This window comes from Streptomyces olivochromogenes (assembly GCF_021538895.1).
In the GTDB taxonomy this organism is placed as follows: Bacteria; Actinomycetota; Actinomycetes; order Streptomycetales; family Streptomycetaceae; genus Streptomyces; species Streptomyces olivochromogenes_A.
Genome location: NZ_JADDRL010000046.1, coordinates 1 through 56330 on the forward strand (window position 1 = coordinate 1; position 56330 = coordinate 56330).

The following is a 56330-nucleotide window of genomic DNA, read 5'->3' on the forward strand; positions in this document are numbered from 1 at the left end:
GTGTACACCTATCTGGGCTGCGACTCCGTGAGGGTGGTGAACTGACACCCGGCGCGGAGTGGACATGACGCAGGGCCCCACCTCCGGGTGGCGGCCCTGCGGCCGGTCGGGGACGGGCACGGCCCGTCGGCGGTCAGCCGACGGCCCGCCACCGGACACCATCACCCAAGGCCGGCCGGGCGTTGAATGCGTTCTGCCTGATCCGCGCCGACAGCAGCCGGTCGACCGCGCGGCAGGACGCGGTTGGCGGGCACCCGCCACAGCAGATCGGTGCCGGTGGCGGCGAATGCCCGCCACAACGGGACACCGAGGAACTCACGGTCGGCCAGGACGAGCCGGCCCGGGCCGACCGAACGGGGCAGACGCCCCACCAGGGTGACTTCCCCGGTGCGGCAGCCCGCGAGTTCGGCATTCAGTACCGCATGGCTGCCCACCTCGACCAATGCAGCCATCCGCACCTGCACAAAAGCGCTCCTGCCCGACCTCCGACCATTACCAGGGCGTCCGAAGGCGGCCTCGTTGGCTTCGGTGTCCGCGACGTCCCAGCAGGTCCCGTCCACCGCCAGCAGCCGCAGGCCCCGCCAGAACGCGCCGGGTGTCTCCTCGGCGGCCATCGGCTTGGCCGTCGTGGCGAACAGCACCCGCAAGGGCTCCGAGCCCAGCCGCTGCCGGGCCCGAAACAACGAGGACTTCGTCGGCACGTGCCAGTCGCCCAGCAGCCCCTGGCCTCGCAGACCCTCCACCAGGTGCCGCATCACCCCCAGATACGGAGCCGGAGAGAACAGCGCCAAGCCCAGCACGAAGTACACCACCAGCCGTGCGGGAAGCAGCGGCTTGCGCTGTTCTGCACACCCGCACGCGGCCATTCACCCGATCCACCAACCCCGGCGGATACACCCAGGTCAACAGCCCGAGACCCGATAACTCAGAGACACTCGCAGACACCCGAACCACCCCCGGCACCTACCACCGAGCAGCCTACGCCCGCGACCTAAAGCAACGGCATCGGGCCTAGTTGTTGTTGAGGTCGAACGTCGCCGAGGGAGTGATCTCGTTCTGGCTCGCCACCAGCGACGCGGTGTTGCCTTCCTGGGCCGCGACGTACTTCCCGGTGTGGCCCGACTGGAGGCTGACCCTGCCGTCGTCGTTGTCCACCAGGGTGAACTTCTCCCACGGCCCGATCGCCGTACGGTTCGCCCGCAGGGGCGGGTTCGTCTGATTGACCGCGGCGTCGGCGGTGACCAGCTTTCCGTTGCTGTGCGCCCGGAGGCTGATCACGGGTCCCGCGATCGCTTCGAGCCCCATCAGGTACGCCCGCTGTCCTGCCGGGGTCGGGTGGTACGACACGCTGGTGTCCGCAATGTTGAGAGCATTCAGCCACGGATCGTGGTTGCAGATCCTGTGACGGCTGAACGTGTAGTCGGCGTTGCCGACCGAGAAGCCATCTCCTGACCGCCACTCAGCACCGCTTCGAGATGACCCTCCGCTTCACCCTCTGGGACCACATCGCCAGCGCGGTCGGCCGACCCATCATGGCCTGACCCAGGAACCGAAACCCCGACCCACCACACCCCGACACACCATCAGACAACCACACACCCGACAACGTGACAGAGCCCCGCGACGGCCTTGGGTCAACGGGGAGCTTGGCGTTGGGTCATCGAGGTGTCTGACCGGCGCCAAGCAAGGCCAGGAACTGGTCCAGGTCCGTGCGCCAAACACGGCGGACGTTCATACGAGTGGCCTTTTCATCACCGGGCAGCCGGAAACGGAAGGAACTCCAGAAGGTTCGCCTGCGTACTTCCGTTACGTGTTCCTGTGCTTGGGACTTCGCGATCTCGTACCGCAGCTCTCCCGGCAGTGCGGTGCCGGGTGAGATCTCGTGGACGAGCACGGTTTCCTCGGTCAGGGTGATGTAGTGGCTGTCATGGGTTACGCCACCGCTCAGCAAGGCGTCCCACCCCCACCACGGATTTCCTCCGATCGCCACGCCAAGTGTGACCAGTGGGTGATCGCCTGGGCGTGACTTTTGGAGGTGGTCTCGTATCTGTTGCACCGCGGTGGATTTACGCCATGGCATGTGAGTTTTTCTCCTACGGGTGAGCCGGGCTGTTGAGAGGACGATTCAGCTGTGCCGTGTGGCTCGTCTGATGTGAGCTCGTTGATCCACTATCGCACGACAGGCGTCGGCGGATGGCGCATCTCCCGCCTTTCGGGACCGCTACACCGAAAGACTTCGGTATGCCGCGAAGGGGTTGCTGATTTTCTCCTCGGTGTGGGCTTGACCTGCGCCGAGTTGCTGCCGAGCACCGAAATGGCGTCCGTCCGCCAGTCATTTTGTCCCGCATTGGAGTTGAGCGCCTGGACCGGGCGGCACGTACATCGGATCGCTCAGCGGATTTCCGGATGGGAAAGCTAGGCAAGGTTGAGACCCGGAGCAGAATGCGGGAATCACCTCTTTCATTCGCGACGATCGAAATGAGGGTCAGAATGTCCAGGAAACGAACCGCGACACGGAAGAAGAAACTGGTCTGGCTGGTCGCCGGCGTCGGCGTGGTGGCCGGGGGCTTCACCGCGGCGACCGGTGCCGGCTTCGCGTCCCAGAACGGGACGGCGGCCGACGGCTCCGGGGCGACCGCCGAGCGCACATTCCGTGCCTCGGTCGTCGACGGCGTGCAGATCTATGCCTGTACGCAGCAGGCCGACGGCACCTTCGCCTTCACCCAGCGCGGTGTCCGTGCCACGCTCGAGGGCGGCATCCAGCATTCGTTCGTCAATCCGGACTCCGGACCGCCGCAGTGGGTCGCCGCGGACGGCAGCGCCGTGACAGGCTCGGTGACCAGCAAGACGCCACACGGCCCGGGGAACATCCCGGAGCTGGAACTGAACGCCACGCAGAGCGGCGAGAGCACCGGCGAACTGTCCGACGTGGTGAAGATCCGCCGTCTGAACACCAGCGGCGGGGTTGCCCCGACCGGCTCGTGCGATCCGGAGCAGACTCCCACCACTGAGGTGCCGTACAACGCCGACTACGAGTTCGTCTGCCCGTCCCGCGACACACCCGGAGAGGAGGCATCCGACTCACCCGGTGAGGAGGCGTCCGACACCCCCGCGGGGGAGGCGCCCGAGCCGCCTGAGGATTCGGAATCCTGACGGAAGGGGGACACTCGGTACCCAACTGCCGGACGGCACCGTCACGTTGGACCCCGGAATGGATTGATCTTTGGGTTGATCATCCTGGAACTGGCCTCAGTGGGGGACGCGTCGCCGTCGTAGAAGAGGTACCGGTACCCGGTGGAGGTGATCTCCCGCTGCGTGTGGCGGCCTTGTGAAGTTGCTGGTGTGGCAGACGGGTTGGCGCATGTTGGTGTGATCGGGACGTTGCCGGGCCCTGCAGTCAGGTGTGCGCGGGGCCCGGTGACGGTCTTCCAGGCGCGGAAACGGTGGATCATCTCGGTGCGGTACTCAACCGATGGCACGACCTCGCGGTGGGCGGCACCGTAGCTGCGGAGCTTGTCCGTGACGATTGCGCGGGGCACGCCCGCGGCAAGTTCGACATCTGGTCGACCCAGCCCGGCGGCTGTACCACCCGGCAGACGGTGCTGGCCCGAGACGGCAAGGACGTCCAGGACAAGCCCGACCACTGCCAGCCGGCGTCCGGTTCCTGGTATTCCGTCTACGACGACACCACGGTGCTCAGGCGACCATCGACCACATGGTCCCCCTTGCTGAGGCCTGGCGTTCCGGCGCTGACACCTGGACCGCGGACCAGCGCAAGGCGTTCGGCAACGACCTCAAGGACCCTCAGTTGCTGATCGCCTCGGAGTCCTCGAACTCCTCGAAGTCCGACAGCGGGCCGCCCGACTGGAAGCCCACCAACCACGCGTTTTGGTGCACGTATGCTGAGGACTACACGCACATCAAGTCGGTGTGGAAGCTGACCACCGCCGACGACGAGAAGGCGGCCCTGTCCTCCATGCTGGATACCTGTACCAGCTGAACCTGGCCCCGCGTCGGCTGACTGGATGTGGCGGGCCTGCCCCGGTGCAGAGGGAATTCGGCTGCCCGCGTGACTGGGGTGGCATAGGGTGGGGCTACCGACGCGGGGTGGAGCAGTTCGGTAGCTCGCTGGGCTCATAACCCAGAAGTCGCAGGTTCAAATCCTGCTCCCGCTACGAGAGCCGAAGGGCCTGGCAGCCGCCGGGCCCTTCGGCGTTCCGGCCAGTGAGGCCGCCGGTCGGTGCGCGGACCGTCCCGGCGGTCACTCGTCTGGCCTCTCCGAGGAGCGGCACCGTGACGGCCTCTCGTAGGTTCGTGGTGCCCGGTTCTCACAGGACGACTGGGTTTCGACGGCCCCACGCCCCGCTTCGCACGCCGCGCGGGGCCGTCGCCTTTCTGCGGCAGGTCACCCGACACGGGCCTGAGGGCGTCACCTTGGCCGGTGCCGCCACAGGCGCGGTCATGTCCCGGTGGCGATGCACCTCGTCAGGGGGATCTTCGGTCGTGGGGTAGATCGAGTCCAGCCTTGATGGATGGATCCAGCCGGGGCGCTGCGGCAAAATCGACATCCATGATCAAGGGGGAATCAACTTTGGTGGGCGGCCCGTTGACAAGCCGCCTTCCCGGCTTCGTGCGTGTTGTGCTCGCGTCGGCGCTCTGCTGCATCACAGCGGCCGGGTGCGGTGGGACTTCCACGGCTCCGACCGACAAGGGCGCTGCCAGCCCGTCCAGCAGCCGACTGCCGGTCGTGGTCGCCACAGACCTGCAGCCCGTTTTACCCACAGGTCTCAACATGCCCGCGGACTTGTCGATGGAACGAACGGTCCATACCTGGGACTTGACGATGGATCCTTCCCAGTGTCAGGACGAGGAGTGGCCCGATGGCTGGTGCGCCAGAGCCGGGGCGGTGGGCCTTTCTGCGTTCACCAACCTTGCCGATCAAGAACTCGGAATTCACCCCGTCACCTTCCCCGACGAACAGTCGGCGGCCCAGGCTTTCGAAACGAGGGATAAATCGGATGACATGGGGCACTATCCGGGTCCGGCCGGAGAGCCCGTGTATACGCTCGACCTCGTTGCGCCGAGCGACAATCTGCTCTGGACGGGTGGAGGCACAACCTTCCGGCAAGGCACGGTCGTCGGCAGGATCGAGTACTCGTGGAAGCCGGGAACGCACGTGCCGCCCGACCGTTTGTTGGCGGTGACGCGCATGGTGATCCAGCGGATCGATGAGAAGGAAAAGGGCTTGAACCCTACGGCCTCGGCGCGCTGAGGCTACGGACTCCGTACGGCGTCGGTCACCTGCCGTCCGCGCACAGGTGGCCGTCGCCGACCGACCACCAGGACCCCGACGAATTGCGCTGCCTTCTCACCCAGCCCGCAGGCGGCCATCTGGACGCAGACCCGGTCTCCACGGCCGTCAACAACGTCCGCAACAACGGCCCCCAGCTCCTCGAAGAGACTGTTCTGTAGCGGCCGCGCAGTGCCGGAACGGAAGCCGGCGGCACCGGTGACCCCGCTGATCGGTTTGCTTTCACTGCCTACGACCGACCGCGCGAGTCGCGCATGAGCGGCATCACCCCCTGGGAGCCCGAAGAGCCGGTGGCGCAGGCGTACGGACCTCCGGCGGGTGATCTTCAGGGCCAGGCGTGACGGCACCGGCAGCTGCTCCGGTTGTCCGGGCATGAGTCGACTGATCACCACGGCCGCGCTGGCCGCCGCCCTTGCCGGTTCCGCTGCCGGCGTGCCGTCTGCGGAGGCCGCCCTCGAGCGTCCTTCGACTGCGCTGACCGCCAGGCCCTGCAGGGTGAGAGGTCACCGGGAAGACGGTTGCGGTGAGGCGGCCGGCCTGGAACGAGGGGCCGGTCGCGAAGCCCGATTCGCCGGTCGACCACTACCTTCACCAGGGCGATCGCGTGAGGTCGTGCATCGTCGCGGTCGCACGGACCGAGAGGGGTCCCGCGTACCGCAAGTGCGGGAAGGACGGCAGCACGTGGCGTGTGGTGCCGGATGGTCAGGCTCCCCAGACCTGCCTGAAACGTGTGTGACCAGCAGTGCCGTGTCGGGCGAGGAACCGAAGCCAGAGCCGGGGCGCCCCGTACCGGGTACGCGACGGAGTCCAAGATCAAAGGGCTGGCGTGACCGCCTTCTGGGTGGACCTCAGCAACACCATTCGCCGGGCGATGAATCTGGACGGCTGGACTCTCTCGGACGAGGCGGGTCACACCTACACCTTCCGTCACTTCCGCCTGGAGGGCCGCTCGAACGTCTGGGTCCACACCGGTGAGGGCCGTGACAGTCGCACGGACGTGTACCAGGGCTGGCGCAACTACGTGGGGAACAACGATCACGACACCGCGACCCTGCGCAACGACCGGGGCCGGTTCGTCGACGACGAGTCCTGGGGCTACCACGACCGCGGCGGCGACCGCAACGGCTGCGGCGACCGTGACGGCGGCGAGCGCCACGTCGGCGTGCGTCGCTGACGAGACTGCGGGTGCCGTCGGCTGGTGACACTGGCCCGGCCCCCCGCGGCACCCGCACCGGTGGTGCGCCCCTGCTCTGTCCGTTGGGGCGTACCGCCGCTCACCGTGTCGGTGCTGTCTTCTCGTTCGCGGCCCGTCACCCTTTTCCTGGGGTGGCGGGCCGGTTGTTGTCCGGTAGGCGGGTGGGGGTTCCGGTGGTGGGCGAGTCGGGGCCGCAGTGTCGTGGGCGCTGCGTCGCCGGTGCCCGCAGGGCGTTCGTCGTCCCATAGAGCGGGCGCTCTCCGCTGCGCGCGCCGGTCTGCGTCGACGTTCTTTCCGGCGGCGTACGGCGGAAATTGCCCGCCGTGGTGGTAGTGACCGTAGGCCCGAAGCCACCACGGCGCTCGGTGCCGATGACGTGGTGTTGGCTTCAGCCGAGCAGGGTTTCGCCGATGCCGGAGCCGGGTGAGACGCCGTACTCCTTGGGGCCGAAGGCGCTGACGCTGCTGGTGCTCAGGCCGCTGTTGGTGCCGCGCAGCTGCCAGAGGGCGCCGCTGCCCCGGTTGTGGGCAGGGTCCTCGTACGGGGCGGAGACGGCGAGGTCTGCCTTGCCGTCGCGGTTGAAGTCGGCGAGGCGGACCTGGGAGCCGAAGACGTCGTTGGTCTCGGCGCTGCCCGGGATGCCGGGGGTGTTCTGTGAGTAGGTTGCCGCGCCGTTGGTGGTCAGCCCGCTGTTGGCACCGCGCAGCACCAGAACGTCACCGGCCCTGCTGGCCCGGCCGATGGACTGGTAGGGAACGCCGATGGCAAGTTCGTCACGGTGGTCGCCGGTGATGTCGGCGATGGACAGGGCCGCGCCGAAGTTGTCCCCGCGCTCGTTGGTGCCGGGGACGCCTGCGGTGTTCTGGTGGTAGACGTGGCGGGTGGGGTCAAGACCGCCGAAGTATGCGGAGTTGCCGTAGTGCACCGTGACGTAGCCGGCGCCGTGGCTGGGATCGGTCAGCCCGTTGGGGGAGAGGCGGGGATCGGACAGGCCGATGGCGAGGTCGGCGCGGCCGTCGCCGTTGAGGTCTCCGGCGGCTATGGCGTTCCCACCGGCGAGATGGGTCTGCTCGGTGAAGTCGCCTATGTCCGTGGTGCCGGGCGCCTGACCGAAGATGAGGGTGGCCTTCTGCTGGGCGATGGCCAGTTCGTCCTTGCCTTCGCCGTCGAAGTCGCCGGCTGCGATGTGCCAGCTGCCGGCGCTGGGGCCTTGCGCGGGCACGTCATGCCCGGCTGGTGCCTTGGTGCGGGTGAAGGTGCCGGAGTACAGCCACAAAGCTGTCGATCCGGTGACGGCGACGTCCGGGGCGGAGTCTCCGGTGAAGTCACCGACGGCGATATCGGCACCGAACATGCGGGAGTCGAATGCGGGCCCCGCGGGCAGGGACAGGGCGCTTCGCAACGGGGAGGCCCCGCCCCACAGCACGGTCACCGAGCCGCTCGCCGATGTGCTGCTGGTGCTGTCTCCTTCGCTGCCGACCAGCAGGTCGGCGTACCCGTCATGGTTCAGATCACCGCTGGCGAGGCTGCTGCCGAAAAAGTCCTGGTACCTGGCCGAGCCGGGTATGCCGGTGGAGTCCTGCGTGAGGTAGATGTGCTTTTTGGTCAGACCCCGGGCGGAGCCGAAGGTGACGAGAACGGCTCCGGCCCCCTGGTGACCGTTGACCGTCTTGCCGGGCATACCGATCGCCAGGTCGCGGTATCCGTCGCCGTTGAAGTCGTCCGCCCGTTTGTATGGAGCGGCCGCTGCACTCTCGGCCGAGACGGCCAGCAGGCTGCCGGTGAGCGAAGCGGCGATGACCGCCGCCACGGTGAGACGGACTGAGTGACGCACGAAACCCCCTACACGACCGTGGGCGTTGGTCTGCGCCCACGAACTGAACCGATGGCCCGCCCCCGTGTCCAGCGGACCATCCGCTTGATCGCGTAGCGTGCAACGAAGAGGAGACTCCCAAGTGGCAGTGATGGTTGTGCTGCGGCCTCCGGGAAGCGTCCTCAGGGCTTGGAAGCTGTGTCTGAGCCTCGCATGACACATCGAGTAGCACTTCAGCGCCGGTCAGGGGCTTGAAGAGCTGTCTCGTCCAGGCTGAAAGTAGTTGGCCGCAAGCTGGTGCAGGAACCGGAGGAAGAGCGGCGGACATCTCCTAAGCGATCAAGCTTGAGGAGACTGTGCAGTGCGGATCTACATCAGCGTGGACATGGAAGGCATCACAGGGCTCGTGGACGCCGATGATGTCCAGCCCGGCGGTCGGGACTACGAGCGTGGACGGCTGATGATGGCGGAGGACGTCAATGCTGCCGTCCGTGGCGCCGTCGCGGCCGGTGCTACAGAGATCACCGTCAATGATGCGCACGGCCCGATGCGCAACCTTGTGCCCGAGGCGCTGCACCCGGCGGCCCGCCTCATCCGCGGCAAGCCCAAGCAGATGCTCATGCTCGAAGGCCTCACCCCCGAGCACGACGCGGTGATCTGTGTCGGCTACCACGCGCGGGCCGGCGCGCTCGGCGTGCTGAGTCACAGCTTCATGGGGCACGAAATCGAAGACATGTGGCTGGACGGCCGGCCCGTCGGCGAGATCGGCCTGGCCCACGCCACCGCGGCCGCCATCGGCGTTCCTGTGGCTGTCCTCACCGGTGACGACTGTGCCTGCGCAGAGATGACGGAATGGGACGCCTCGGTGACGACCGTGGCCGTGAAGTACGCGCGGGACCGTTTCGCGGCAGATCTACGACCAGCGGAAGAAGCACGTGCGGCAATCGAGGAAGCGGTCGCTGCCAGTCTCTCCACAGTGCCGAAAGCGTCAGAGGTCCCTGCGGACCTGTCCGTCCTCACGGTCCGCTGGCAGTCGGCTTCCGTGGCCTCGACGCTACTGGGAATTCCAGGGGTCACTTTGGCAGACCCGCGGACCGTCCAGGCGCAGGGCGCGCTGCCCAGCCTCTATCGGCTGTTCGGCGTGTGGACGCGAGTGGCCACCTCCCTCACCAACCAGCCACCGTATTGTTGACCGTCGCGACAACGGCTGGGCGGTCTTCGGGTCTCGTAGCGAGTAGGGCTGTGCGCTGGCGGCAGCCGGCCCTGACCAGAACCCCGACCGTGAGGGCCCGACCAGCGTCACGATGCGATAACCCCGCCCCCGACCACGCCCGCAACCCCACCGGTGACTCCACCGACGACCCCGCCGACAACCGTCCGCGCCCATCCGGCGCCTGACGGCGTATCCGCAGATCACCACGCCCTTTTGGCATAGTCGGGGACCCAGACATCCCCCCTCTGCACCCCCACCAACGACCCATCCCAGGAAGAAAGAAGAAGGGAAGGGGAGGCTGGGGTGTGCCGGGGGATCGGGCGGCCCTCCAGGGTGTTGCGCGTTGGCGGGCCCGCCCCAGACCGCCGGGCAGACAAGCTGCCCGGCGGTCTGGGGCGGGTGATCTTCGGTGCTCGGCCGTGACCGGCCCTGCGATCACCGAGGTTGACGGCATGTGCCTATGACCCGAGGCCTGTTCGTCACGGCGGCCGCCGTCCTCGCCACCACGCTCACCACCGCCCCGCACATCACAGCCACCGCGGCAGCAACTGTGCCGTGCGCCACGAAATGGACAGTCGTCCAGCGGGTGTCGTTGCGCAGGCCCGCCTGGAATGACGGCCCGGTCGCAACGGCACCGCGGCACCTGTGCGCAGAGAGCCTTTTTCGTACTGTTCGTCCTACCAACAGGCACGTAGTGAGCTCGGCATGTTCGTAGAGACAGTTCGGGTGCACCTTTCGGACCAGCCGCCTTTTGAGCAGACAGGGCAGGGGGGCAAGCCAGCAGTTCGGAAAAGGACTCCTGTGTGGGCTGTGCAACCGGAGGGTTGAAGAGTGCCCGCACGCCGAAGGCTGCCCGAGAGCCGACTACATGAACGACCCGCCTGCGGCGCACTTCGCGCTCGTCTACCCGCCCTACCTGGCGTGGCGGCCGAAGGAATCGACGCGACGACACAAGATCGAACTGCTGGGCTTCGATCCGCTCGCCGACTGGCGCCCGAGCTGAGGCTCATCGAACCCTCAGCGGCAACCGGCTCCACACCCACGTGCCTTGGCACGCTGGTGATTCACAGATCGGTGTCCTGCCATTGCCCGGGGTCGTCGTGGATGCGCTGCAGCAGGCCGGCGAAGACCGTGCGGTCGTAGAGCATTCCGTTGTAATTGAGCGGGATCCGGACATTGTTGATCACGGCGGTGGGGGTCCCTGGCCCGTCCGGTTCCTTCGTCCCTCCGGCTTGCTCGTAGGCCTTTTGGGAGGCTGCAACGAAGCTCCGGTACTTCATGGACTTCACGGCGGCATCGAACGCGGGGCTGCGCAGGCCCTCGACCTGACGGGCCAGCTTCAGCAGGCTGGCGTCGGTGTAGCCGTCGACACTCTCGTCGGGCTGGTTCGCGTACAGCACGGCGTGGTACTCGGCGAACTTTCCCTCCGCCAGCGCGGCACGCAGCGCGTTGACGGCCTTCTTCGAGCCGGTGCCACCGAGCCGGTCGTAGAGGAAGGAGGCCAGCGTGTACTGGGTCCTGGCCTCCCGCTGCACGGTCGCGTCCTGCAGTTCGGGAGCACCGCCAGTGGTCTCGAACTCCTTGCAGTACGGGCAACGCGGATCCTCGTACAGGTGCACCGTGAGCGACGCCTCCGGATCGCCGACCGTGATGGTCGTACCGTCCGCGCTGAGCTTCTCCGGCAGGTCCGCCACGCCTCCGTAGGGAGTTTTCGGCTTCGCGGGAACATGCCGCTGACCGCACCCCACAAGAACCAGAACTGCCACCGTGCACACGGCGGCGAACTGTGCCCCACGCCTCACCTGAACCTACCCCTCCCTCGGAACAGCGCGACTATAGAACGTCTGCACGAAAGCGGCACGCGATTTGCCGACGAGAGCTGTACGGTGCAGCGCAGCTCACAGCTGCGTGTGACTGCTCGCAATAGATGACACCGCGGGATCGCGCCGAGCAGGCCCGATGCTCCGACCTGGTCGCGATGGTTGGCACCGTTTGGTCATCGTTGTTGGCGCATGCTCATGTTGGTCGGCCTATTTGACACCGGTGAACAGCCGCATCTCCCGGCTCACCGCGCCATCATGGCGCAACATGACGGGTGCATGCCCCCGCCGACATGCTGGTCGGGACCGCTAGGGACGGGCGTCGGCCCCACGGTTCCGGGCGAAGGCACGAGCGGCTCGTCGAGCATGTCGATCTCACGCTCACGCCGTTGGCCTACCCCATGGGTCCGTAGATCCACTAGCCGTTTGCCCCAGGCGGTTGGACCGCAGTCAGGCGTGGACGGCCTCGACGGACCCCAGCCTCCCAGGGGCTGTTAGGCCGAAGGAACCGGGGCCAAGTCGTGAGCTGCGGCGGTCAGGCCGTCGCCTCGACGTCCTCCTGGCACAGCGGGACGGCGCCGTCGGCGTGCTTGAGGGCCATGCGGACGACGACCAGCTCGGCGCCCTTGATGCCTTCCGGGTCGCGGCGCTTCCACCATCCCTACGCCTGTACGGCTTCCGTCGCCTTCCGCAGCTCCTCGAACAGCTCGTCGTACCTGCGGGCCTGCTCGAGCGTCCAGCCGGGCGTCCCTGGCCGGCCGCTGTGCTCCTTGCCCCATCCGGTCCCCTCAAGCCACCCGGGGTGCGGCTCACGAGACCGCGGGAGCGTCTTCTGATAGGCGTGGAGCGGCAAGTACAGCTCGGCGGCCTCGCGCAAGAACGCGCGCTCCCTGCTCACCAGCGCCCAGGCCGTCTTGGACGCGCACCAGTGGCCGGCATCCCCTTCCTTCGCCGCGCTGAGGCTGATGGGCATCGCGCGCGAGGGGGATGGCAACGCCGGCACCGTCCCTGACAGTGGTGCCGCAAGAGACACGCGCTAGAGGCCGGCCCCGGCTCGGGGGCGGACGGTCATCCGCAGGTTGCGCGGCCGTACGGTGAGCCGGGCGACTTGGCGGATGACTTGGCCCTCGGCGAGTTCCAGCCGTACCGAACGCAGCATCGTCGCGAGCGCCGTGACCATCTCGGTGAGGGAGAAACGGTCCCCCATGCACTTGTGCTTGCCGTCCCCGAAGGGCACGAACGCGCCCGGCGGAGGCTCCTGAGCGGCGTCGGTCCACCGGTCCGGGTCGAAGGTGAGCGGGTCGGGGAAGCGCTCGGGGTCGCGGTGCATGGAGTGCTGGCAGTAGGCCAGCTCGGTGCCGGCGGGCAGCGTCCACTCGCCGAGCCGGGTCTCCTCTGTGGTGCGGCGGGTGACCAGCCAGCCGGGGTGGTGCAGCCGCAGGGTCTCGGTGATCACCCGGTTCAGGTACGGCAGCCGGATCACGTCGTCGAAGGCGACCGGCCGTTCGCCGAGGACCTCGTCCAGCTCGGCCAGGACCCGGGCCTCGATGTCGGGGTTGCGGGCGAGCTCGTACAGGGTCCAGGACAGCAAGGACGCGGTCGTTTCGGTGCCCGCCACGGCCAGGAGGAAGATCTCGGAGCAGATCTGATGCCCGGTCAGCGGCTCGCCGGTCTCCTCGTCGATGGTGCGCAGCAGCATGGAGAGCATGTCCCCGGTGTCGTGCCCGGAGGCCTGCAGTTCGTCGACGGCGGTGTTGATGGTGGCGCGCACCTCGGCCCGGGCCCGGTCGAAGCGGCGGTTGAAGGGCAGCGGCAGGCGCTCGGCCCAGTCGGGCAGCATTATGCGCAAACCGACGCCGTTCATCACCACCGACACGTTGCTGCGCAGCCGGCGGAAGACGGCGTCATCGAGGCTGCCGGCGAGCACCGTCTTGGCCAGCATGTCGAGACTGAGCCCGACCATCGCCTCGTGTACGTCGAGGGGCCGCCCGCGCTCCCAGCCAGCGACCGTGGCCGTCACCTCGGCGCGCATGAGATCGACGTACCGGCTGATCTCGGTGTGGGCGAACGCGGGTTGAAGCTGGCGGCGTTTGCGTACGTGGTCGCGGCCGGTGGCGGTGACGACGCTGTCGCCCAGCAGCTGGCCCAGCTTGTCGTAGAGCCGGCCCTTGTCGAGGCTGGGTCCCAGGCCTTTGAGCATCTGGTGGATCAGGGCCGGGTCCTGGACCACGATGGTGCGCGTACCGGGTTGCAGGACGATCTCGACGAGTGGTTCCCCTGTCTCGCGCAGCGAGTCGATGAAACCGAGGTTGTCGCGCATCTTCAGCGCGTGACCTATGAATGGAAACGATCCTGCGGCTCGGGGTATGGGGGGAGGCGCAGTGGACGTCACGGGTCATCCCTTCACGGCGGTCGCGGGCGCCCCTATGACTTCCCTGAACCTCCCCCAGCACAATCCTGTCATGAACGTGTCCTGCGCCACGTGGGACAAGCTGGTTGGTCACCTGCGGCGCCGGGCATCAGTGCGGTCACCCCAGCGAACTGCTCCGGCTCCTGATTCCTCATCGGCCAGCCGTAGCCGTCGGCGTCGCGGCCGCGTCCTTCAAGAACGCGCGCTGGTGGAGGCTGGACAGGAGCCTCGGGGCCGGGTGCGCAGGCCCGGTGGCGGTCGGAAGAAGGCCGTGGACCTCGATCCGGGTTTGCGGCCTGCGTTGCTGGCACTGGTGGAACCTGACGAGCGGGGCGATCCGATGTCGCCGCTGCGTTGGACGGTGAAGTCGACCAGGATCCTTGCGGCCGAGCTCACCCGCCAGGGGCACAGGGTGAGCGCGGACACGGTCGCCGACCTGCTGCGTGAGGAGGGCTTCAGCCTGCAGGCCGGCGCCAAGACCATCGAGGGCAAGCAGCACCCGGACCGTGACGCTCAGTTCCGCAACATCAACGAGCGCGCCAGGGAGCACATGGACGCCGCGCAGCCCGTGATCAGCGTGGACACGAAGAAGAAGGAACTCGTCGGCGACTACAAGAACGCGGGCCACCAGTGGCGGCCGGCCATGGAGCCGGTACTGGTCAAGACACACGATTTCCCGGACCGGCAGGGACCGGGCACGGCGATCCCGTACGGAATCTATGACATCGCCGCGAATACCGGCTGGGTCAGTGTCGGCACCGATCACGACACCGCCGCGTTCGCTGTCGCCTCTATCCGCCGTTGGTGGCAGGCCCGAGGTCGGCACGACCATCCGGCCGCCACCCGTCTGCTGATCACTGCGGACGCAGGCGGGTCCAACGGCTACCGCACCCGCGCCTGGAAGACCGAACTCGCAGCCCTTGCCGCCGAGACGGGCATGGACATCACGGTCTGCCACATGCCGCCGGGCACCTCGAAGTGGAAGAAGATCGAGCACCGGCTGTTCTCCCACATCTCCATGAACTGGCGGGGCCGCCCGCTGACCAGCCACGACGTCATCGTGAACAGCATCGCGGCGACCACCACCTACGACACCGGCATCAAAGTCACCGACAGCGATATCGACGCTCTGCCCATGCACCGGCACCGTTTCCACGGCGACTGGAACTACACCCTCCACCCTCAACCCCGCGACACCACCAGCGCAGCCAAGAAGCCGCGGTCAGCCGACTGCCCGCCCCCGCGGCCCTGCAAGGGATGTCTGCGCAACCCGGAGCTGACCGGTATGCCCGAACCAGCGCTGGACGAACTCGTCGGCCAACTTGCCCAGAAACTGGACGACATACGTGAGCAGGGACGGCTCCAGCAGAGAGGAGGCGAACGCATCCGTACTCGCGGCGCAGGGGCCAAGGACAGGCTGACCACCGCCGACAGAGTGCTGGCCACCGTGCTCTACCTGCGCAAGCTCGGCACCCGAGATGTGCTCGCCCAGCTCTTCGGAGTCAATGGCAGCACCCTCACCAGGGCCGTTCGCCAAGTCCAGCCCCTCCTCGCCGAGCACGGCCACACCATTCCACCCTCGACAGCCAGGTTCCGGACACCCGCTGACGTCACCGCGTTCCTCGCAAACAGCAGCGCCACGGAGATCAAATCAGCATGTTGATTCTCTGCGAGCCCTTAGAGGTCCTAACAAAGGCGTTGAACGTGCCGGTGGGTGATGAGACATGTGGCGAGGCCGAGAAATGCTTCGTGGATGTCATCGCGTCGCTCCCACCGGATCCGAAGCCGACGGAAACCGTGCAGCCAGCTGATCGTCCTCTCGACCACCCAACGAAAGACGCCCAGGCCAGAGCCATGGGGCTGGCCTCGCCGTGCAATCACGGGGCGGATGCCGCGGGCCCAGAGCAGACGCCGGTACTTGTCGTGGTCGTAGCCGCGGTCGGCAAGCAGTGCGTCGGGCCGGTGGCGTGGCCGGCCGACGCGGCCGGCCACGGAAGGAATCTTGTCGAGCAGGGGCAGCAGTTGGGTGACGTCGTTGCGGTTTCCGCCGGTCGGCGACACCGCGAGCGGGATGCCTTGTGCGTCGGTGATGACGTGGTGTTTGCTGCCCGGGCGTGCGCGGTCGAACGGGCTGGGTCCGCTTTTGGGCCCCGCCGCGCGGCCCTGACGTGGGAGGAGTCGATCACCGCCCGCGACCAGTCCAGCTTGTTCTTCGGCCGCAGCCTCTTCAGCAGCACTTCATGCAGTTGGTCCCACACGCCCGCCTCGTTCCACGCCGCAAGGCGCCGCCAGCAGGTCATCCCCGAACCGAAGCCCAGCTCCTGCGGCAGGTACTCCCACTGGATTCCCGTGTGCAGCACGAACAGGATCCCGCACAACGCCTGCCGGTCCGGCACCCGCGGCCGGCCCTCGATCAGCTTCGGCCCCGGCTCCGGAAGCAACGGCTCAATGAGCACCCAGAGTTCATCCGACACGATCCACGGCCGTGACTGTCTCTTCCCCACGACAAGTCCAACGACCAGCCAAGCCCGAAGTCACATGATCAACCACTTCTGTTAGGGCCAGTTAGCAGGTCCATGGACCACTTCCGCCGCGGCTTGGGTGAGCTGGAGAACTGGACCAGAGCCGGTCGATGTTGCTGTGGTGGAGCCAGAAGATCGGATCACGGGCGGCGCCCGCCACGGACCCCATCCAGCCGATCGCGCTGGCGTCAAGGTTCCGGCTGCGGCTCCATTCGTAAGGTCGCAGGCGAAGCGGGGCTTCGTCTTCGGCCGGATCCGGGCACGCATCCGACGCCTCGGGCAGGCTGCGAACAGGCTCGTCGTTCGTGGATCTCAAGGACGTCCGCCGGTGGGCGCAGGTTCCGGCGTTGTCGTCTTCTTGGGGTGTTGCCGAGGCACCACGTCCTGGGGGAAGGTCAGTTGCTGGCTCATCCAGTGCAGAGTGCCGGGCATCTCCCGTACCCATGTCGGGAAGTTGTGACTGCCCTGGTCGGGCTGGATCGACGCGACGTGCATGGGTGCCTTGACGGCGTTGATGAAGGCCCGCGTCTGCGGGTAACCCCGCTCGCCGTGTTTGCTCTCGGCGACCAGGACGGAGACCTGTGGTGCGGGTAGGTGCCTCAGCCGCCACATCAGATCGTGCTCGTTGATCCGGGCGACGCGCCCCGGCCCGCTACCGAAGAGGTTGCCGGTTGTGGGGTCGTCCTTGACCTTGTAGTCCGGCGACAGGGCGCCGGCCGTTGTGTACACGCCGGGATTGCGCATCGTCAGCTGCAGGGCGCAACTACCACCGGACGAGTAGCCCATGACACCCCACGCACTGGCGTCGTGGCCCACCCGGTAGGCGGACTTCAGGGATTCCGGGAGGTCCTTGGCCAGGAAAGTCTCGGTCTGCGGTCCGCCCGGTACGTCCACGCACTCGGTGTCGCGGGGCGGTGCGATAGTCGGCCGGATCATCACGATGATCGTCGGCTGCATCTGGCCGCTCTTCTGCAGCTTTCCAGCGGTCTGGGACACCCGCAGGTGCTCGGCGAGATTGAAGATGCTGCCGGGATAACCGCTGAGCGCCACGATCACCGGGAAGCGCTGCCTGGCGTAAGCCTTCTGAAAGTACTGCGGCGGCAGGTAGACGAATGCGGGGTCGACCACGCCCGTTCGGCGGCCGATGATCTTCACGGACTCCACCCGACCGTTCACCGCTACAGGACCGGAGGGCAGTCCGCTCACCCGGTTCAACTGCTCGCTGGAGGCGGGCTGTAGTAGCGACTCCTTCGGGGAGAGCCCGCTCCTCGCGCCGTTTCCGATGGACGCCTGTGTCACGCCGACGGGAGTGGTTTCGGTGTCGCCGAAGAGCTCGCCCCATGATCCGAAGAACTGGTATGACGAGTTCAGCCAACACGCGAAGGCAGCGAGGATCGCCACCTGAGTCACTCCGATGGCCGCCAGCCGTCCAAGCACCTGCCGCAGCCCCTGCCTGGCAAGCTGTGGCCACAGCCAGATCAGCAGAGCCACACAGACGACGGCCATGGCCGCCATGACGTACACGGTCGCTTCGCTGGTCAAACTCATGCCACTCGATCCCCGGTTCCGTGCTTGTGCTGTTTCCTTCACAAGAGGAGGGCTACGAGCACATCCACGTTCCTCAACGAGGGCAAAGCCAGACGGTTCCATGTGGAACCCCTTATTGACCGTCAAATAACCAGCGGCAACGCTTTGATGACATGATGCACGTCACTCTGCTGCCCTACGGAGCGGGCGCCAAGCCGCTCCGCCTCCGAGCGAGCGGCAACTTCTTACACCACAGAGCCACGTCCGGTCCGTACAGCGGAGGGGCCATTCACGTGCTTGCAAACAGCCTCCACGTCGGGGCCTTCACTGGCCCCACTGGCACGTTGGGTCTGCTGCAGGTTTGGGTGAGGTTGACCTGCCCCACGGTTTGGGTTGCAGCTGCGGTGGCTAACTGGCGGCGGGGAAGAGCCATGGCGAGGCTGTGCGGGCGAGGACGGCATGGCTGCGACGAACGGCGACTTGCTGAAGGGCTGTCCGTCCCCCCTGTGGCGGATAGGCAGGGCCATTTCCTGACTCGTCCCGTTCCGCTGGCGCCGCAACTCCGCGGAACCAGAGGCAAGTCCGCCTACCTCGGCATCCCCGAATCCGGCATCGACCAGGGCCGCTGAGCCCCGCGCTGAAAGGAATCGACATGCCCCCGATCCCGCTCGACGGAATCCCGCAGAGGCACATCCCCATCGTCCGCACCGACACCAAGCACGACAACTGCTGCGCACCGGTAACCTCCGCGACGGCCTGACCGGCCGCGACTACCCCTACCCCCTCAACGTCGCGGAGGCGTACACCACCTTCGACGGACGCTGCTGGATCCTCGCCCGCCAGACCCTCCTGACCGATCACCCCTGCTGCGCGATCCGCAACGTCCGCCACATGTTCACCACCACCTCCGGACAACCCTGGTGGTCCCTGCCCATCCACCCGCGCGAGCGCGACTACGATGCCAACCCCGTCGACGGCAGCCCGATCGCTGGCAGCGGACGCCCCTACCCGCGCCCCGTCCTCCCGCCCGAGATCGCCGCCCGGGAGGAAGAACGCTGCGGCCCCTACCGCGACGCCTTCGGCCTGTGCACCGGCTGCGGCAGTGGCAGCGGCGGCTGGTTGCCCCTGCCTGCCCTGACGCTGTATGCGGCATCTCCCAGCGGCTCAGTCGTCGGCGTGCCGTTGCCGTCCTTTTCCTCCTTTCCCGTCGGCGTGCTTGCCTGACCACTCGCCGCCCTTGTCGTCACCGTGCTGCGGCCTGGGTGACGTCTTGGCGGACGGAGGGGCAGGCGATGGTGTCGTAGCCGGGGCCCGACTGGCGGGTGTTCGTGCGATGCGAGTGGGTGGGGGAGAGGCCGGAGGCGTAGGTGCCGTGGTGCCGGAATTCAGCGAGGCTCCGAGGGCCGTGGCCCCGGCGAACAGCGCGAGGCCGGCGCCGGCGAGAACGACTTTGGAGGCCAGTTTGCGACGACCACTGGCGCGGGAGTGCGTGCCGGCGCGGGATTCATCGGCGTGCAGGGCCGAAGACGATGGAATTCCCGGGGCGGGCATGAGGGTAGTGCCGTCGAGCTCGGCTGGCCGCGACGTTCCGCTCTGCGTGGCCAGCCAGTCGGCTGCCTGCTCGGCGGTGGGCCGGTGGGCCGGGTCCTTCGCGAGCATGTGCAGCACGTAGTCGGAGACCGACCGCGGTATGCCCGGGCGCAGGCGGTAGGGCGGCGCTGGTGTCGCACTGACGTGCTGCTGGGCCACGGCCAGTGACGTGGCCTCGCTGAACGGAGGCCGCCCGGTGAGCAGTTCGTACAGGACACAACCGAGGGAGTAGACGTCGGACGCGGGCTGCGCGGGACGGCCCAACGCGCGTTCCGGAGCCAGGTAGTCGGCGGTGCCGATGATCTTGCCCGTGGCGGTCAGGCCGCTGGCGGCCTCCTCGGCAAAGCGTGCGATGCCGAAGTCGGTGATCTTCACTGTGCGGTCGGTGGCCAGCATGACGTTGGCGGGTTTGACGTCGCGGTGGACCACTCCCTGTTGGTGTGCCGCGGAGAGGCCGGCGGCCGCCTGGGCTGTGATGGCTGTCGCCTCGGCCGGGGCCAGGGTGCCGCGCAGGGAGCGTTCCTGGGTCAGGTTCCAGCCGTCGACGAGTTCCATGACCAGGTGGAGCTGATCGTGGTGCGAGCCGAAGTCGTACATGGCCACGACGTTGGGGTGGTTGAGCCGGGCCGCGATCTGCGCTTCCAGGTGGAATCGCTCGGCGTCCGCCGCCTCCTCGGCACGCAGGAGTTTGACCGCCACGGGGCGACCGAGGAGGTGGTCGCAGGCCCGCCACACCTCGCCCATCGCGCCGCGTCCCAGCAGCTCCTGCAACTCATAGCGGTCCGCCAGCAGACCCTGCACACCCACCCCGATCATCGCGTTGCTCGTAGTTCCCCCATGGCCCGGTGGTTCGGTTTGCGGGCGTCCCGGTTGCCCGGGCCGACGCACACTCCCTCTCGGACCGGGCGCCGGGGTGCGCATGGGGCCGACAGACGACGGGGGATTCACCTGCCTGCCCCTCATTGCGTGACCACCCGCTCGGAATAGGGGCGAGCAGGTGCCCCGAGGCCCCTGGGCCCACTCCTGCAGCGCACCGGAGTGACGGGCCGTCACACCCCTGGGCCGCCATCCGCCATACAGCTCTCCGAGCTGGGAGAGCAGGGGCAGGCCTGGCACGGGGGAACCGAACCTGCCCCAGCACATCGGCGCCTGCAGACCCTTCCCCAGAGGATGGGCGCCGTGGCCCCTCCCGAGGTCACTTCCAGCAGCGCGCCGCAGGACGGGAGTGTCACGGGGGGACGGGAATGGTTTCCAGACCGACAACTCTGTGAAGGAACAGTCCGACTTCCTTCATCACCTGGTCACGAATTACGCGAACACAGGCGGCCGAGGTTTGCGGCGGCACCCGAATCACGCTCCTCCATTCCGTCCGGAAAATTGCCCTGGCATACGCACATGCAGGTAAGTGCCTGTATAGGCAGTCATATTTGGGACATCCCGGGCGTCGGTGTAACACTGCAGTGCATGCGGAACGCAGAAGTAGGGAGAAGCGGGGTACCGTCCAGCTGAATCTCGGCGCCCTGGCGCGAGCGCGCAGACACGGCACTACGTCAGATCGGATATCCCTGTGAGAAACATCGACCCGGTTCCCGGATACCAGGCATACAACGAGCCGCCGGGCCCAGACCGCTCTCTGCACCGTCAGGCCACCGCACGACGTACAGCCATCACCATCTGCACGATCGCCGACACTGCGGCGGGCCTGCTGGGCTTGTGGATCCTGCTGTTCCTGCTCGACGCGAACCGCGCGAATGTGTTCGTCGAATTTGTGCGGGGCGCAGCGGGCTGGCTGTCCTGGTGGTCGCTGGACATTTTCACAATGGACACAGAGGGGCTACGCGTTGTCCTCAATTACGGCCTCCCGGCCGTCATCTATTTGTTGATCGGCCACGGGATCGCTGCCCGGCTCAACCGAGCCTGACAGTCGACCGGCCGCTTTATTGATCGCCATGAAAGTGGGCCGGCCATGACACACAGCTCAACTGGAAACGATCGCTTGCCGATCTATGAGGACCTGATACGCGAGCGGGGTGACGTCGTCGCCGAAGCTCAACTCGCTGCGGAACACACGCAGCACCAGGCCGCGGAATTGCTGCCCGGACGGGATGCGGGCCAGCAAGCCCGTCGTTGGAGCACCGGAGCCGCTGCGGCTGGCCAGCCGGAGTGGCGCGGGTCGCCGCCGTAGGGGGTGGGCCCCGGCGCGGGTACGTCCGCGTGTCCCGTCCTCATCCAAGGACCAAGCCGTGGCCCAGGCGGGCCGACGGCACGTCGAACCAGGAAGACCCGAAATCACAGATGGATTACTGCTCTTCATGCCGTCGGCACCTGAACGGCGCGCTGGTGTGCCCCGGGTGCGGCGCCTACGCCCCGGACATCGCTCCGCCCACCGCCGACGGCCACAGCGGCTCGGCCCCGGCGATGACGAGCGCCGGACCGGCCACAACGGCCCACCGGGCCGCGGCCTCCGTCACGTGGCACGACAGCTTCCCGGACGGCGAGGCGGAGTCCAGCACTGCCATGGACGTGACCCCGCACGTCGCCGCCGACGCCGATTCCCTGCCGCCCGCACGGCAGGGGCGTGCGGCACGCCGTCGCCGACTGGCCCGCTGGAGGAAGAACCAGCGCCGGGCGGCGGTCGCGAGTGCTGTGGCGCTCGTCGGAGGTGGCCTGAGCATCGCCATGATGGACCGGCACTCCACCGACCGGGCACAGGCAGCCGTGACGCCGGACGCTCCGAGGACAGGCACCGTGCAGGATCAGACGCCCGAACAGAACCGACCGGCCGCCGCACCGACGACCACTCAACACACTAACCGGCCGTCACCCGCCCCTTCCCAGCCGCAGCCGCCGACGACGACCAACGCACCGCGGCAACAGTCCCTCGCCGCAACGCCCCGCACAACGTCACCGCGCGCCCAGCCGGACGCCGTAACTCCTGCCCGCCCGACCACGACGGCGGCCCCGCATCCCCAGAGCACCGCCCCGGCCACTGGCGACACGGCCCCCGACCGCTCCGGTACGACGGCGCAACAGCAGCCGGCGCCCGCGACAGGCGACGGCACGAAGCCGGGCACGTCCCAGACCACCAGCCCCTCACGGGCGTCGACCTCGCCGACGGAGGTCTGCCTGCTCGGGATATGCCTCGGCTGACCACGCCTACACCCGGCCCTTCCCGGTGGGACGAAGGGCGTAAGTCGAGGATGCCGAGGTGCTGGTCGGGGCGGCAATGGGTGCAGGCTGTGGTGCCGGCGGCGAGTAGCCGGTGGGCCTCATCCTGGTTGATGGGGCGACGGCGCTTACCCACCATGTGGCAGTCGCGTGCGTGGACGCGTGTGGGTGGGCGTCCGATGCCGATTTCGGTAATCCATTCCGATGGCCGGGGCCGTCGTTGTCGGCCCTGTTCCGAACGCGTCCGGCGGTTCGGCCGTCGCTGTCGGCTCTTTTCTTGTTCGGCTTGCTTCGCGATCGCGGCGATCTTGCGGTCCACGCCTGTGCTGTTTGGGCCACCGGGAGGGAGGATTTCCGTCGCGAGTCCCTGCGTCACTCGTTCGCTTCGGCCTGATCGGCAATTGACTCCTGTTACTCGTGCCGCGTCGGTGGCTGGAGTGTCGAAAGTTGCAGCCATAGGCACCATGAGTTGTGATGAGCAGGTGACTGGGAGACCACGTGCCGATGGGCTGCGTCGCATCGCAGGTCGGCGTCGTGCCCCGCAGCACCGATCTCGTGACTGGTCTGTATCACACCGGTCAGAGAGCCGGGAGCGGATGCAGTGGATCAGTCTGATTGCGGTCAGCCTGCCGGGGCTCGCAGCTCTGGCCGCGCTGCTGTTCACCTGGATGCAGGTTGGACAGGCCAGCACGGAACTACGGATCGCTGAAGAGGGGCTTCCGCACGACGGACGACCAGGCCGCCCGTATCGTGGAGTCGATCAGGTCGACGTTCTGCGGCGGCTGAGTACGGATACTCGTGTGCCTTGGGGAACGCGGTACTGCGATGAGCGGGTGGCCGAGAGAACCTCCAGCGACTGTGTCGCCGCAGCTCTGGCCGCCGCCGAACCGGATCGAGTCCGGGTCGCGGCCCTGCGTTACTCTGCGCGCCACGGCACCGACCACGGCAGCCACGCCGAGCGGAACGCCGCCGTCGGCCCCTACGTCCGCTGGCGCAACGTCCGTGCTGAACCGAAGGCCCTGACGAGCCACTAGAAGGATCGGAAGACTCCTTCAGGGGTGCTCCGGGCAGATTCCAAGACGTCCGCGAAGTCCAGGTTGGCAATCGCCAGGTTCGCATGGATGTCGTGGACGCCCGCCGGGACGGTACGGACCGCTCCGCCGTAGACATCGAACTCCTCATCGCTCGCGCACTCCGCCCTGGTCAGGACGGCCACTGCCAGCAGTGCGCGGTGGCGGGAGAGCATCGTGGCGCGGTCTGCCACGAAGACGACGCTCAGATCCTCGTCCGCGGATACGGCTGAGATCACCTCGTCGGCCGCCGCCTCGGCCCAGGTTGGATCATCGACGATGTGGACGACAGGCTCGTAGTCGCCATCGCCCCACGGCTGGAGCAACTCAGCGCGGACAGCCTGCCAGGCTGTGTCGTCGCTGTAGTCCGTTCTGATAACCAGCGCAGCGAACGCATCGCGGCCGCTCACAGCGGGCAACACCTTCGACCTCCGATTTTCGCGAGCGTGTGGATCTTGTGCATCATTTCAGGTCGCACTGCTGGTCAGTCAGATTTCGCTGAGATCGGTCAGCGGGCCAACTCGTCCACGCTGATCACCCGGCGGTCGAGGGGCGGTACGTCGTCGACGAGGCCCAGAGGCTCATCAGGATCCGTGGCACTCGCTGTTGTCGCCGCCGGACCGGCACTGCGACTGCGGTCCGCTGTAGCCGGACTCAGGAGTGGGAGGGTGGTCCTCGTGGTACTGGTTGGCCTGGGCGATTCCCGAGATGAGGACGAGGGCGAGGCCGGCCAGGGTCTGGGCGCACATGGTGACGAATGCCTGGCTCTTGTAGGCCAGCAGCGCTACGGCCAGGACGAGGACTCCCACCACGGCGACGTACACGGCAGGCCTGGTCATGCTGACGGTCGAGTGGTCGGCTCCGGTGTCGAAGAATGCGTACCCGGCGGCGTCCATGCCCTTGTATGACGCGATGAGGGATGCCACGGCGTCCACGGCGAGCAGCACGATCGCGAGCAGAATGTCCGCTGCCACGTGCCAAGGGTTTTGTTTCTCCCCGTTACGTGGAGGTGTCGTCGTCATGGACCAAGCGTCTGCCAGTGGGCGCGCGGCGTCCTGAGTACGGATGCTCAAGCTCCGGGAGCGGTGGAACGGCGTGCGCACGAGCAACAGGGCTCGAACCTAGCCGTAGACCACCGACCACGGGCGCGGGGAATCGTCCGGCGGGCGGGGGACGCCCTCGCGCCGTGGGGTTGCGGTGTGGTCGCGGGCCAAGACGTCGGCCGCGAGTTCCGCGAAGCGGCGGGCGGCCGGGTGGGCTCCGCGGCCGGTGGGCCAGGCACCGCTGATACGCAGGGTCAGGGGGCGGTCCGCCAGCGGCCGCCAGGCGACGCGGGGCTCTTTGCGGGCCACCGGCCCCTGGTCGAAGGCGACTCCGTGACCTGCCGTCACCAGGGCGAGCAGGAACTCCGGGTTGGAGGCGTGTCGGAGGCGGCCGGGGACGAAGCCTTCGGCGCGGCACACGTCGAGGATCCGGTCGTACCGGCCGGGTGCGTGTGCCCGCGGGAAGAGCACCAGGTCATGGCCGGAGAGCTCGCCGAGCGCCACCTCCGGCAGCCGGGCCAGCGGCGAGGTCCGAGGCAGGACGACGCCCAGGTCGAGTGAGATCTCGGGGCCGAGCTGCAGTTCGGTGGCGTCGACGGGATGGTGCACGAGTCCGACGTCGAGGCCGCCGGAGGAGAGCAGCCGCATCTGCTCCTCGCTGGTGACCTCCTGCAGGTCGACGGACAGCCCCGGAGAGCGCTCCGCGCAGGCGGAGAGAAGTGCGGAGAGCACGGTGGCCGTGGTGTCGGGCGGTACGCCTGCGCGAAGGGTGCCGAGGCCACCGCCGGCGGCGCGGCGGGCCAGCGTGCGCAACCTTTCCTCCCGGGCGAGAAGTTCGTGGGCCTCGTCCAGCAGCGCCGCCCCGGCGGCGCTCAACCGGACGCCGCGCTGCGAGCGGTCGAAGAGCTCGGCACCGAGCTCTTTCTCCAGCCTGCGGATCGCCTGGCTGAGTGGTGGCTGCGCCATGCCCAGCCGTTCGGCGGCCCGGCTGAAGTGCAGCTCGTCGGCTACGGTGACGAAAAGACGCAGGTGGCGCAAGAGATCCACGATCAACGACTCTACGTGAGGGTCGCGGAGAGGGGGAAGGACCAATTGGTCAGGGGCCGACGAACCGATGGTCAGGAAGAACCGACGGCCAGGGGGACGAAGCTGTGATCGAGGAACGGATCCGACAGGTTTTCGCCGAGGCGGGTGCCGAAGGGCAGCTGCACGCGATGCCCGTTCACGTGCGCTCGACGGTCGCTGGTGAGGACGGCGCGGAGCCGGGTCCCCGTGAAGTCGCCGTGGGCTCCGACGCCCCCGTCGTGATCGCCTCGATCTTCAAGGTGCTGCTGGTGCTGGAGTTCGCCCGGCAGGTCGTTGGCGGCCAGCTCGACCCCCAGGAGCGGGTGCGGGTGACCGCTGCCGACCGGTTCGGCGGCTGGGGAACCGCCGGCTGTCTGGACGACGTCGAGCTGTCGCTGCGCGACCTGGCCTACTTCACGATGTCGGTCAGCGACAACTCGGCGGCCGACCTGCTGCTGGCCCGCGTCGGCCTGGACACCGTACGACTGCTCGCGAAGGAACTCGGACTGGACCGGACCCGGATCGTGGGCGGCCCGCGAGACCTGCTGGAGTCGATGCTCGCGGAGGTCGGGGCGCGCGACGAGAGAGAGTTCGCCGTCCGCTACCCGGCCCTGCCGGACGACCGTAAGAGACGGCTGGCCATACTGGATCCCCGCCACACCACGGCGAGCACACCCCGCGAGATCACGCGGCTGCTCCGGCTCATCTGGAGCGATGCCGCCGGGCCACCGGAAGCCTGCGCGCTCGTACGCGACTTGATGAGCCGCCAGGTCTTCCGCCACCGACTGGTGTCGGGCTTCCCGGACGACGTCACGGTGGCGGCCAAGACCGGAACCCTGCCGGGTCTGCACATGGAGGCGGGCGTCGCCCGCTACCCGGACGGCGAGTGCTACGCGATCGCTGTCTTCGCCCGCACGCACGACCTGACCGCCTCCCGCCCCTCAGTGGACGCCGCGATAGGCACCGCCGCCGGAATCGCGGTGGGCTTCCTCCGCGGCGGCGGCCGGTGACCAGATCACATATGCGTTCGCGTATCGGGAGGGCGGGATTCTGGTCTTGGACACGGGAGTTCGCGCCCTGATCTCCTGACGCCATGACTCAGGAGCCACATGTCACGGACAGATCCGACGCGCCCTCCAGCCGCGGGTTCGACCGTCGTACGGTGCTGCGCGGCGCCGCGCTCGGCGCAGCATCCCCCCTGATCCCGGCCACGGCCGCCATGGCGTCCGCGACCGCGGGCCGCGGCCGAGGCAGTCGCGGAGCCGCCGGTTGCGTATCGTTCCGCTGGCTCGGCACCGCCGGCTGGCGCATCGACGTCGGCGACCGGACCGTACTCTTCGATCCGTACCTCACCCGCTTCACCACGGGCCTGTTCGACGGCGCCTTCGACCCGCGGACCCGACTGGAGACCCGGCCCAGGGTCGTGGACGCGCACATCGGCCGCGCCGAACTCGTCCTGGTGAGCCACTCCCACTGGGACCACCTCGCCGACGTGCCCCACATCGCCAGGACCACCGGCGCCCGTGTCGTCGGCACCGAGACCACGTACCACCTCCTGGTCGCCCTGGGGGTCGACCCGGGCCAGATCTCCGTGGTGCGGGGCGGCGAGGTGCTGGACTTCGGCGGGATCACCGTCGAGGTCGTGCCGAGCCTGCACAGCCGCAACAAGAAGTGCGCCTACTTCGCCCCCGGCACGCTGAACGCCCCACCCGCAACGGTCCCGAGCACCATCTCGGACCTGCCGGAGGGCGACACCCTCGCCTTCCAGGTGATGGCTGGGGACAGCGGCCCGTCGGCGTTCCTCATGGGAGCCAGCGACTTCTCCGAGCGTGCGGTACGGGGCCTGCGTCCCGACCTCGCGATGATCGCCGTGCCCTCCAGCACCGCCACCCACCGCTACGTGCCCCGGCTGCTGCGCGCGCTGGACACTCCAGGCGTCGTCGTCCCAGTCCATTGGGACAACTTCGAGGTGCCGCTGACCGGTTCCCCGGCGCGTGACCCTGCGATGGACCTGGACGCGTTCCTCGCCCAGGTCGAGAAGGTGTCTCCGGCAACGCGGGTCGTCACCCCGGACTACCACACCGTGTACGACGACGACATGCTGCCCCAGCAGTAACTAGTGCTGCATGAGGCGATGTTCGCCTTGCCCTCGGTGCCGTCGAGAGCGATTTCGATGTTGCTGGCCTCGGCCCAGTCGGCCACCCGGCGGCACAGCTTGGTGGTCAGGTGCGGGCAGGGAGCGGCACCAGACCGCGCGGGTCTATTGCGGCTACGGTTCTGTGTGCTATTCGCGGGTGCCGACGAGCTGCACCGTCCTGGCGCGCAGTGCCGCGCTGACGGGCAGCACGGTTCCGGCCACGGCGAGCAGCGTGGACATGGCGGTAATGCCGGTGATCACTGCGTATGGCACCGTGATGGGTGCCGTGCCGAACAGCTGGTGCAGCGCGCCCCACAGACCGGTGAGGTTGAGCGCGGTTGCGATCAGCGCCAGTGCCACCCCGATGGCGGCCACCAGGAGCGATTCAGCAATGAAGAACCGCATGACCTGTTTCGGGGTGGCTCCGGCCATCCGGAGCACCGCCAGATCGCGTCGCCGGTCGGCGGTCGCCATGAGCAGGGTGTTGAGGATCGCGATGAAGCAGAACATCACGACGATCACGGTGATGGAGCGCTGCCGCACCTCGGTCAGGTGGCGTGCGTACGCGCTTTCCGAGGCGGCCAGCTGGTCCCTGGTTGTGAAGCGGGCTCCGGTTCCGGCAACCGCCTTGCGGATGGCCGTGGTCGCGGCGGTGCGGTCGGTGCCGAACTCCAGTGAGATGTAGGCACGCCGCGCGAGTCCGTCGCGGGCGTACACGGCGGTCTTGGCGAACCGCTGGGGCAGATAGGCGACGTCCTCGCCGCGCAGCGCATGGTAGGTAGCCGCGATGCGCAGGTTGGCCTCTTCGCCGTCGGCCATCAGGACCTTGAGCCTCGAGCCGACCTTCATGCCCCACACATCGGCCACGACCGTACTGTTGTTGTCCAGGGCGTCCAACGAGCCGTCGACCACCTTCAGGTCCATCATCCGCTTCAGCGCGGCACTGTCCACGACGAGCCCGTCGTTCACCTCCAGCCGGTCCTCGTCGTGGGTGTAGACGGTGGTGAGGATGGGGGCCGCGACCTGGACGCCGTCGATATGAGAGACCTTCTCGACGACCTGCGGGCTGATGCCCAAAGTGCCGTCGGGGACGAGCGCATACTCCGACCTCACCTGATTCCGCAGTCCGCTCTCGCGTGCCGCACCGAGGGCGTCGGTCGCGGCCAGCAGTGAAAATGTCAAGCCGACGGTGAGCAGGATGGGCGCGGCTGTGGCAGCGGTGCGCCGCCGCGAAGTCAGCACGCTCTCCCGTACGAGCATGGCGGTAGGTCCCGTGAAGCGGCGCAGCGGCCACATCAGCAGCCGGGTGAACGGTCCGACCGCGAGAGGTGCGAGCACAGCGGCGGCCAGGACCGGAACCAGCATTGAGAGAGCGTAGGCGCTGGGCGAGAGGACCATGGCCGGGTCGCCGAGCGCGATCCAGGCAGTGAGCCCGGCTGCGCAGACCAGCCCCATGGCACCGAGCAGCAGTCGCCCCGGGGTCATCCCGGAGTCGTCGACCGCCGCCTCGCGCAGCGCCTCGACGGGACGGATGCGGCCGGCCCGCCGTGCGGCGACGGTCACACCGCAGTGTGCCACCAGGACGCCGACCAGGAAGGCGGTGGCGAGTGGCGCCAGCACTGTCCAGTGCAGCGAGGGTTGGATACGGAACCAGGGTGGGGAGACGCCCATCGCGATGAGCATATCGGCGAGCAACTGCGCGCCGAATAGGCCGAGTACCGTACCGACCGCCGACGCGAAGCCGCTGACCAGCAGCGCCTCGTTCCGTATCATCCGGCGCACCTGTCGGGGGGTGGCACCCACGGTGCGGAGCAGGGCGACCTCGCGGCGGCGCTGAATCACTGCGAATGCGAAGGTGGAGGCCACCACGAACACCGCTGTGGTGCCGGCCACGCTGGCCATCACGGGCACCAGGGTGATGGTGTTGTCCAGCGCCTCGCGGTCGCGGTCCTCGCTGGCGTCTGCCTTGTGACGGTCCTGCCCGGTGAGCACCTCGGCATCCTCACCGACCGCCTCGCGCACCTTGTCGATCGCACCGAGGGCGACCAGAGCCTCGATCCGTGGAGTGAGGCGGGCTGCTTCGGCGTCGGTGAAGAAGACCGCGTCCTCCCAGTCGACCGGGGTGACGGTGCCGCTCACTGTGTACGATCCGACGCCCGCGGCGGTCAGCACGGTCACCTTGTCGCCGGTCCGCGCCTGGTCGGAGGGGACGACGATCTCCCTGTCGGAGGCGGGCACGCGGCCGTCCGTCAACGTGTACCCGCCGAACCGTGCCACCGGCCAGGGATGCCCGACCTGGTCCCTGGGGCCGCCTTCGAGCTGGGCGTAGAAGGTCCGGTCCACCACGGTGCCGCCGGTGCCGGAGACCTTCCGCAGCAGCTCCTGCGATACGCCCTCGGCCTGCGGCAACGAGCGGACCCCGAGGTCGTGGTGGGCGGGATTCCACGTCGGGTCGAAGGGCATCACCACGGCTGGGGCATCGGCGAACCGCTCCACAGGCCGGTCCGAAAGATGGAGCGTGGCCATCAGCAGTAAGCCCATGGCGGCGACCTGGGCGACCCCGAGTACCAACGCCACAACGGTGCCGAGGAACGACACCCAGCGACCCCGCAGGGTCTGGAAAGCCAGGGCTAGCACTTCGGCACCGCCAGCTCGGTCATCCGCGCGGCGACCGCTTCGGAGGTGGGAGAGATCAGTTCGCCGACCAGGCTGCCGTCGGCGAGGAACAGCACCCGGTCCGCAAACGAGGCCACGCTCGGATCGTGCGTGACCATCACCACCGTGGTCGATCCGTCGTCCGCCGGGCTGTCGACCAGTTTCCGCAGTACATCCAGCAGTTCGCGTCCTGTGGTGAGATCGAGCGCACCGGTGGGTTCGTCGGCGAAGAGCACGGCCGGGCGGGTCACCAGGGCACGGGCGATGGCGACCCGCTGCTGCTGGCCGCCGGAGAGCTGGCTCGGACGGTTTCCTGCCTTCTTCTCCAGCCCGACTTGGGCGAGTGCCTGCTGCACCGTCCGCCGATCGGGCTTGCGCCCGGCCAGCCGCACCGGCAGCGCCACATTCTGCTCGGCGGTCAGCGAGGGCAGCAGATTGAACGCCTGGAAGACAAAGCCGGTCGACTTCCGCCGAAGTTCGGTGAGTTGAGACTCGCTCAGCCCCGCGATGTCCGTGCCGTCGATGAATACCCGGCCCGACGAGGGCCGGTCCAGGGCGGCGGCACACTGCAGCAGCGTCGACTTGCCCGAGCCGGACGGCCCCATGACGGCGGTGAAGCTCCCCTTCGGAAAGGAGACTTGGATGTCGCGAAGCGCGGTCACCGCGCTGTCGCCCGATCCGTAGGTCTTGGTCAGCGACTCAAGCCGTACTGCATCGTCCATGGATTCCTCGTCATCGAAGCGTGATGGCCGGATCACTGCCGGTCGGCGCAGTGCTGCGGGACGGACGATCCAGGCTGCTCAATGCGCATTGTGTACAATGTCCACATTGCCGCGCCGCAGTGGCGCCACTATGTGGGGGCGGGCACTTCGCAGGTTACACAGCTATGTGGACGCCGTCCACAAAAGGAGTGGCGATGACTTCCAGGGCCGGCGCAAGGAAGCGCGACACCTACCGGCACGGCGATCTGCGGAACGCGCTGATCCAGGCCGGGCTCGAACTGGTCCGCGACGGCGGGCCGGACGCGGTGGTCCTGCGCGAGGTCACCCGGCGGGTGGGCGTGGTCCCCAACGCCGCCTACCGCCACTTCGCCGACCGCAACGCCCTTCTGCGCGCCGTCCGCCAGGCCGCGCTCGCCCAACTGGCCGCCGCCATGGAGACGGAGCTGGCGGCCCTGCCGTCGGCCGACGACCCAGCCGAGTCCGCCCGCGCCCGCATCCGCGCCCTAGCCACCAGCTACCTGCGTTTTGCCCAGGCCGAACCGGGGCTGTTCCGCGCCGCGTTCTCCACCTCCGACATGGCCGACACCGAGAACGCATCCGCCGACGGCCCCGGCGGCTTGACCGCGTTCCAGCTGCTGGGCGCGGCCCTGGACGACCTCGTCGAGAGCGGCGCCCTGCCCCTCGACCGCCGCCCCGGCGCCGAATACTTCGTCTGGTCCGCCGTGCACGGCTTGGCCGTACTCCTCATCGACGGCCCCCTGCGCGGGCTGCTTCCCGTACAAGCCCACGAAGCCGGACAACGCCTCATGGACTCGATCGAACGAGGCATCTGAACCGTTCCGGGTTCGGTAGGGACTCGATCAAACCCGGAGCGGTTCAGTAGGAGTCCGTCCCGGTTTCGATGATGTTGCCGCCGAAGGTGAGGCGGTCGACGATGGCGGCGCAGAGTCGGGGGTCGGTGAAGGTCTTGGTCCAGCCGAACGATTCGTTGGAGGCGATGGCGACGCTGTTCCTCTCCTCGCGTTCGCCGCGGCTCTGATCTCGTGTCGCCGATTGCGGCTGGCACAGGAGCGTACGGCTTTCCGCAGCTTGACGCATCGTCACGTGACATAGGCTGGGCTGTCGTGACGAACGGCATCGACGACATACTGGCCCCGCTCGACCCTCTCGATCCGCGCGAGACAGCCGGCTACCGGCTGCTGGCCCGGCTCGGCGAGGGCGGCATGGGCACCGTGTACCTCTCGCATACGCGAGGCGGGCAGCCCGTCGCCTTCAAGGTGATCCGCCGCGAGTACGGCCAGGACCCGGACTTTCGGCGCCGTTTCGAGCAGGAGGTGCGGGCCGCCCGTCGGGTGCAGGGCTATCACCTTGTACCGGTCGTCGATCACGACACCGCCGGCGCGCTTCCCTGGATCGCCTCGGCGTTTGTGCCCGGCCTCTCACTCGCCGACGCCCTTACCGCGTACGGGCCGCTGCCCCTGCGCGCAGTCTTCCAGCTGGTCGGCTGCACGGCCCGGGCCCTCGGCTCCATCCACGCGGCAGAGGTCGTCCACCGCGATCTGAAGCCCGCCAACATCCTGCTTGGTTCGACCGGCCCGTACGTCATCGACTTCGGCATCGCACAGGCGGCCGACGCCACGCAGCTCACCCGCAGCGGCGGAGTCATCGGCACCCCGCAGTACATGTCGCCAGAACATGTGCTGGGCGAGCCTGTCACCGCGGCCACCGATGTGTTCTCGCTCGGCTTGATCGCGGCGGTCGCGGCGACCGGACGGCATCCCTACGGCGAGGGCGGCGCGACCGCCCTCGGCGTACGCATCGCCAACACGGAGCGGACACCGCCGGATCTGAGCGGCTACCCGGCGCCGCTGCGGACGCTGCTGGAACGCTGCCTCACCGCCGATCCGACGGCCCGCGTCACGACGGACGAACTCGCGGAGCTATGCGAGCGGGCGGCGGGGCGGCCGCTGCGCGCGTTCGACGGCTGGCTGCCAGCACCGCTCATGGAGCGGATCGCGAGCCGGGAGGCGGCTGCCGCGCAGCCCCCGGAGCCCACGCCCCCGCGGATTTCCACGCCGACTCCAATGGCCACGCCCACTCAGCCAGACGCCGACGCGCACCTGGCCGGGCAGCCGACCGTTTCGGCCCCGCCGCCGCCCCGCACCCCTCCACCTGGCCCGGCTCATCCACCGTCGACGACGGCCACGCCCTCTCCTGCGCCTGCCAAGCGCACCCGCCCTGTGCTGCTCGCCGCCGCCAGTGCGCTCGCCGTGACCCTTGCCGCGGCCGTGACCTGGGTGATCGTGAGCCCCCACGGCGGCACGGGCAGAGCCGACGACACCCGGGCGGACGGCAAGCACACCGGCACCTCCACCCCGACCTCCTCACCCTCACCCTCGTCGGCCGCGTACACGCTCGTCTTCAAGGACAAGCCCCTGACCCTGCGCGCACCGGCCTATAACTCCGGCACGCACGTGGACCTGGACGCGCCGAAACTCTTCCCCGATGGTGAGATCGGCCAGGACAACGGCATGGAGCTCACCTACCAGGACTGGGGCGACTCCGACCTGCGCTTTCTCACCCCCATGGGCAGGAGCACCGGCACTACGCCTGAGGCATGCAGCGCTGGCGCGGACACCGACACCCTGCCGGCCTCGATTCCCGCCGACGACCTGAACCAGGGGAAAACCTTGGCCAAGGGCATGGTGCTGTGCACCATCACCAGCGACAACAATCTGGCGATGCTGCGGATCACCGGTGTCCTGCCCGACACAAAGAAGGGCCTGTCCAGTGACATGCCCGACTACGCCACCACACTGACCCTCTGGAAGATCACCAAGTAGAGCCCGGGGCAGTGCTTCTGCTGTACCAGCGGAACGTCCGCCACATCGCGGCTGAACACAACAGATCGAGCGAAGCGGTGTCCGCGCGCGGCGGCCGGAGGATCGCGGCGAGCCGTCACGGCTGTGAGTCGGTGTTCTGCGACAGTTCGGAGGTTCTTGTCGCGCTTGAGGGCGGTTTGACTGGATCCGGGGCTTCAGTCGATTTGCGCCTTGAAGGCCGGGATCGCACTGGAGGATCTGGCGCAGTGGGCCCGCCTGCCGGCCAGTGGGCCACGTCGGCGTTGGGCCCGCTCTGCGCACCGTGCAACTGTGCCAGCTGCTCCTCGGCGCCGTTGATGAGACTGCTGATCAGCGCACGCTGTTCGGCAGGAACCACAGAACGCCACCGGATGCCCGAGCCCGGCGATCTCCTCTCCTTGTCCATCACGCGCAGCTGCGCGGCCACCTTCTCGTGCACTACCCGCCGAAGGTCGCCCTGTCCAAGCTCGTCAACAGCCTCAAAGGTGTCAGCTCCCGATACCTGCGCGCGGAGTACACCGGCCGGATCAACCGGATCGGGACGGGCTCGGTGTTCTGGTCCCCGTCCTACTTCGCGGGGTCCTGCGGCGGCGCACCGCTGAGCATCGTCAAGGACTACAACGAGAACCAGAAGCGCCCAGCCTGACCGTCACCACACACGCGCAGAGAACTCCGGCGCTTCACGCCTCCGAGCCGAAGATCGCATTCCCGCCCGGCCTGAAGGCCGGGATTCCCTGCGAAGAACAAGGGACGGAACGCTGGGTGCAGACCAGCTGACGCGAGCTCCTGGACCGCACGCTGATCTGGAACCAACGCCACCTGCGCCACGCCCTGCGCGAGTTCGAGGACTTCTACAACGGGCACAGGCCGCACCAGGGCGTCGCCAACGCCCGCCCGCTGCACTCATTGCCCGCACCGATCGCCGATCCGGGCGACGTACGACGACGCGATCGCCTCGGCGGCATTCTCCACGAGTACCGTCCCTGACCTGCGCGGACGAGATTTCCGGCAAGGGCAAGGTCGGCAGCCCGCAGAAGGCCAACACTGCTGCCGCCTTTCGCGCGTCACCGGGTTCCTCCGAGGATGCCCCGTCCTTTAGGGCGGGGAGGAATCGGGCTCCTGCGGAGCAGGGCAGAGGTAGCCGTTTCGCCGTCAGGGCGAAACGGCGTCCACCCCAAGACGGGGTGAGGAACCCCGCCAAGATCGATTGTTTTCAACTGTCAGTCCTCCCAGATAGGTTGATGTTCATGGCGACCGAAGCGAAGACGGAGGATGCCGGTTACGCCCGGTGGACCTTCCGGCTGCGCGTGTCGTCCACCGCCCGCACCGCGCTTGAGGCGGAATGGGACCGGTGCCGGTGGATCTGGAACGAGTCCGTCGCCAAGTCCAAGGCGACGCACCTGCACAACAAGGCCACCGGCGAGAAGCAGACGTGCGGCCCGGCCCAGCTCGACAAGATGCTGACCGAGGCCCGCAAGCGCACGGCGTGGTTGCGTGAGGGCTCCAGCGTTCCGCAACAGCAGTTGATACGTGACTTCGGCAAGTCCCGCGCCAAGGCGCAGAAGGACATCAAGGACCGGCTGCCCCTGGCACGCCGGGCGGGTATGCCGCGCTGGAAGAAGAAGCGCGAGGCGCGAGCGAGCCTCAGCTACACCCGGCGCGGGTTCCGCCTGAAAGACGGCCGTCTGCACCTGGCCGGGGGCATCGTGCTGAGCGTTGTGTGGTCGCGGGACCTTGAGGCCGATCCGTCGAGCGTCCGCGTCTACCAGGACAGCACCGGGGCGTGGTACGCCTCCTTCGTCGTCACCGCGACCGTCGAACCGCTTCCGGAAACCGGGCGTGTGATCGGTATCGACTGGGGCGTCAAGGAGACCGCGACCACCACCAGCGACGACCACGACCTTCCCCACGCCCAGCACGGGAAGACGGCCGTGCAGAAACTCGCCCGCTATCAGCGGATGATGGCACGGCGGAAGCCGAAGCGCGGACAGGCCGGATCGAAGGGCTACCGCGCAGCGAAGCGTCAGACCGCGAACCTGCACAAGAAGGTGGCCCGGCAACGCCAGGACACCGTCCGCAAGTGGGGCAAGAAGGTTGTCCGCGACCACGACGCTTTGGCAGTGGAGGACTTCCGCCCGAAGTTCCTCGCCAAGACCACCATGGCCCGCAAAGCCGCCGACGCCGCCATCTCGGCGACGAAGGCGGCCCTGATCGAGATGGGCCGCAAGCACGGGCGGGACGTCCGCCTCGTGCACCCCGCGCACACCACGATGGACTGTGCGCAGTGCGGAGCGAGAACCAAGCACGCACTACCTCTCTCAGAACGAACGTACGCCTGCACCGCGTGCGGAGCCGTCTCGCCCCGAGACAAGAACTCCGCCCGCGTGATGCTGGTCCGGGCTGGTCTCAACCCGGCTAGCGCTGATCGCGGAAGACCAGACCAGGCGCTGCCTGGCCTGGCAGCGTGAGCTAGAAATCCCCAGCCCTGGAGGGTGAAGAATCCCCTCCCTTCAGGGAGGGGAGGTTTCAATGCGGCGATGACCGACGAGTAGAGCGCCCTCTGCGGCGAGGCGCTGGACCACTTCGTTCGGAGTTCAATGGGCGTGCCTGCCCTGACCTGCCTCGTGGATACCGTGGTAACCATGGGCAAGCAGCGCAGTAACGCACAGCTCGACGACTTGGTCGCACAGGCCACCGTGGATGCCTATGCCGACGAGGAGCAGCTCGCAGGGTTGTTCACCATGATCGCAGAGCAGCTCGCCGTCCCGTTCAAGACAGTCGTACTCGGGGTTGAGGTGACGGTCAGGAAGGTGGACCTCGTTCCCGGCAGCCAGATCGTGGCGGTCTGCGCGCGCGGCAGGCATCGGCAGGCGATCGGCATTCTCGATCTTCCGTTGCCCATCCCGGTCCCTGAGGGAGCCGAGTGGATCGAGGCATACCGGCACTGGGGCCCGTAAGGCCCTTGTGGGTCAGTGGCCTCCCGGTGATGCGGACCGGTAGCCGTGGTCGGCGAGCCAGCCCAACCTCCGTTCCTCCGAGAACAACCAGTACCGCCGTAGCTGCGCCGGTGAGGTGGCCAGCACGTCCTTGAAGCGTCGGAATGCCCCTGAGACGCGGTAGAGCTGAGGGCGTTGCCGCATTGCTGCAGCACATCATTGAGGTCATGCTCGTGCAGTAGGGCGAGCAAGGACGTGCCGTCGGCGGTGTGGCAGACGGCACGGAGCGCCTTGAGCGCGTGCTTGCTCCAGGCGTCGGTCATGCACGCGAGGCTACGTAGACGGGTACCTCGAGAGTCATCGGCTGCTGCCAGAATGCGGTGGTGGCCATGGAGACGACTGCCAGGAAGCAACGGGGCCCGGCTGCTCAGCGGCCTGCTGGCCCGGCCCGCGGCTTGGCGGTGCTGGACGGCCTGGTCGCCGCCACCATGCTCACGATCGGCCGGCCGCTGACGGCCGGCGCCTGACAGCCCCGCGTTCCGTACCGCTGTGCGCTCGTCGAGCGCCATCGCCGCCCGGGGGCGCGCATCATCAAAGGAGGGGAGACCATCGACGAGGAGTGGCGATGAGGTTGTCGTTCCTTGAACCCCTCTACGCGGAGCCGGGCCCGTTCGCCTCCGTGTACCTGGACACCTCCCGGAACGTCGAGCATCCCGATCGGTCGATCGCGCTGCGCTGGCTGCGGCTGCGCGAGAGTCTGTCCCGTCAGGGCTCGGACCGGGCGCTGCTGAACGTACTGGAGGAGGTGGTCGGCGCCGACACAGAGGTGCCGGGGGTGCACGGTCAGGCCATCTTCGCCGCCCACGGCACGCTCGTCCTGGACGGGGAGCTGCCCAGGCCGCCCGAGCACGACTCCGCGCGCTACAGCACCCTGCCGGACGCGATGCCCCTGGTCACCCAGCACGTTCCGGAGATCCCCTACATGGCCGTAGTGGTCCACTACGGCGGCCTTCCGACCGCCGAGACCCACGGCTGGGTAACTCTGGAGGCGGAGACCGGCACCTGGCCAGCCTCCACCGTCACCCCGGGTGAGCGGCTGCACCGCAGGGTCGCGGTGGCGACCTGGCACCGCACCTGCCTCCGGCTCGGTCACCGGCTGGACGAACGGGCGCGGAGCGCCCATGCCGACGCCGTCGTCGTGGGCGGGGACGAGTGGGCGTGCAACGTACTGATCCGCCGCCTGCCGCACACCCTGCGGGACAAGGTCGTACGCGTGGGCGGCCGGACCCCCACCGACACCGGACGCGCCCTGTTGGAGCCGCAGCTCGACGGCGTCTTCCGCGGCCGCATGGCCGCGCACGACCGGGAACTCGTGGACATCTTCATCGGCCGGCGTGCCCTGGACGGCCCCATCACGGAGGGGCTGGCCGCCACCGTCGCCGCCCTCCAGCGCGGCCAGGTCGCGGCACTGTTGCTGAACCGGCCGCCAGAGTCTTCGCTGCGGCTCTGGGCGGGCTCCCAGCCCACTCAGCTCGCCCTGACCGAGGCGGAGCTGATGTCCTTCGGCGTGCGGGCCCCGCGTGAGGAACGCGCCGACGAGGCCCTCGTCCGGGCCCTCGTCGGCACCGGTGCCGAGCTGGTCGTCGTACCGGAGAGCGAGCTGAGGCTGTCCGAGGGAGTGGGCGCCCTGCTGCGGTACACCTACCCGGGGACCCCGTCCTGACGCCGACGCGCTGCGCCTCCCGGATCACGGGTCGCCCCTTGCGCCCGACCGCCCCGGACCGCGCCGCGCGCGGACATGCCGACACCGGGCGGGAGCGGCAGCGCGGCGTATGAGCGGCGGATGGGGCCCATGGACAGTACGGCCGAAATCAGCAACGCCGACGTCGAAGGGGATCGTGGTCAGACTGGAACGCACCATGACCGGGGCGCCGGCGCCACCACCACGGCCCCGTGGTCCGACGGCCCATGAAGGGACCCCCGAGGACCTGGTCCGCGCGGCCCACGCCGTGGGCGTGGCCGACGCCCGTCTCCTGGAGGCCGTACAGAGCATCGGGCGGAATTGGTCCCCGAGGACGAGGCGGCATCCGCGTACCGGGACACGCCCGTTCCGCTTCCCACGGGCAGGTGCCCACCCAGCCCTCGCTGATCGCCATGAGGGTCTCCGCTCTCGGCCTCACCGAGACGAACACGTCCTGGAGGTCGGGACCGGATACGGCTGGCAGACCGCGCTGCTGGCCCGCCTGGCCGCGTACGTCGCCGGCGTCGAGCGCTGGCCCGACCTGGTCGACGAGGCCCGCTTGTGGCTGGCCGGGCAGGGCGTCGGCAATGCCGAGGTCGTACTCGGCGACGGGACCCTCGGGATGCCGACCCGCGCCCCGTACGCCGCCGTAGGGCGGGCAGGAGCGCGTCGAGCTGACGAGCGGCGGGCCCACAACTGGTGCACCGCAGGACGGTCACCGCGGCCCGGTTCGTCCGGCTGTACGGCGCCCATGGCTACGACCAGCGGTGACGCGCTCAGCGCTGATAGGTCCCGACCAGGGTTCCGGAGGCCAGCTCCCTACCCTTCACGGCACGGTGCACGTCCTCGGCGCCCGGGTGGTCGTGCAGCGGCAGCGGCTCGGACAGGGCGTACAGGCGGAAGAAGTAGCGGTGAGGCCCGTGCCCCGGTGGAGGCATCGGCCCTCCCCAGCCCACGCGGCCGAAGCCGTTGGGCCACGGCAGGCCCCCCTGGGGCTTCTGGCCCTCCGCCGCCCCGGTGGTCCCCGGATCGATGCCGGTCACCAGCCAGTGCAGGAAGGTCGTCCCCGGCGCGTCCGGGTCCTCGCACAGGAGCACCAGCTCCGCGGCCTCGTTGGGCACCCCCGACCAGGTCAGGGGCGGTGAGATGTTCTCACCCTCCCCGCTGTACCGACGGGGGATCGCCGTTTTGTCGTCGAACGCGGTGCTGCTGAGTTCAATTCCGCTCATGCGCGCCGCCATACCCGCAACGGCGGCACCGGCACCGGTCCGTGCCCCAAAACCCCCGTTCGGCCGAGCTCACCCGGGCCCCATCCGCAAGCGGGGGTGAAGATGGCAGTGTGCCGACAAGGATCCTGCTCGAGGGCCGCCCTGGCGCGGGCAAGACGACTGCCCTGCGTCGGCTGGCCGCGCTGCTGCCCACCCACGCGGCCACCGGCTTCACCACGGAGGAGATCCGGCAATCCGGCGCCCGCGTCGGTTTCGCCCTGGAGACCCTGGCAGGTCGACGGGAAGTGCTCGCCCATGTCGACCTGCCCGGTCCGCCACGGGTAGGGAAATACGGTGTCGACCCGGGCGTGATGGAACGACTGGCGCTGCCGTCGCTTCGGCCGGCAGCAACCGAGGAGGCAACAGGGCGGCTGGTGCTCATCGACGAGCTGGGGCGGATGGAACTGGCGTGCACGGCCTTCCGGCACGCGATCGACGCGCTGTTCGTCGCGGAGGTCGACGTCGTCGCCACGGTCCACACGCACCGCGATCCGTTCACCGACGCCCTCAAGCGGCGTGCCGACGTCGAGGTCGTCCAGCTCACCCCGGCAAACCGGGACGTCCTGCCGGGGAAGCTCGCGGCCCGGCTGCAGCAGCCCCGGACGCACGCAAGGCCTCCCTCCCACGGATGAGAGACCGGCCTCCGACCTGCTGAAAGCAGTGTCGACAGGACGTGAAGTCGTCCGGTCGGTGCGACCGGCGGCGCCCACTACCAAGGGTCAGTGCCTGCCCACCGAGAACGCGGCCGTCATCGCCTTCACCACCCGGTTCGGCGCCCGCCCCTCCCCGGCCGCCCTGCTGTGCCGCCCGTCACCCCCGGAGGCATAGGGGGCGTCTCAAGGACGGCGGCGATGCCCTGCGCCAGGTACGGGATCCGCTGCGCGGCGCAGACCACCGAACGGGCGGGCAGCAATCGTCTGCGCTGCTCTCCGCGGCCGCACGCAGCCACCACACGGTCCATCAAGCCTGGCGGATACACCCAGTCAATAGCCCAAGACCCGATAACTCCGGCACACCCTCGGCCACCGGCACCACCCCCGAGACGGTCTCAGCAGACTATGCCCGCGAGCTAACGTAACGGCATCGGCCCTAGGGCAGCACGGCGCAGCGGCCGAACTCCTTGACCAGAACGGGTCATTGGCCACGCCAGCAACTCGCCGGAGACCCCACCCACGGCGTCCTGAGGCAAGGAGCCCACCCATGCAAGATCCTGACCCTGACGAACCCCTCGATACCCGTTCCCGCTGTTCAGGCAATGCTGAGCAGCTCTCTCCCACGCTCTGTAGTGTGACGAGCATGTCTGAAGGGATCGCCTGGATAGGCGCACACAGCACCATCGACCGGTCCGCGACGCTGCCGGGGATGCTCGGCGGGATCTCCCTGACTGCTGTGCGGGGTGTGGAGGCGGACGAGTTCCTTATCAATCTGGGCGCGGATCTGGACGAGCTTGCGGCGCGGACTGCGTACCGGGATCTGACCGCTGCGGTGGGTGGTCCGCCGCCTGGCGTCAATCCGGTCATGTACGGCCAGTGCGGTGAGTGGCTGTACGTGCTGGAGGACTGGGGGATGGCGACCTGGTCGACGGGCTTTCGAAAGGTGCCGTCGATGCGTCCCGGACCGGGCGACGAAGTCGTGTGCGTGACGATGAACTGGTGGAGTCCGCCGCAGGCGATCCTTCATGCGCCGGGGGATGAGCGCGTGCGGCGTGCCGAGTTCGGCGAAGACACCGGAGAAGGCTCGGCGTTGGATGCTGCGTTGAACGCGGCGGGGGCAGTTCTCCTGGCCCCGCAGTCAGATGAGGACGCCGGTACGCGGCTTTCTGAGGCGGTGTTCACCGCTGTGGGCACCTACTGCGGCCTGTCCATCTCCCAGGGACTCGTCCAGGCCGGCGAACTCTGCGGTCTGTTCATTCCCATGGTCTGACGGCCGTATGACGGTGGCCCGCGCCCGTACCCACAGGCGCGGGCCACCAGCATGTGCTGGAGGTGTTACTGGGTGGTCAGCTTGCAGATGACCGGGGTGCCGCTGGCGTTGAGGCAGGTGTTGCCCGGTGTGATGCGGGTGTCGAGCCAGTAGGCGTCCTTGTCCATGAGGCGCATCTCGCTCATGAACTTGGCGAAGTGGGCGCCCATGGACTCCTGGTTGTGCATGCCGGAGATCGCGGACCGGCCGCAGACCTCCTTGAAGGTGGGATCGGTGCCGTTGATGCTGAACAGGTGCACGGCGCTCCCGTACTTCTTGGCGTAGGTGCCGATGCAGGCGTCGCCGGTGGGGGTGGTGCTGCCGTCCTTGACGGCGGGGTTGAGGCCCCCCTCTGCCGTGGACATGCCGCCGCTGTTGTAGGTCGAGGCGAAGGCGAACTCGTCGCAGTTGAGTTCGTCTGCGGCGTCGACCAGGGCGCTGGCGTCACCGTTCTCCTTGGCCCAGCCGGTGGGGCACATACGGCCACGGCTGCGCGTGTTCTGCGCCTTGTCGCCCATGTAGTAGAGGGGCTTGAGGGCGGAGAGGGAACCGGGGTGCTTGGGCGTGTACGTCTGGATCAGCCACGCGTGCGCTGCGGCCTGGGGGAACGCCTTGGCGTTGAAGGCGTAGGTGGGGGCGGAATTGACGAAGATGCATCCGGTGCCCGGTCCGGCCGTGGTGGTGTCACAGCGGATCTGGTCCAGGTCGGCGGTGGCCGCGTCGTAGCCCTTGGACCACTGGTAGCCGGTCATGAAGGGGCGGATCCTGCCGTCGGACGGCAGGATGTTCGCGTCGATCTTCACGTCGGGCTTGTAGAGGTACTGCTGGCCGGCGGTGGAGGCGTCCCACGTGAACGGCGTGGACACGGACGTGGAGTGCATATCGCCCGGTGTCCACCATGTCTTCTCGGTCCACGCGCCCGGGTCCGGCTCGACGGCCTTGCACGAGCCCTGACACAGGTGCTCGTTGAGTATCAGGTCGATCTCGGCGAAGTCCAGCGGGATTTGCTGAGCGGGCTCGATGGTGAGGTGCTCGGTGAAGCTGTTCTGTCCGTCGAGTTCGATCAGGCGAAGGAACGTGAAGTACGCGGTGGCGTCGGGAACGCCATCGGTACGGATGATGACCGGCACGGCGCGGACGTCACACTCGGTCTTCCGGGTGGCGAGAATGCTCGGGAAGTCCGTGTTGCACCACGGAACATTCGCCTGCGCGGCCGTCGCCTTCATGGACTTGGCAATCTTCTTCGGCGCCTCGTCCTTGGACAGCGGCTTGCCGAAGCACACCTGCCGGCCGTCGTCACGGACGGCGCTGCACTGCTCGCTCGCCTTGGGTGTCTTCGCGGTGAGGCTGGCGGAGGCGCCGAGCGGCTTGGTCTGCACCCCGGTGGGCTGCATGTCCGCCACGTTCGGGTCCGGGGCGGTGTAGTCGGGGGTGGGCAACGTCAGGTCGACAGGCATCTCCACGCGGAACGGCGCCCACGGGGACCAAGTGGTCTCGTACAGGCTGCCATCGAAGGCGGAGGTGTGGAACACGTAGTTGGTGTTCAGGCTGAGCTTGCCCGCGGGGACATCGACGGTGACCAGGGACCCGGAAGCAACGTACGGGGAGACGATAACGCCGTACTCGGAGTCGTTGAGCTTGACCTTCGTCTTCGGCTTGCCTGCCGCGTCAGCCGTCCACACCTCGAACGTCAGCGTCGACTTGTCGCCGTCGGCGTCGGTCACCGTGTTCTTCAGCTGAACCTTCTGCGAGATGACCCGCTGGAAACCGGCCGCGTCCTTGCGCTTGGAGGGCGCTGCCGTCGGGTTCTTGCCCGAGACCGGCCGCGCCCCGGCAGCGGCGACCGACTTCACCTCGGGGCCGCTGGCAGGGCGGGTGGAGGGGGCCGCGTTCGGGTCAGGCTGGGATGGGTGGCCTAAGTCGGCCGCGCTCGCCGCGCCACTGCTGATGAGCATCAGCACGGCCACGCCAGCGGCTATGCGCGAGGCCATGCGTTTCCATCTGGATATACCTTGCAAGGCGTGTCCCTTCTGGCCCCTGCCTTCGTACTTCTGGCGGGGCTTGACGATGGATATGTCGCGCCTTGACCTTCCTATGACCCGTCGTTAGCTTCCAACAAGACTTCGCGATCCGGAGGTTCGTGTTTAACCGGAGTTAACAGACGTGACCTGGGACACGGTTGAGACCGAAGGGCAACGATCCCATCACAACCGGCTCCCTCCAGGGGGGCACGGAGCGGCGGCCGAACTCCCTTACCAGAACGGACTGTTGGCCACGCCGGCAACTCGCCCAGGCGTCACGGATCACCCATACTGGGGCGCGAGGTCGGGAGGCGACCGCGCGGGACACCCGTCGGGGCAGCTCCCCGCGCCGATGCCCTCCCGTCGTCAGTAGGCCTTCCTGTGCCCCCGGGGAGGCCCACTGGGCTGCCCCGGCTGCGCCCTGCCGGCCCGACGTGCGGAAGGAAACGCCACAAGTGCCCGACAGCGTGGGTGCCGAAAAGTCATCCGGCCTGCTCAGGTGGCGTTTCTGTACTCATGGAGGATTTCGCTGAGCCGGTCTCGTCGGTGGATCTCCAGCTGGGTGATGTCTGCCGGCGCGGTGATCGGTTCGGGCAATGGACGCAGGGGCGCGGCCTGCTTCAGCATTCGGTGTGGCCGGTGCTCGTTGTAGTGGGTCTCGAACTCGCGCAGGGTGTGGAGGAGGTGATGCTGGTTCCAGATCAGGGTGTGGTTGAGGAGTTCGCGCCGGCAGGTCTGTATCCAGCGCTCCATGAGGGAGTTCATCGGGGGCATCCGGATGCCGGTGGCGACGACGGTCAAGCCGGTGTCGGCCATCAGGGCGTCGAAGGCGGCCGTGAGCTTCGAGTCGCGGTCGCGAATGAGGAACCTGGCTGTGCTGCCCGCGTCCTTGAGGTCCATGAGGAGGTTGCGTCCCAGCTGCACGATCCTGTGCCGTTCGGTAACTCGTCGCCGCTGGTCAGGCCATGTACCTGTACTCGTTGATCACACCGCTGAGGACACGGTGAGTAGAAGCCGGTGAGCAGCCAGGTTGGTCGTAGTCACCGGTTGCTTCTGGACGAGGGGCGGGAGCTGCGCCCGGGCCTGGTGTGGGCGATGAGCGTTGTAGTGCCGGGTGCAGGCATCGAGGACCTGGCAAGCATGGGTCTCGTTTCATATCAGCAGGTGGTCGAGGGCCTCGCGCCGCAGGGTTCGGATGACCCGTTCGCAGTGCGCGTTCATCCGGCACACCGCCATGGACGAGCAGGTTCGCGTCGTCGAACGCGGCGAGCGTCGCCGCTGGCCTGTGGGAAGATTTCACTTGCGGCGTGCCTCCTTGCTGGGGGCTGGAAGCTTAGGGACTCCCATCCTCCCCAAGTCACAGGGCACGCCTTCTTCATGGGGCCAGCGTCAGACGGTCACCGATCGGTGAATCCAGGGTCAGCCTCGATCCACCAGTCGGTTTCTGGTTTGGTCTTTTTCGGTTTCGAGGACCGTGCCGTGGTGCTGCGGCTGGGTGTAGGCAGCTGGTACTTGCTGGTCTGCCCGGCTCTTCCACGGTTCGGCTCGGGTTGGACCCTGGTGGGCGGGATGGTCAGTGACGTCAGGGTGCCTCGGGCGGCGGGTGGGTGGTGGCGAACAGTTGCGTCCACGCGTGCTGCCAGGGCCAGTTGTTCGGCAGATGCAGTGCGTGAGGACTCAGCCGTTTGTGAAGAATTATCCCTTTTCTGCGTGAATCAGTGTGGCATGAGCTGTCTTAGCGCTGTTCTGGCCCGCTCATAGCGCATGCTGACCATGGCGCCTTCGTTGGGCGCATCCAGGTCGTAGCCGGAGCGGCACTGCAGGGCCTGGGCCTCGGCCGCCGACGTGAGCAACCGCTTCCAGGCCTTTCCGCCCGCGCCGGAGTCCGGAAAGACCGGCAGTTCCAGCGCGTCGCTCACCGTCGCACCCAAGGCGGCACAGTGGGCGTCGGCGGCATCGGATCTCGCGGCCTGATCCGGAAGGTATGTGTCGAACCGGCCGAGCACCGCGGAGCCTCCGCGCTCGTACCAGCCGGCGGCCCGGTCCTTGGCTGCGGCGCTCACCGCGGGCCCGTCGCGCCACCCTTTGATCTCGTCGGCCATCTCGCCCAGACTGGCAGCTGCCTGCTTCGCCCAGTCATCCTCCGCCTGCGCCCAATTCGCGAACGGGTTCACCGCGAAGGCGCCGATCAGCCAGATGACGCCGTACATCCAGGCGCGGGCCGCACTCGCCTCGTCCGCACTCCGCGCCTTGCGGCGCGGGAATACCGCAAAGCCGGTGGCGATGATGAGCGGCCCCAGCAGATACGCGAGATAGATCACCGTCTGCGCCGGGACCGCGTCGAGCTTGAGCCAGGAGATCACCGAGTAGGTGATGGTCACGTACGCGACGAGGAAGACCGCGAGCTGCAGCTTCGTGCCGCCTTTGTCCTCGGAGCGAGGGTTGTCGATTTCGGCCAGCCGCTCACTCCAGGTCGGGTGGTTGCGCAGAAAGCGGGGGAGCCGATGCCGGGGCAGCGCGGCGGACCGCGATTCCGCCTGCTTCTTCCACACCTCGCGGTCGCTCCCGGACTCGAATACGGCATCCCGGTCGGCGACCAGCTCACGATGGCGCAGGATGTCGGCCCTGGCCACGTAGACCAGCGCGGTGAGCACCACCGCGAGCAGCGCGGTCTTCGCTCCGGGCTCGTATCCGTCCCAGTACGCCCGCTCGACGCTCTGAAAGCGGTCGTGCAGCACCAGGGCCGCATCCAGGGCCAGGCAGGGCAGCAGCACGGCGATCAGGAAGACCCGCCACAGGGCGACGGCGAGATAGGCCAGGTCGACGTCCCGGTTACGCACATGGGCGAGCTCATGCAGCACGACCGCGTCGAAATGCGGCCTGTCCTTGGTCGTCCGTCTCGGCAGCAGCCCCACGTTCAGGCAGACGGTGTAGCGGCCGAAGCTGCCGAAAGCCAGCGCACCGGCGGACAGCGCCCGGGGATTGCACACGAAGCCGGGCAACCGGTCCTGGGGCAGCTTGGCGCGCCGTGCCAGCCGGGCCAGATGCGCCAGCCGCTCGTCGCCCCCGCTATCGCCATCCATGGCTGCCGCGATCCGCTGCGCGGAATACAACTCCGGGAGCCGGTCCTTGCGCTGCCGCCACCGCGGCAGCCACCGGTACAGCAGCACGGCCGCCACCGCGACGCCGGCGGTCCACAGCACGGTCGCGTACAGCGCGGTCCGAGCACCGTCCGCCCGGCAGGCGACCAGCTTCTGGTGGAAACGCAGCCCCAACTCGGTGCGCCACTCCGGCCCTTGGAGATCCATGCCGGCCGCGGAGGCGCAGTGCGGGAGCGAGGTCGCGGAGTGATAGGTGAGCACCGCCTCGCCGATGAGGGTGCTTGCGGACGCGAGCAGCACCGTGACCAGCATCAGCATCCGCCGGGTGGTCGCACGCGCAGTCAGCGCACGCGCGGTGAGCGCTCGTGACTGCGCCGTCGTCATTGCCCGGACGGCCCCATGGCCAGCCGGGCGACGACGGCTTCCCCGAGCTGCTTCGCGGCCGCGTCCTCGAGGCCCCGCAGGCGCGCCTCGCCGTAGACGCGCTGGTAGACCGCCTTCTGCTGCTCGGGGGCCAGCGGCATCGGGTCGGCGGCAACGCCTGTGCCGCGGGCGGGAGTCCGGGAGAAGCGTGCCCTGATACGGGCGAAGAAGCCGTCCGCCGCGACGCCCGCTCCCCGGGTGACGAACTCGTTCACCACCAGCCATACGACGGGAGTGATCAGGCTGGCGGCTTCCGCCACGCCGAAGCCGAGCAGCTCGTCGCCTTCGGGCCGGGTGAACAGCCGAGTGATGCCGTCGTCGTCGAGTGGCTGCAGATTCTCGAGCAACTCCCGCTCATGCGGCACATGTTCGACAACGAGCTGCGAGACGATCCCCCGTACGGACGCGGCCATGGCGGCCATTGTAACAGATGACCTTGGTGTAGCCGTGCTCGGCTCCCTGCTTGTCGGCGCCGTAGACCTCCTTCACCTTGGAGTCGAGGTCCAGGTAGACCACCTGATCCGAGCCCGGCAGCAACTGCACTGTCCGCCCAGCGCGCAGGTGAACGCGCGGGCGGCGGACTGGATTTGCCGCACAGGCCCCAGGTGAACGCGCGCAGGAAGGAGCCGAGGGTGGAGGGGGCCCGCATGCCGGTGAAGACCCGGCGCATCGCGCCGTGCCGGAGCACGTTTGTGTCGTCGATGCCGCCCACCCCGGCGAGCATGGCGGAGACCAGCGACATCACCTTCGCGTCCGGCACGGCGCCAGCTCCGTTGCCCGCCCTGTCGAGGCGAACCCTCGCGGATCAGCGTCGGCAGGCCGCACCGCTCGGCCAGGCGCACCGCCGGGGCCAGCCCGCCGTGCGTAAGCAGGTTCAGTTCGTCAAACGCGGCGAACGTCGCCGCGGGTGGGAAGATTTCACTTCCGAGGTGCCTTGCTGGTCCGGCCTGGTAGAAGCGTGAAGAACTCCCATCATCCCAGCTCAGCGGGTACCTCTCTGCATCCAGCCCTCCCCCCGGCCCGTCACCGATCGGTGGATCCAGGTTCAGGGATGGACCAGTCCTCCCTAAAACAGCTTCCTTCTTCATAGTCCGAACAGGTCTGCTGCGTTGTCGTGGCACACCGCCCGCAGCCACTCCTCGCCAAGGGCCAGCCGCTCCAGGGCCACCGGGTGGGGTCACGCCCTGATCGGCCAGTCGACGCTGTGCTGCATCCGAACGAAAAGACCTGCGGCCGCGGGCCGAAGGCTGGGAGGCGGATGTGGCTTGCGGGCGGGTTCTCGCCCGCCGGGCCGCGCATTAGGCTGCGACCGCTCCGAAATCTGGCGATCTTTTGGAGGGTGTGCAGGATGAACCGAGCTCTCATGACCGCATTGGCGGCAGCAGCGTTGGTCGTGTCCGGGGGCAGCACCACCGCCTCCGCTGACGATGCCCCGCCGCGAACCACGCACGGTCCTTGCCAGTACACCCAGACCCCGGACGAGCCGGCGGCGCGGCGGGTTCCCCTGCCGCCCGACCCGCGGCACACCCCCAGTCACGGCGCGGTCGGTATGGCTGTCCGGACCAGCCAGGGCCCGCTCCCGCTGAGTCTGGACCGGGCGAAGGCGCCGTGCACGGTCCAGAGCTTTGTGCACCTGGCGCGGCACCGGTTCTACGACCGCACGGTGTGCCATCGGTTGACGGCGTATCCGACGCTGAAGGTCCTGCAGTGTGGCGACCCGACCGGCACTGGCGAGGGTGGGCCGGGGTACAAGTACAAGGACGAGCTGCCGGTGGACCTGCCGCCGGCACCGAGCGATCCGACCGGCGTCCGTCGCCTTTACGGGCGCGGTTTGCTGGCGATGGCCAACGCCGGGCCTAACACGAACGGTTCGCAGTTCTTCGTCGTCTACGGCAATTCCGCGCTGCGACCGGACTACACGGTGTTCGGCACTGTCGGTGCCGCCGGCCTGAAGACTCTCGACAAGATCGCTGCTGGCGGGATCGAGCCAACTTCGCAGGACCCGGCGCCTGTCGACGGCACGCCCGTGCTGCGGACCGAGCTGCTCAGCGTCCGGCCGTCCTGCCGGCCCTGATGAACTGTGGTGCGGTCACCGTGCGTCCAGCTACGTGCCTGGTCTCACGGTGATGTGAAGTAGCCGTTGCCGACGTCCGCCCAGGTGACGTCGCCGATGTTGTCGTAGAAGGTGGCCAGGTCAGCTGGTAGGAGGTTCACATGTAGGCCCCGCCGCTGCCGTTCGAGCCGATGACCACTTGCCCTCCTAGGATCTTCGTGGAGCGACTTGTGGGAGCGGCGTATGGTGCGGGCCCTACGCCGCCGAGGACTGGTTCACGTGGCCGGCACGGTGGCGCCCGCTGCAGCCCCGGCGTCGAGAGTGTCATTCCAAGCGGGCGGCCCTGCCGGCGCAGGGGCGCCCCGCGTTGGGTGATCCCCCATCCCCGCTCTGGCAACGGAGTTGGGTGGATCGTCAAGTGGGCGCGTCGAGATATGAGTAGCCGCGGCTGTTGCTCTCACATGCCCAGTCGGCACCGGGCATCGGCTGTCAAATGGCTGCGCTTGACGATCGAGTTTGAACACGGGGGCCATGTGTTGTGAGGGGCGGGGAGGATGGGTGGGTGCTGTCCCGGGTCCGAGGTCTGGGTCATGATATTTCTGACCGATGAGAGGCTCAGGCGGGTGAGTGAGACACCACCGAACACCCTGCAATACCGCTTTGACGGGCCAGAAGACGCTCCGGTCCTGATCTTGGGTCCCTCACTGGGTACCACATGGCACATGTCGTAGAAACCGTCCATGGGCGTTCAGTTGGTCCAGGGTGAGCGCGTAAGTCCAGGTCAGAGCCTTGTGACATGAGTGCGTCCGCAGGGTTGGTGACCCGCATGTGATCGCTCGTGACACGTGAGGACCCCGTCGGCTGGCTTCGGCGGGGGTCCTGCGTAGACGGGGGGCGCGGCCTGGCGCGGCTTCCGAGTGGGTGGTGTCTCGCCTGATGTCGGCTCCTCCGCAGCGGTTCGGGCGTCCAGCTGCTGCTGGCGGGCGACCTGTTCCGCGGCAGCGACGTGGTCGATCGGGGCCTGGGCGAGTGGTTCCCGGGAGTGGTGCAGGAACGCCTGCCCGAGCAGCCGACCCGCCGCACGAAGGTACTCCCCGGTGCGAAATACTCTCCCGATGAGTTCACGCACTTCCCCGATCAGTCAGCCGATCACGATACGGCGGGCCGTCGCGCGGGATGCCAAACGGCTCACGCGGCTCGTGCGTGGCTCAGGCGCCTATAAGGGTAAGTACGCATCCGCAGTCGCGGGCTACCGGGTCGGTCCTGATTACATCGAGGCCCACCGCGCCTTTGTAGCCGTCGGCGCCGACGAGCATGGAGGCCGGGTTCTCGGGTTCTACTCGCTCGTCCTCGCTCCACCGGAGCTCGACCTGCTGTTCGTCGCCGACGAAGCGCAAGGACGGGGTATTGGTCGACAGCTCGTCGCGCACATGCAGTCCGAGGCCCGTGCCGCCGGACTCGACCGTGTCATGGTCGTGTCGCATCGTCCCGCCGAGGACTTCTACCACCGCGTCGGTGCAGTGCGGATCGGGACCGCGCTGGCGAACCCGCCCGCCGTGCCGTGGGATCGTCCCGAATTCGAGTTTCGCATTCCTTCGGAATGACGCGGTGGGCCGGGTCGCAGGGCTACCGGCTTCACCAGCATGGCGCGCTCCGTGTGTGCCGTTGTCTCTGCCCTGGCGGGGGATCGTCTGCGCCGGGCGGCCTCTCCCCCGCATCAGGAGCGAGGCGAGGGTGCCGCTGAGCGCCTTTCGAAGGCGTCTTACGGACAGCCGCGTACGTCGTCGCCCCCTGGCGGTCAGGGTTGCACTTTGTAAGACCGCTCTTCATGAAACGTGGCACTCCGAGTGGATCAATATCTGTGCTTGCGAAGTGAGGATTTGACGGACCGCGTAGTGAGGGTTTTTGTCGCACTGAGTCGAGCGGAATTGCGTAATGTGCACGGGCCGTTCCAGTGTGCTACCGTCGATCTCGGTTGCAGTCGTGGTTCCCGAAACTTCGAGTGCTCTACCCGGTTCTGTCGGGCGGGGGCGCTTCTGTATTTCCGGTCATTTCCGGGCGGGGTTAATCATTGCGGCGACACGGCGTCCGCGCCGCGCGGATCCCGATGTACTGCCCCGAAGGAGATATGACATGGCTACTGGTACCGTGAAGTGGTTCAACGCGGAAAAGGGCTTCGGCTTCATCGAGCAGGACGGTGGCGGCGCCGACGTGTTCGCCCACTACTCGAACATTGCCGCGCAGGGCTTCCGTGAGCTCCTCGAAGGGCAGAAGGTAACCTTTGACATCGCGCAGGGCCAGAAGGGTCCGACGGCCGAGAACATCGTTCCGGCCTGACGCTGACGCACATTTTGTAGCTGGGGCCCGCATCCTTCGGGGGTGCGGGCCCCAGCTGCACACATCCCCCGCAGCAGTTTCAACTGCGGGGTGACTCGGAGGAATCCGCAGTCTCACCACGCGCGGCTCTTCCTTCAGTGATACAGGAGCGTCCTGAAGAGCTGCGCCGGAGCCGACGCCCGGATCTTACGTCCCCATCGTGTCACCCATTTCAGCACCTGTACCCCCGGGTATTTCCGTCGGCCCAAATCTGTTTTTTGCCACCGGTCCATACTTGTAATTCTCCATGCCGCTCATTGCTGCGGGAATTCCTTGATATGTGCCATATCGAGGAAGGTTCCGCATGAACCGCACACGCACGAACGATCGCTCCGCCCGCTCCCGTCACGGCAGAGCCGCCGCCGGAAAGGGCGGCAGTCGCACGGGCTCGCAGGCACCGCGCCGTTCCGACGGCCCTGCCCGTTCCGGCGGTTACGGCCGTCGGCCGGCCACAGTGCAAGGTGAGTTCGAGCTGCCCAGGACGATCACCCCCGCGCTGCCCCCCGTTGAGGGCTTCGCCGAACTCGACATGCCCGAGCACCTGCTGACCGAACTCGGCAAGCAGGGTGTGACCGCACCGTTCCCGATCCAGGGAGCGACGCTGCCGAACTCCCTGGCGGGCCGTGACGTACTGGGCCGCGGGCGCACCGGTTCCGGCAAGACCCTCGCCTTCGGCCTCGCCCTGCTCGCCCGTACCGCTGGACAGCGTGCTGAACCCCGCCAGCCGCTGGGGCTGATCCTCGTACCGACGCGTGAACTGGCGCAGCAGGTGACCGACGCGCTCACACCGTACGCCCGTTCCGTCAGGCTGCGGCTGGCCACGGTGGTGGGCGGGATGTCGATCGGTCGGCAGGCCGGCGCGCTGCGCGGCGGGGCCGAGGTCGTCGTCGCGACGCCCGGACGGCTCAAGGACCTCATCGACCGTGGCGACTGCAGGCTGAACCACGTGGGCATCACGGTGCTGGACGAGGCTGACCAGATGGCCGACATGGGTTTCATGCCGCAGGTCACCGCGCTGCTCGACCAGGTGCGTCCGGAGGGGCAGCGGATGCTGTTCTCCGCCACCTTGGACCGTAACGTCGACCTGCTGGTTCGCCGCTATCTGACTGACCCCGTCGTGCATTCGGTCGACCCGTCGGCCGGTACGGTCACGACGATGGAGCACCACGTCCTGCACGTCCACGGCGCCGACAAGCACGCCACCACGACCGAGATCGCCGCCCGCGACGGCCGCGTGATCATGTTCCTGGACACCAAACACGCCGTCGACCGGCTGACCCAGGACCTGCTCAACAGCGGGGTACGCGCCGCCGCGTTGCACGGCGGCAAGTCGCAGCCGCAACGCACCCGCACGCTGGCGCAGTTCAAGACGGGGCACGTCACCGTGCTGGTGGCGACCAATGTCGCGGCGCGCGGCATCCACGTCGACAACCTCGACCTGGTCGTCAACGTCGATCCGCCGACCGACCACAAGGACTACCTCCACCGCAGCGGCCGTACCGCCCGCGCCGGCGAGTCCGGCAGCGTCGTCACCCTCGTCACACCGAACCAGCGCCGCGGCATGGTCCGCCTCATGGCGGACGCCGGAATCCGGCCGCAGACCACCCAGATCCGCTCGGGAGACGAGGCCCTGAGCCGGATCACCGGCGCCCAGGCCCCGTCCGGCATCCCGGTCGTCATCACCGCACCGGTGGTCGAACGCCCCAAGCGCAGCGCCCCCTCCCGAGGCCGACGCCGCCCTTCCTCGGCGACCCGGCGCGCCCCCGTACGCCAGACCGTCCTCGACGCGGTGGCCTAGAACCTTCGTGATCGGAAAGTTGACCCATCTCTAGGAGGCACCCTTTGACGCTGATTCAGATGCAGCCGCGCTCGGCGGACGCCAACCCCGTGCACAGGACGGCGGTGGAGGTCATGGACGCGGCTGGACCGCAGGTCTGTGACGACATGAGCGTCGAGGTGGCGCTGGCCGTCATGGCCGCCGCACGCACGGGCCGACTGGTCGTCTGCGACCAGGACGACCAGCGCATCGGCCTGGTGACCCGAACCGATCTCACCGCCGTCCGCGACAGCGGCGCTCACACGGACCGGGTCCGCTTGCGTGACATCCTCGGCGACACAGATCGTCAACCTCATCCGTGACCACGATGGCGAAGCCGAGCACGCGATGCGCTCCCGTCGGCTCGGTGCTCTGCGAGTCGTAGACGAGCAAGGCAGCGCCCCGGGCATCCTCGCCACCCGCTGAAACGCGTCGCCCCGGGGCGGACCGTTCTTCCCTCTCCCTGTGAGGCCCCATGCGCTGCGTCATCGCCCGCTTCCCCTTCGAACTCACCAAGGGCGGAGTGCTGGAATCGATGAAGGGCATCAAGCCCGAACCGGTCACCGGAGAATCGGTGATCATCGGCCGCCGCCACTACCCCGTCAAGCAAGTCGGCCAAGTCATCACCCGCCAGGACCGCCGTGACTTCAGCGCCGCCGAAGTCCTCCGGGCCATGACTCAGCTCGGCTTCACCTGCCGAGCCCTCCCCAAGGCCGCGCCTCTGGGCATCCCCGGCTCGCTGCAGCACGCCTCCGCGATGCTCGGCACCCCCGTGATGGTCTGACCGGGTAAACAGGCACGAGCCGACATCTGACAGCAGTGTGGGCCCGACCGGTACGCCGGTCGGGCCCACACTGCGTGCAGCGGGTTCTCGTCGCCGTCGCTCAGTGGTCGGAACAGCTGAAGTCCCCCCGGTCCAGGCGCTGACGTCCTCGATCGCAACCTGGTACATCCCACCCGTCTCCGGGATCCCCAGTGTGCCCTACGGGATCCGGGCGACATGGAAGTGCAGATGCGTGGGCGGCCCGTCCTTCTTCGCGGGGGAGTCGAAGACGGCGGCGAACTCGCCCAAGCGGGCGGAATCCGTCAGCATATCCGAAACCCTCTGCCTCCGCGTGGCTGCGAGAACCAGTTGACCGGTGATGACAGCGCCACTGGTGACCACGGTCAGGGACTCTGACTGCTCTGGTCGTACTGCTCGATCATCCCGGGATCGTCGAGGCCGGCGCAGCCCCTCGTGCCGCGCCCGTCAACGGCCGACCTGCGAGGCGTCGCGGCTGGAAGCGTCCGTCCCGGGCGGTGATGTTCTTCGCGAGACGCAGTGTTGGCCGGCGCCCGCCGACGGTAGCCGCGGCGCAGTCGGCGACGTCACGCTCAGCCCGACGTGCTGCGCGGCGGTGGGTGACTGTGAGCGCCGGACTGAGCCTCGGAGCTGCTTGAACCACCCATGGACTGGTCGAGGTGGATTACCTCATCTTCGAGCGCGCGAAAATCTATGCCAGCCGGAGTAGACATTGGGTGGCGGTGTGGTTATGGTTTCTCTCGTAGTCGAGATCGAGAGAGGCCCGGCAGAGATGAACTGCCGGGCAGCAGTAACGCAGTTGCAGTTCGCAAGACGGTGCGGTGGTGGAGTTCCGAAGCCAAGGCGGTTGCAGGACGGTGACGGGACTGACGGCCGGACCGGGTGGCCCGCAGTGATCAGGGGCCACCATGAGCAGTACCGCAGTGGCAGTACCCGGTAAATGAAGGATGGATCGCAGTACCCGGCAGTGAAGTCAGTGAGCAGAACCTCGGTGAAGGCGTCGACTGCGGGCGCGCGCACCGGGAGGTTCGGCAGTGGGGTTCCAAGCCGGAGCAGACGCAGGACGGGCGACGGGGCTGGCTGCCGAAGAGTGGTGCTGTTCGAGGCCACCAGCAGTTCGCAGTTCCGCCAGTGAGTAGTTGATCAAGAGGGAAGAACGGAGGAGCCGAGCGCCATCAGGATCGCCCGGGCGGAAGTCTTGGACCCGGGTACCGCAGGACATCGATAGTGAGGTGGTCTTCGGTCAAGCAACTGCGATCCCCGCGCCCCCGACAGCGTCTCGGTCGGGTCTGCGGAAACAGAGGGCCGGTGCAGTATCAGGGCCGGCAGATGGTGTAGTAGTTCCTTCGGGGCCCTGGTGCCACTACGGCGCCAGGGCCCCTCAACGCGTTCCACAGAGAGGTGCAATGACAGCAGACGACACGTTCGGCCGTCTCGACGACGACGATTACCCCGCCTACACCATGGGCCGGGCCGCCGAGATGCTCGGCACCACCCCTGCCTTCCTCCGCGCCCTCGGCGAAGCCCGCCTGATCACCCCCCTGCGCTCCGAAGGCGGCCACCGCCGCTACTCCCGCTACCAACTGCGTATCGCCGCCCGCGCCCGGGAACTCGTCGATCGGGGCACCCCCATCGAGGCTGCCTGCCGGATCGTCATCCTCGAAGACCAGCTCGAGGAAGCCCAGCGCATCAACGCCGAATATCGCCGC

Annotated in this window: 50 protein-coding genes, 1 tRNA gene and 9 pseudogenes (1 of these 60 running past the window's edge); 34 read left to right on the plus strand and 26 right to left on the minus strand. The window is 68.1% G+C overall.

Annotated elements, in window-relative coordinates; all coding sequences use genetic code 11:
* Positions 1-161 precede the first annotated feature (161 nt).
* From IPZ69_RS23120 to IPZ69_RS23130, 3 genes are all read right to left on the minus strand, one after another.
* Entirely contained in the window at positions 162-866 is a 705-nt protein-coding gene (locus IPZ69_RS23120) for an IS4 family transposase (protein WP_235456211.1), read from the minus strand.
* A 145-nt stretch (positions 867-1011) separates the two neighbouring features.
* A complete protein-coding gene (locus tag IPZ69_RS23125; RefSeq protein WP_235456213.1) occupies positions 1012-1347 on the minus strand; it encodes a fascin domain-containing protein in 336 nt (111 codons plus the stop codon).
* A 310-nt stretch (positions 1348-1657) separates the two neighbouring features.
* Complete coding sequence (locus IPZ69_RS23130) at positions 1658-1990, minus strand: hypothetical protein (protein ID WP_235456215.1); 333 nt, start codon at positions 1988-1990, stop codon at positions 1658-1660.
* A gap of 500 nt (positions 1991-2490) precedes the next feature.
* Here IPZ69_RS23130 and IPZ69_RS23135 point away from each other — a divergent pair, with 500 nt between their 5' ends.
* Positions 2491-3153 carry a DUF3455 domain-containing protein gene (locus tag IPZ69_RS23135; RefSeq protein WP_235456217.1) on the plus strand — a complete coding sequence of 221 codons (663 nt, stop codon included), beginning with the start codon at positions 2491-2493 and terminating at the stop codon, positions 3151-3153.
* A gap of 302 nt (positions 3154-3455) precedes the next feature.
* Here the strand turns inward: IPZ69_RS23135 and IPZ69_RS23140 are convergent.
* Positions 3456-3536: pseudogene (locus IPZ69_RS23140) on the minus strand (IS6 family transposase); the annotation flags it as partial.
* Between the two features lie 179 nt (positions 3537-3715).
* On the opposite strand from IPZ69_RS23140, the gene IPZ69_RS23145 reads away from it, so the two are divergent.
* The 5 genes and pseudogenes from IPZ69_RS23145 (at position 3716) to IPZ69_RS23165 (ending at position 6485) form a co-directional block, all read left to right on the plus strand.
* Positions 3716-4000: a GmrSD restriction endonuclease domain-containing protein gene (locus IPZ69_RS23145; protein ID WP_235456218.1), complete on the plus strand. Its 285-nt coding sequence runs from the start codon at positions 3716-3718 to the stop codon at positions 3998-4000.
* Positions 4001-4101: 101 nt separating this feature from the next.
* Positions 4102-4175: transfer RNA gene (locus IPZ69_RS23150), tRNA-Met, on the plus strand.
* A gap of 395 nt (positions 4176-4570) precedes the next feature.
* Positions 4571-5272, plus strand: coding sequence for a hypothetical protein (locus IPZ69_RS23155; protein ID WP_235456219.1), 702 nt, complete (start codon positions 4571-4573; stop codon positions 5270-5272).
* A 47-nt stretch (positions 5273-5319) separates the two neighbouring features.
* A pseudogene (locus IPZ69_RS23160) lies at positions 5320-5472 on the plus strand (SOS response-associated peptidase); the annotation flags it as partial.
* A 665-nt stretch (positions 5473-6137) separates the two neighbouring features.
* Positions 6138-6485, plus strand: a complete 348-nt coding sequence (locus IPZ69_RS23165) for a lamin tail domain-containing protein (RefSeq protein ID WP_374293716.1) — start codon at positions 6138-6140, stop codon at positions 6483-6485.
* Positions 6486-6894: 409 nt separating this feature from the next.
* Here IPZ69_RS23165 and IPZ69_RS23170 read toward each other — a convergent pair whose 3' ends face one another.
* On the minus strand, positions 6895-8340 hold the full coding sequence (locus tag IPZ69_RS23170; protein WP_235456220.1) for an FG-GAP-like repeat-containing protein: 1446 nt from the start codon (positions 8338-8340) through the stop codon (positions 6895-6897).
* Positions 8341-8680: 340 nt separating this feature from the next.
* Between IPZ69_RS23170 and IPZ69_RS23175 the strand changes: the two genes are divergently transcribed.
* Positions 8681-9511 carry a M55 family metallopeptidase gene (locus IPZ69_RS23175; protein WP_235456221.1) on the plus strand — a complete coding sequence of 277 codons (831 nt, stop codon included), beginning with the start codon at positions 8681-8683 and terminating at the stop codon, positions 9509-9511.
* Between the two features lie 889 nt (positions 9512-10400).
* Positions 10401-10535 (plus strand): hypothetical protein, encoded by a 135-nt coding sequence (locus IPZ69_RS47050; protein ID WP_268834935.1) that lies wholly within the window; start codon positions 10401-10403, stop codon positions 10533-10535.
* A gap of 61 nt (positions 10536-10596) precedes the next feature.
* On the opposite strand, the gene IPZ69_RS23180 is transcribed toward IPZ69_RS47050, so the two are convergent.
* From IPZ69_RS23180 to IPZ69_RS23190, 3 genes are all read right to left on the minus strand, one after another.
* Positions 10597-11334 (minus strand): DsbA family protein, encoded by a 738-nt coding sequence (locus tag IPZ69_RS23180; RefSeq protein WP_374293719.1) that lies wholly within the window; start codon positions 11332-11334, stop codon positions 10597-10599.
* A 679-nt stretch (positions 11335-12013) separates the two neighbouring features.
* On the minus strand, positions 12014-12325 hold the full coding sequence (locus tag IPZ69_RS23185; RefSeq protein ID WP_235456223.1) for a hypothetical protein: 312 nt from the start codon (positions 12323-12325) through the stop codon (positions 12014-12016).
* A 63-nt stretch (positions 12326-12388) separates the two neighbouring features.
* Positions 12389-13744, minus strand: coding sequence for a cytochrome P450 (locus IPZ69_RS23190; RefSeq protein ID WP_308407536.1), 1356 nt, complete (start codon positions 13742-13744; stop codon positions 12389-12391).
* A 70-nt stretch (positions 13745-13814) separates the two neighbouring features.
* On the opposite strand from IPZ69_RS23190, the gene IPZ69_RS23195 reads away from it, so the two are divergent.
* Complete coding sequence (locus tag IPZ69_RS23195; protein ID WP_445330177.1) at positions 13815-15425, plus strand: ISAzo13 family transposase; 1611 nt, start codon at positions 13815-13817, stop codon at positions 15423-15425.
* A gap of 23 nt (positions 15426-15448) precedes the next feature.
* Here IPZ69_RS23195 and IPZ69_RS23200 read toward each other — a convergent pair.
* The 3 genes and pseudogenes from IPZ69_RS23200 to IPZ69_RS23205 form a co-directional block, all read right to left on the minus strand.
* Positions 15449-16266, minus strand: a pseudogene (locus IPZ69_RS23200) (IS5 family transposase).
* Between the two features lie 61 nt (positions 16267-16327).
* A complete protein-coding gene (locus tag IPZ69_RS47880) occupies positions 16328-16453 on the minus strand; it encodes a tyrosinase family protein (RefSeq protein ID WP_374293736.1) in 126 nt (41 codons plus the stop codon).
* Positions 16454-16596: 143 nt separating this feature from the next.
* Positions 16597-17832 carry an alpha/beta hydrolase gene (locus IPZ69_RS23205; RefSeq protein WP_235456270.1) on the minus strand — a complete coding sequence of 412 codons (1236 nt, stop codon included), beginning with the start codon at positions 17830-17832 and terminating at the stop codon, positions 16597-16599.
* 870 nt (positions 17833-18702) lie between these two features.
* Here IPZ69_RS23205 and IPZ69_RS23210 point away from each other — a divergent pair.
* Positions 18703-19035 carry a hypothetical protein gene (locus tag IPZ69_RS23210; protein ID WP_235456227.1) on the plus strand — a complete coding sequence of 111 codons (333 nt, stop codon included), beginning with the start codon at positions 18703-18705 and terminating at the stop codon, positions 19033-19035.
* Here IPZ69_RS23210 and IPZ69_RS23215 read toward each other — a convergent pair.
* On the minus strand, positions 18976-20217 hold the full coding sequence (locus IPZ69_RS23215) for a serine/threonine-protein kinase (RefSeq protein WP_235456228.1): 1242 nt from the start codon (positions 20215-20217) through the stop codon (positions 18976-18978). The two genes, IPZ69_RS23210 and IPZ69_RS23215, sit on opposite strands and share 60 nt — an antisense overlap.
* Positions 20218-20968: 751 nt before the next feature.
* Here IPZ69_RS23215 and IPZ69_RS23220 point away from each other — a divergent pair.
* Positions 20969-21322 (plus strand): hypothetical protein, encoded by a 354-nt coding sequence (locus IPZ69_RS23220; protein WP_235456229.1) that lies wholly within the window; start codon positions 20969-20971, stop codon positions 21320-21322.
* A gap of 57 nt (positions 21323-21379) precedes the next feature.
* Here IPZ69_RS23220 and IPZ69_RS23225 read toward each other — a convergent pair whose 3' ends face one another.
* Positions 21380-21520: a hypothetical protein gene (locus IPZ69_RS23225; RefSeq protein WP_235456230.1), complete on the minus strand. Its 141-nt coding sequence runs from the start codon at positions 21518-21520 to the stop codon at positions 21380-21382.
* 176 nt (positions 21521-21696) lie between these two features.
* Between IPZ69_RS23225 and IPZ69_RS48115 the strand changes: the two genes are divergently transcribed.
* Positions 21697-22551 carry an SCO2400 family protein gene (locus IPZ69_RS48115; RefSeq protein WP_445330178.1) on the plus strand — a complete coding sequence of 285 codons (855 nt, stop codon included), beginning with the start codon at positions 21697-21699 and terminating at the stop codon, positions 22549-22551.
* Positions 22552-22615: 64 nt separating this feature from the next.
* On the opposite strand, the pseudogene IPZ69_RS48120 reads toward IPZ69_RS48115, so the two are convergent.
* Positions 22616-23089 (minus strand): annotated as a pseudogene (locus IPZ69_RS48120) (DUF6233 domain-containing protein); the annotation flags it as partial.
* 76 nt (positions 23090-23165) lie between these two features.
* On the opposite strand from IPZ69_RS48120, the gene IPZ69_RS23240 reads away from it, so the two are divergent.
* The gene (locus IPZ69_RS23240; protein ID WP_235456232.1) at positions 23166-23603 is read left to right on the plus strand and encodes a hypothetical protein; all 438 of its coding nucleotides are present in this window, start codon (positions 23166-23168) and stop codon (positions 23601-23603) included.
* Here the strand turns inward: IPZ69_RS23240 and IPZ69_RS23245 are convergent.
* From IPZ69_RS23245 to IPZ69_RS23255, 3 genes are all read right to left on the minus strand, one after another.
* Positions 23600-24049 carry a DUF6924 domain-containing protein gene (locus tag IPZ69_RS23245; RefSeq protein ID WP_235456233.1) on the minus strand — a complete coding sequence of 150 codons (450 nt, stop codon included), beginning with the start codon at positions 24047-24049 and terminating at the stop codon, positions 23600-23602. The genes IPZ69_RS23240 and IPZ69_RS23245 overlap by 4 nt on opposite strands.
* A 174-nt stretch (positions 24050-24223) precedes the next feature.
* A complete protein-coding gene (locus IPZ69_RS23250) occupies positions 24224-24613 on the minus strand; it encodes a DUF6234 family protein (protein WP_235456234.1) in 390 nt (129 codons plus the stop codon).
* A gap of 147 nt (positions 24614-24760) precedes the next feature.
* Complete coding sequence (locus IPZ69_RS23255) at positions 24761-25729, minus strand: LysR family transcriptional regulator (RefSeq protein WP_235456236.1); 969 nt, start codon at positions 25727-25729, stop codon at positions 24761-24763.
* 167 nt (positions 25730-25896) lie between these two features.
* Here IPZ69_RS23255 and IPZ69_RS23260 point away from each other — a divergent pair, with 167 nt between their 5' ends.
* Both IPZ69_RS23260 and IPZ69_RS23265 read left to right on the plus strand, forming a co-directional pair.
* Positions 25897-26757: a serine hydrolase gene (locus tag IPZ69_RS23260; RefSeq protein WP_235456237.1), complete on the plus strand. Its 861-nt coding sequence runs from the start codon at positions 25897-25899 to the stop codon at positions 26755-26757.
* Between the two features lie 83 nt (positions 26758-26840).
* Positions 26841-27863 (plus strand): MBL fold metallo-hydrolase, encoded by a 1023-nt coding sequence (locus IPZ69_RS23265; RefSeq protein WP_235456238.1) that lies wholly within the window; start codon positions 26841-26843, stop codon positions 27861-27863.
* 168 nt (positions 27864-28031) lie between these two features.
* Here IPZ69_RS23265 and IPZ69_RS23270 read toward each other — a convergent pair whose 3' ends face one another.
* Together IPZ69_RS23270 and IPZ69_RS23275 are read right to left on the minus strand one after the other, a co-directional pair.
* Positions 28032-30521, minus strand: a complete 2490-nt coding sequence (locus IPZ69_RS23270) for an ABC transporter permease (RefSeq protein ID WP_235456239.1) — start codon at positions 30519-30521, stop codon at positions 28032-28034.
* Complete coding sequence (locus IPZ69_RS23275) at positions 30515-31261, minus strand: ABC transporter ATP-binding protein (RefSeq protein WP_235456272.1); 747 nt, start codon at positions 31259-31261, stop codon at positions 30515-30517. The genes IPZ69_RS23270 and IPZ69_RS23275 overlap by 7 nt, the downstream gene beginning before the upstream one ends.
* 194 nt (positions 31262-31455) lie before the next feature.
* Between IPZ69_RS23275 and IPZ69_RS23280 the strand changes: the two genes are divergently transcribed.
* Positions 31456-32094 (plus strand): TetR/AcrR family transcriptional regulator, encoded by a 639-nt coding sequence (locus IPZ69_RS23280; protein WP_235456240.1) that lies wholly within the window; start codon positions 31456-31458, stop codon positions 32092-32094.
* A gap of 43 nt (positions 32095-32137) precedes the next feature.
* Here the strand turns inward: IPZ69_RS23280 and IPZ69_RS23285 are convergent.
* Positions 32138-32287: pseudogene (locus IPZ69_RS23285) on the minus strand (ATP-binding protein); the annotation flags it as partial.
* A 98-nt stretch (positions 32288-32385) separates the two neighbouring features.
* Between IPZ69_RS23285 and IPZ69_RS23290 the strand changes: the two are divergent.
* The 7 genes and pseudogenes from IPZ69_RS23290 to IPZ69_RS23320 all read left to right on the plus strand — a co-directional run.
* On the plus strand, positions 32386-34104 hold the full coding sequence (locus IPZ69_RS23290) for a protein kinase domain-containing protein (RefSeq protein ID WP_235456241.1): 1719 nt from the start codon (positions 32386-32388) through the stop codon (positions 34102-34104).
* A gap of 442 nt (positions 34105-34546) precedes the next feature.
* A pseudogene (tnpA, locus tag IPZ69_RS23295) lies at positions 34547-34768 on the plus strand (IS200/IS605 family transposase); the annotation flags it as partial.
* A 601-nt stretch (positions 34769-35369) separates the two neighbouring features.
* Complete coding sequence (locus IPZ69_RS23300) at positions 35370-36590, plus strand: RNA-guided endonuclease InsQ/TnpB family protein (RefSeq protein ID WP_235456242.1); 1221 nt, start codon at positions 35370-35372, stop codon at positions 36588-36590.
* Positions 36591-36764: 174 nt separating this feature from the next.
* The gene (locus tag IPZ69_RS23305; protein ID WP_235456243.1) at positions 36765-37079 is read left to right on the plus strand and encodes a hypothetical protein; all 315 of its coding nucleotides are present in this window, start codon (positions 36765-36767) and stop codon (positions 37077-37079) included.
* A gap of 368 nt (positions 37080-37447) precedes the next feature.
* Positions 37448-37585 (plus strand): hypothetical protein, encoded by a 138-nt coding sequence (locus IPZ69_RS23310; RefSeq protein ID WP_235456244.1) that lies wholly within the window; start codon positions 37448-37450, stop codon positions 37583-37585.
* A 98-nt stretch (positions 37586-37683) separates the two neighbouring features.
* The gene (locus IPZ69_RS23315) at positions 37684-38781 is read left to right on the plus strand and encodes a baeRF2 domain-containing protein (RefSeq protein ID WP_235456245.1); all 1098 of its coding nucleotides are present in this window, start codon (positions 37684-37686) and stop codon (positions 38779-38781) included.
* Positions 38782-38977: 196 nt separating this feature from the next.
* A pseudogene (locus IPZ69_RS23320) lies at positions 38978-39391 on the plus strand (hypothetical protein); the annotation flags it as partial.
* Between the two features lie 184 nt (positions 39392-39575).
* Here the strand turns inward: IPZ69_RS23320 and IPZ69_RS23325 are convergent.
* A complete protein-coding gene (locus tag IPZ69_RS23325; RefSeq protein ID WP_235456247.1) occupies positions 39576-40028 on the minus strand; it encodes a YbhB/YbcL family Raf kinase inhibitor-like protein in 453 nt (150 codons plus the stop codon).
* A gap of 110 nt (positions 40029-40138) precedes the next feature.
* Between IPZ69_RS23325 and IPZ69_RS23330 the strand changes: the two genes are divergently transcribed.
* The 3 genes from IPZ69_RS23330 (at position 40139) to IPZ69_RS23345 (ending at position 41990) form a co-directional block, all read left to right on the plus strand.
* On the plus strand, positions 40139-40699 hold the full coding sequence (locus tag IPZ69_RS23330) for a nucleoside-triphosphatase (RefSeq protein WP_235456248.1): 561 nt from the start codon (positions 40139-40141) through the stop codon (positions 40697-40699).
* A 28-nt stretch (positions 40700-40727) separates the two neighbouring features.
* On the plus strand, positions 40728-40895 hold the full coding sequence (locus IPZ69_RS23335) for a hypothetical protein (RefSeq protein WP_235456276.1): 168 nt from the start codon (positions 40728-40730) through the stop codon (positions 40893-40895).
* Positions 40896-41363: 468 nt separating this feature from the next.
* Complete coding sequence (locus tag IPZ69_RS23345) at positions 41364-41990, plus strand: hypothetical protein (protein ID WP_235456250.1); 627 nt, start codon at positions 41364-41366, stop codon at positions 41988-41990.
* Positions 41991-42055: 65 nt separating this feature from the next.
* Here the strand turns inward: IPZ69_RS23345 and IPZ69_RS23350 are convergent, their stop codons facing one another.
* From IPZ69_RS23350 to IPZ69_RS23370, 4 genes and pseudogenes are all read right to left on the minus strand, one after another.
* On the minus strand, positions 42056-44020 hold the full coding sequence (locus tag IPZ69_RS23350) for a hypothetical protein (protein WP_235456251.1): 1965 nt from the start codon (positions 44018-44020) through the stop codon (positions 42056-42058).
* Between the two features lie 525 nt (positions 44021-44545).
* Positions 44546-44977: pseudogene (locus IPZ69_RS23355) on the minus strand (integrase core domain-containing protein); the annotation flags it as partial.
* A 788-nt stretch (positions 44978-45765) separates the two neighbouring features.
* Positions 45766-47535, minus strand: coding sequence for a M48 family metalloprotease (locus IPZ69_RS23365; RefSeq protein ID WP_235456252.1), 1770 nt, complete (start codon positions 47533-47535; stop codon positions 45766-45768).
* Positions 47532-47987, minus strand: a complete 456-nt coding sequence (locus IPZ69_RS23370; RefSeq protein ID WP_235456253.1) for a hypothetical protein — start codon at positions 47985-47987, stop codon at positions 47532-47534. Before IPZ69_RS23370 ends, IPZ69_RS23365 begins: the two co-directional genes overlap by 4 nt.
* A gap of 234 nt (positions 47988-48221) precedes the next feature.
* On the opposite strand from IPZ69_RS23370, the gene IPZ69_RS23375 reads away from it, so the two are divergent.
* The 7 genes from IPZ69_RS23375 (at position 48222) to IPZ69_RS23405 (ending at position 54603) form a co-directional block, all read left to right on the plus strand.
* The gene (locus IPZ69_RS23375) at positions 48222-48536 is read left to right on the plus strand and encodes a hypothetical protein (RefSeq protein ID WP_235456254.1); all 315 of its coding nucleotides are present in this window, start codon (positions 48222-48224) and stop codon (positions 48534-48536) included.
* A gap of 401 nt (positions 48537-48937) precedes the next feature.
* Entirely contained in the window at positions 48938-49648 is a 711-nt protein-coding gene (locus IPZ69_RS23380; protein ID WP_235456255.1) for a peptidylprolyl isomerase, read from the plus strand.
* Positions 49649-50742: 1094 nt separating this feature from the next.
* Positions 50743-51231 (plus strand): GNAT family N-acetyltransferase, encoded by a 489-nt coding sequence (locus tag IPZ69_RS23385; RefSeq protein ID WP_235456256.1) that lies wholly within the window; start codon positions 50743-50745, stop codon positions 51229-51231.
* 529 nt (positions 51232-51760) lie between these two features.
* Positions 51761-51964 (plus strand): cold-shock protein, encoded by a 204-nt coding sequence (locus IPZ69_RS23390; RefSeq protein WP_006136369.1) that lies wholly within the window; start codon positions 51761-51763, stop codon positions 51962-51964.
* 343 nt (positions 51965-52307) lie between these two features.
* Entirely contained in the window at positions 52308-53801 is a 1494-nt protein-coding gene (locus IPZ69_RS23395; protein ID WP_235456257.1) for a DEAD/DEAH box helicase, read from the plus strand.
* A gap of 44 nt (positions 53802-53845) precedes the next feature.
* Entirely contained in the window at positions 53846-54142 is a 297-nt protein-coding gene (locus IPZ69_RS23400) for a CBS domain-containing protein (protein WP_235456258.1), read from the plus strand.
* A 152-nt stretch (positions 54143-54294) separates the two neighbouring features.
* Positions 54295-54603, plus strand: a complete 309-nt coding sequence (locus IPZ69_RS23405) for an SCO5918 family protein (protein WP_235456259.1) — start codon at positions 54295-54297, stop codon at positions 54601-54603.
* Positions 54604-54703: 100 nt separating this feature from the next.
* Here IPZ69_RS23405 and IPZ69_RS23410 read toward each other — a convergent pair.
* Positions 54704-55050, minus strand: a pseudogene (locus IPZ69_RS23410) (hypothetical protein).
* Between the two features lie 977 nt (positions 55051-56027).
* Here IPZ69_RS23410 and IPZ69_RS23415 point away from each other — a divergent pair.
* Positions 56028-56330: the 5' portion of a helix-turn-helix domain-containing protein gene (locus IPZ69_RS23415; RefSeq protein ID WP_109280363.1), read on the plus strand. Its footprint extends 36 nt past the window's final position; only the first 303 of its 339 coding nucleotides appear in the window; its start codon is at positions 56028-56030; its stop codon lies off the right edge, out of view.

Bases quoted from the DNA above. Each gene is read 5' to 3' on its own strand.
- IPZ69_RS23370 (WP_235456253.1), bottom strand. From the start codon at position 47,987: ATGGCCGCGTCCGTACGGGGGATCGTCTCGCAGCTCGTTGTCGAACAT.
- IPZ69_RS23265 (WP_235456238.1), top strand. From the start codon at position 26,841: ATGACTCAGGAGCCACATGTCACGGACAGATCCGACGCGCCCTCCAGC.
- IPZ69_RS23350 (WP_235456251.1), bottom strand. From the start codon at position 44,020: ATGGCCTCGCGCATAGCCGCTGGCGTGGCCGTGCTGATGCTCATCAGC.
- IPZ69_RS23275 (WP_235456272.1), bottom strand. From the start codon at position 31,261: ATGGACGATGCAGTACGGCTTGAGTCGCTGACCAAGACCTACGGATCG.
- IPZ69_RS48115 (WP_445330178.1), top strand. From the start codon at position 21,697: ATGGATTACTGCTCTTCATGCCGTCGGCACCTGAACGGCGCGCTGGTG.
- IPZ69_RS23305 (WP_235456243.1), top strand. From the start codon at position 36,765: ATGGGCAAGCAGCGCAGTAACGCACAGCTCGACGACTTGGTCGCACAG.
- IPZ69_RS23210 (WP_235456227.1), top strand. From the start codon at position 18,703: ATGTTCACCACCACCTCCGGACAACCCTGGTGGTCCCTGCCCATCCAC.
- IPZ69_RS23260 (WP_235456237.1), top strand. From the start codon at position 25,897: ATGCCCGTTCACGTGCGCTCGACGGTCGCTGGTGAGGACGGCGCGGAG.
- IPZ69_RS23345 (WP_235456250.1), top strand. From the start codon at position 41,364: ATGTCTGAAGGGATCGCCTGGATAGGCGCACACAGCACCATCGACCGG.
- IPZ69_RS23375 (WP_235456254.1), top strand. From the start codon at position 48,222: ATGCCGGTGAAGACCCGGCGCATCGCGCCGTGCCGGAGCACGTTTGTG.
- IPZ69_RS23390 (WP_006136369.1), top strand. From the start codon at position 51,761: ATGGCTACTGGTACCGTGAAGTGGTTCAACGCGGAAAAGGGCTTCGGC.
- IPZ69_RS23135 (WP_235456217.1), top strand. From the start codon at position 2,491: ATGTCCAGGAAACGAACCGCGACACGGAAGAAGAAACTGGTCTGGCTG.
- IPZ69_RS23240 (WP_235456232.1), top strand. From the start codon at position 23,166: ATGCAGTGGATCAGTCTGATTGCGGTCAGCCTGCCGGGGCTCGCAGCT.
- IPZ69_RS23315 (WP_235456245.1), top strand. From the start codon at position 37,684: ATGAGGTTGTCGTTCCTTGAACCCCTCTACGCGGAGCCGGGCCCGTTC.
- IPZ69_RS23395 (WP_235456257.1), top strand. From the start codon at position 52,308: ATGAACCGCACACGCACGAACGATCGCTCCGCCCGCTCCCGTCACGGC.
- IPZ69_RS23325 (WP_235456247.1), bottom strand. From the start codon at position 40,028: ATGAGCGGAATTGAACTCAGCAGCACCGCGTTCGACGACAAAACGGCG.
- IPZ69_RS23120 (WP_235456211.1), bottom strand. From the start codon at position 866: ATGGCCGCGTGCGGGTGTGCAGAACAGCGCAAGCCGCTGCTTCCCGCA.
- IPZ69_RS23215 (WP_235456228.1), bottom strand. From the start codon at position 20,217: ATGATCGGGGTGGGTGTGCAGGGTCTGCTGGCGGACCGCTATGAGTTG.
- IPZ69_RS47050 (WP_268834935.1), top strand. From the start codon at position 10,401: ATGAACGACCCGCCTGCGGCGCACTTCGCGCTCGTCTACCCGCCCTAC.
- IPZ69_RS23380 (WP_235456255.1), top strand. From the start codon at position 48,938: ATGACCGCATTGGCGGCAGCAGCGTTGGTCGTGTCCGGGGGCAGCACC.
- IPZ69_RS23365 (WP_235456252.1), bottom strand. From the start codon at position 47,535: ATGACGACGGCGCAGTCACGAGCGCTCACCGCGCGTGCGCTGACTGCG.
- IPZ69_RS23145 (WP_235456218.1), top strand. From the start codon at position 3,716: ATGGTCCCCCTTGCTGAGGCCTGGCGTTCCGGCGCTGACACCTGGACC.
- IPZ69_RS23185 (WP_235456223.1), bottom strand. From the start codon at position 12,325: ATGCCCATCAGCCTCAGCGCGGCGAAGGAAGGGGATGCCGGCCACTGG.
- IPZ69_RS47880 (WP_374293736.1), bottom strand. From the start codon at position 16,453: ATGGGGTCCGTGGCGGGCGCCGCCCGTGATCCGATCTTCTGGCTCCAC.
- IPZ69_RS23385 (WP_235456256.1), top strand. From the start codon at position 50,743: ATGAGTTCACGCACTTCCCCGATCAGTCAGCCGATCACGATACGGCGG.
- IPZ69_RS23155 (WP_235456219.1), top strand. From the start codon at position 4,571: ATGATCAAGGGGGAATCAACTTTGGTGGGCGGCCCGTTGACAAGCCGC.
- IPZ69_RS23405 (WP_235456259.1), top strand. From the start codon at position 54,295: ATGCGCTGCGTCATCGCCCGCTTCCCCTTCGAACTCACCAAGGGCGGA.
- IPZ69_RS23310 (WP_235456244.1), top strand. From the start codon at position 37,448: ATGGAGACGACTGCCAGGAAGCAACGGGGCCCGGCTGCTCAGCGGCCT.
- IPZ69_RS23205 (WP_235456270.1), bottom strand. From the start codon at position 17,832: ATGAGTTTGACCAGCGAAGCGACCGTGTACGTCATGGCGGCCATGGCC.
- IPZ69_RS23195 (WP_445330177.1), top strand. From the start codon at position 13,815: ATGAACGTGTCCTGCGCCACGTGGGACAAGCTGGTTGGTCACCTGCGG.
- IPZ69_RS23300 (WP_235456242.1), top strand. From the start codon at position 35,370: ATGGCGACCGAAGCGAAGACGGAGGATGCCGGTTACGCCCGGTGGACC.
- IPZ69_RS23280 (WP_235456240.1), top strand. From the start codon at position 31,456: ATGACTTCCAGGGCCGGCGCAAGGAAGCGCGACACCTACCGGCACGGC.